The sequence below is a fragment of the Streptomyces sp. NPDC006872 genome (assembly GCF_040635845.1).
GTDB lineage: Bacteria > Actinomycetota > Actinomycetes > Streptomycetales > Streptomycetaceae > Streptomyces.
In genome coordinates this window covers 1-57,671 of the sequence record NZ_JBEYIL010000007.1, presented here as the reverse complement: position 1 = coordinate 57,671, position 57,671 = coordinate 1, and the positions used below count along the sequence as shown (strand labels likewise).

Below are 57,671 nucleotides of genomic sequence, written 5' to 3'. Positions count from 1 at the left end.
GTGCTGGGCGGCCTCCAACTGCTCGGTCGTCCAGCGCCGTGCGGTGAACCAGAACTCGGGGTCCCCCTCGATGCGTAGCCCGCCGAGCTCTGCCCAGCGGACGTCGGCGCGGGCGCCGTTCTCCTGCGGACGGACGTACGGCGTCTGCATACCGTCGACCGTCGACTGCCAGCGGCCGACCGTGGACGATGTCCTGCTGTCCGGATACGCCTCACCGGGGCCCCCGCCGAACCACGCCACCCGGTCGGCCTCGGACAGCCCGAAGCGGACGCCGAGGCGGGGGAGCGGCACCGTCCAGTCGCCCTCGGGGGTCACGGAGACGGTCAGTCGTACACGGTTTCCGTCCGCCGTCCACCGGTATGCCGTCGACAGTCCGATCTCCCAGGCGGCCGGCGCCACCCGGGTCCGTATCGTCAGCGCGTCCTCGTCGGCCTCGACGGCGTCCAGCCGGTGCCGCATCCGGTGCAGGCCCAGCTTGCGCCACAGGACGCCGTGCCGGACGTCCGACTGCCAGGGCGCGCCGTCGTCGTTGTCGGTCGGAGCCCGCCAGACGTCCAGGCGCAGCCCGGTCACCGCCACCGAACCGATGCTCCGCAGCTCGCCCGTGCGGGCGTCGAAGGAGGCCGGGCCCAGAGTGATGAGCCGCTCACCGACGACCGGCCCGACGGTTGCGGTGAACGGCGACAACAACCGGGCGGTGACGGGCACTTGCCCCCACGCCACGACATGTCCCGCGGGAGCCCAGCCGGTGTCCTCGGCCAGCGCGGCCTGGATCGTCCACCCCGTCTCCGCGCCGGCCGGGGTGTCGGTCGGCGGCGCCGGGAGCTTCACATCGGCCGACTCGCCCGCCGCGAGCGCAGGCACCGCGAGGCCGCCCGACTCGACGGTCATGCCGTTCACCTGGAACGCCCAGGTGAAGGCCAGCGCCGACAGGTCGGCGAAGTCCTGCTTGTTGGTGACGCGGACCGTGCCGTCGGCGGAGCCGTCGAGGGCGACCGGCTCGATCACCTTCTTGAACTCGACCAGGCCGGGGGACGGGGTGCGGTCGGGGAAGACCAGGCCGTCGCAGACGAAGTTTCCGTCGTGCAGCTCCTCGCCGAAGTCGCCACCGTAGGCGTAACCCAGCTCCCGGTGCTTGATGCCGTGGTCGATCCACTCCCAGACGAACGCGCCCTGGAGGCGGTCGTGCGCCTCGAAGATCCGCTGGTAGTCGGCCAAGCCGCCGGGTCCGTTGCCCATCGCGTGGGCGTACTCGCAGAGGATGAGAGGCAGTTCGCGTCGCCTGAGCGTGCCGCCGTCCAGCCCCTGGCCGATTCGCTCGACTTCCTCGTGGAACGCGTACATGCGTGAATAGACGTCCGTGTCACGGCAGTTGACGTCACCCTCGTAGTGCACGAGGCGCGAGGCGTCGCGGCCGTGGATCCACTCGGCCATCGCGGTCAGACCACGCCCGGTGCCGGCCTCGTTGCCGAGGGACCAGATGACCACCGACGGGTGGTTCTTGTCCCGTTCGACCATACGGGCGGCGCGGTCGAGGAGCGCGGGGGTCCAGCGGTCGTCGTCGACGGGGTTGTCCCGCCAGTCCTGCTCGACGAATCCGTGGGTCTCCACATCGCACTCGTCGATCACCCACAGCCCGTACTCGTCGCACAGGTCGAGGAAGGCCGGGTGGGGCGGATAGTGCGAGGTGCGGACGGCGTTGACGTTGTGCCGCTTCATCAGCAGCACGTCCTCGCGCATCGTTTCCAGGTCGAGGGCACGGCCCGTCTCCGGGTGCCATTCGTGGCGGTTGACGCCCTTGAAGAGGATCGGCCGTCCGTTGACCTTGATCAGGCCGTCCGCCAGCTCGACGGTACGGAAACCGATGCGCAGGGGCACTCGCTCGCCCTCCGTCACCAGCTCACCGTCGTACAGAGCGGGCGTCTCCGCCGTCCACGGCTGAACCGGTACCGCAACCGTTTCCCCGGTCGCGACATCGATGTCCAGAGCCGGCACGGTCACCCGGCCGTCGACGTCGGAGTCGACGCGCAGGGTGCCCTCCCCCGTGACATGGTCGTAGGAGGCGTGCACGAAGAAGTCGCGGACGCTGCCCGCCGGGCGGTGCAGCAGCGTGACGTCACGGAAGATGCCCGGCAGCCACCACTGGTCCTGGTCCTCCAGATACGAGCCCGCCGACCACTGGTGGACACGGACTGCCAGAACGTTTCCGCTCGGCTTGAGGAGATGTCCGACCGCGAACTCGTGCTGCAGCCGGGACCCCTTGAACTCGCCGAGGTCCGTGCCGTTCAGCCAGACCCGCGCGCAGGACTCGACACCGTCGAAACGGAGAACGAAACCGCCTTCGGAAACGCCCTCAGCACTGCCTACAGAGCCGTCTTCGGAAACGCCTTTGGAAACGCCTTCGGAAACGTCGGGCCATCCCGCGGGGAGGTCGAAGACCCTCAGATGGTCGCCGGTCGGGTTCTCGGTCGGGACCCGAGGCGGGTCGACCGGGAAGGGGTAGAGGTGGTTGGTGTAGATGGGCGAGCCGAAGGCGCTGTCGCCCTGCAGGACCCAGTGACCCGGGACCGTCACCTCCGCCCAGGCACCGGCGTCGTACCCCTCCTCCGCGAACGAGTCGTCCTCGGCGTCGGCCGTCGCCGACACCCGCAGTCGCCAACGTCCGTTGAGAGACAGGGACTTGGTGTCCGACGAGGCGTACCAGGCGCGGGGCGGAAGGGCCCCGCTGCCCGGTGAGACATCCGTTACGTAACCGATGGATCCAGGTTCCCCCGCCCGAGGGGATCCAAGAGCGGGGGAGGTGGTGCGGAAAGACATCTGTCTCCTAGTTCAGCCCTTGATGCCGGTCTGTGCGATCCCCTGCACCAGCCAGCGCTGGAGGAAGAGGAACACGAGCAACAGGGGCAGGATGGATATGGCCGTGGCCATGAAGATCAGGTGGTAGTTGACGGTCTGGTTGGTCATGTACGACGACAGCGCGACCTGCACCGTCCACGCGCTGGGGTCCTGGCCGATGACCAGGGGCCAGAGGAAGGAGTTCCAGCCGTTGATGAACGTGATCGTGGCGATCGCCGCGAAGAAGTTCAGCGAGTTCGGCACGACGACCCGCCAGTAGGCACCCCAGTAACCGAGTCCGTCCACGCGTGCCGCCTCCTCCAGCTCCTTGGGAAACCCCAAGAAGTACTGCCGGAACAGGAAGCAGGTGAAACCACTGAAGAGGCCCGGGATGATCAGACCGCGGTAGGAGTCGATCCAGCCGAGGGACGACACCAGCACGAAGCCGGGCACGAACGTGACCGCCGTCGGGACCATCAGGGTGAACAGGACGGCGTAGAACACCTTGTTGGCGTGCCGGAACGGGATGCGCGCCAGGCCGTAGCCGGCCAGCGAGCACACCAGCAGGACGCCGACGGTGTGCAGGACGCCGACGATCAGCGAGTTCACCATCGACTGGCCGAAGTCGACCGTCGGGTCGTCGAAGGGCTCGGTGATGTTGCCCCACTGGATGTCCGTGGGGAAGAACTTCCACTCCTCTCCGGTGATCTCGGGGTCCGTGGAGAAGGCGTTGCGGATCAGGACGTAGAACGGGACGAGGAAGAGGAGGGCGGCGAGGCCGACCGAGATGTACAGGCCGACGGAGCTCATCACTCCGCCGCGCCGGCTGCTGCGGGCCGTGTGCGACTGCCGTGGTGCGGCGTCCTGCGCCTTGGCGACGGTGGTGGTCACTTGGACTCGTCACCCCTTCCGAATCCCATGATCTTGCCCTGGAACAGGGTGATGACGACGATCAGCAGGGTCAGGATCACCGCGCCCGCACTGCCCGCGCCGTAGTCCTGGTTGTCGCCGAGAGCGGTGTAGTAGAGCTCGACGAGCGGGGGCCGTCCCCAGGTGGTCTTCGACAGCAGGTTGAAGAACTCGTCGAAGGCCTGGTAGGCGGCGATCAGCAGCAGCAGGATGACGGCCGTCGAGGTCGCCCGCAGTTGCGGGAGCGTGATGTACCAGAACGTCTGCCAGCCGGGCTTGGCGCCGTCGATCGAGGCCGCCTCGTACAGCTCGTCCGGGATGTTCTGCAGTGCGGCCAGGAAGAGAATCATGTAGAAACCGGACTGCAGCCACAGCCTCGCGCTGACGATGACCAGCCAGTACCACGGCGGGTCGGGGTTGGCGAGCCAGGCGATGTTGTCGACGCCGAACCAACCGATCACGGTGTTCGCCAGACCGAAGCGGACGCCGTTGAAGATCGACATCTTCCAGACGAGGGAAGCGGCTACGTAACTGCACGCCGTCGGGAGGAAGAAGACCGATCGGAAGAACGCCCGCATGAACCGCAGCCGGTTCACCATCAGCGCCAGTCCCAGCGAGAGCGCCCAGGTGGTGGGCACGATGATCGCGGCGAAGACGGTGAACGTGACCAGAGCGCCGGTGAAGTTGTCGTTCTCCAGCATGAACCGGTAGTTGTCGAACCCGACGAACGTGCTGGGCGTGACGGTGAAGCGGGCCTCGAAGAAGCTGAGCCACAGGCTCCAGCCGATCGGGACGTAGACGAAGATCAGCAGGCCGATGAGGAACGGCCCGGTGAAGAGCCAGAAGTTGAACGTGGGGCTGCCCCGCAGCCCCCGCCTCGGCCTGGCCTTGGAGGCCTTGACCGGGGCGGGGTGCTCGAGGTCGAGCTTGGTGGTCGTCGACATGTCGAGGTCCGTCCGCCGGCCTATCCGAACAGCTTCTTGAGCTCGGCGTCGACCGTCTTGTCGCACTTGTCGAGTGCGGCCTCGGGGTCACCGTCCTTGCGGACGGTGTCGGCGAAGACGTCCTCCGTGGCCTTGATCATGGCCTGGGTCCAGCCGATCTTGTCGAAGTGCCCGTAGTCGGTGAAGAGCTTGACGCCCTCGGCCGGCAGGCCGGACTTGAGCTTCTCGGCGGACGCGGCGATCGAGGTGCGCGGCGGGACGTGGAAACCGTAGGAGAGGGCCCAGTCCTCCTGGTACTCCTTCTGGTCGATCCACAGCCACTTCACGTACGCCTTGGCCTCGTCGACCTTGTCGCTCTTGGCGTTGACGAACATCGACCAACCGCCGTTGTAGACCGAGGGCTTGCCCGCGTCGCCGACCTTCGGGAAGGCGAAGATGCCGAGGTCGTCGCCGAGTGCCTTCTGCATGGCGGGCATCGCCCACATGCCGCAGAACTGGATGGCGGTGAGGCCCTGGACGAGGGCGGACGGGTCCCAGTAGTCGGCCGGGGCGTCGAGGAGCAGGTCGCCGCTGGTGAACAGCTTGCGCATCTGCTTGAGGCCGCCGACGACGCCGTCCGTGTGGTAGGCGGGCTTGTTGTTGTCGTCGAGGGTGTCGGCGCCGGCCGCCCAGATCATCGGGCGGATGACCGCTTGCAGCGTGTTTCCGAGGTAGACGCCCTTGACCTTGTCCGTGGTGAGCTTCGCGGCGGCCTCGATCAGCTCGTCGAGGGTCTGCGGCGGCTCGACGCCCGCCTTCTCCAGCAACGACTTGCGGTAGAAGAAGAACTGAGGGTCGTCGATCATCCGGATGCCGTAGATCTTGCCGTCCACCGTGTGCGACTGGATGTCGGCCTGGTTGAAGTCGTCCTTGACCGGCTCGATGATGTCCGTCAGGTCCGCCACCTGGCCGCTCTTGACGAGCTGGATCTGCGGGTGGAACTCGAACAGGTCGGGCGCGTTGTCGGTGAGCAGTGACGCGAACAGCTTGCTCTCGAAGTTCGAGCCGGTGATCCACTGCGTGGTGACGCTCGCGTCCTTGTAGGCCTTCGCGTACCGCTTGATGGCCTGCTCGGTGCCCGCCTCGCCGTAGGCGTGGAAGTACTGGACGAGGTTGCTGCCCGAACCGCCGCTGCTTCTCCCGTTGTTGCCGCCGCATGCGGCGAGGGTGCCGGCCGCGGCCATGCCCGCGGCGGCGCGGAAGAGGGATCGGCGGGACCAGTTGTTGTTGCTCAGTGCCGACATGGTGACGTCCTTGTCTCGAGTACGGCTGCGGCTCAAGCACTTCAGCGCCCGGTGGCTCAAATGGCGCTGCGGAGCGGGACGTTAACCTTCGGCTAAGGCTTCGGCAAGGGGTTGGACGAAGCCTGTTCGAAGCGTTGTGATCGGTTCGGAATGACGAACGGACCGGGTGGCGGCGTGGGCGCAGAGCGGTCATGGAGGGGGCGACGCTGCTGCGTCGAAGGGGGGTTGAGGGCCGCCGGTGTCAGGGGCCGGCGGCCCTCGGTCCAAGGGGTGAACCCTGGACGGCTATTGCCTGGCCCGGGCCGTTTCGGCCTCGGCGGCGCAGTTGTGGGGGATCGCTTTCGAGCCGTGGACGGTGGCGCCCGGCGCGGCGTCGGAGGACGCGTGGCCGGCGGCGTCGGGGCGCATGCCCAGCACGGCGCCGACGATCCGGCCGTCGACGCTCAGCGGTCGGCGCTGAGCGGATTCACCGGTGGCGTCACCGGCGGTGTCACCGGTGGATCCGGGCGCCGTGGAGCGACGCGAACTCCCGGCTGTGAAACATCCGTTGCCGACGATCGCGTAAGCGGTTACGACGGCCACCGGGGTTAAGCCGGCCACGTCGGCTTCGGTGCCTGCGGTGCCCGCGCGGACGGATGTGTCGTGCCTGTCGGTGCGCGTCAAAACTGCCTCCTTTCCGGATGTCGTGAGGGCGGTGCGGCTCGCCGGGTCATGAGGGCGGTGCGGTACGGCTCCTCACACGCGCGGGGACGCTGCGTTTCGCGTTCCGCTGCCCGACGGACTGCAGCGCCCCTTCGAGCGCGAACGTCGCCGCACCCAGACAGGCCGGGTCGGTGGGGATCGTGGAGAGAACGATCCGGTTGGCGGCCAGCGGCCGTTTCAACGCGTGCCGGGCGACAGCCTCGCGCACCTCCTCGAGGAGGGGTTCGCCGAGCCGGGCCGCGACCCAGCTGCTCAGTACGACCACCTCGGGGTTGAGCACGTTGACCAGGTTGGCGATGCCGGCGCCGAGGTAACGGGCCGTGTCCCGTACCACCTTGACGGCCACCGGTTCGTCGGCGGCGACCCCGGCGGCCAGGGCGTCGATCGTGGCCGTCTGGTCATCGGGGTGCAACAGCGGGCTCTGCGGGCTGAGTTCACGCAGGTTCTGCATGATGCCGGGTGCCCCGACGTACGTCTCCACGCAGCCGTGGTTGCCGCAGCGGCACAGTCGGCCGTCGAGCACGAGCGTGGTGTGTCCCCACTCGCCGGCGCTGTTGCTGACTCCCCGGTGCAGTCCGCCGCCCAGCACCAGCCCGGCGCCGACGCCGGTCCCGAGGTTGACCACCACGGCGTCCCCGTGCCCGCGCGCCGCCCCGAACCACAGCTCGGCGACCGCGCCGGCGCGCAGCGGGTTGTCCAAGTACAGCGGATACGCGATGTGTTCGGAGAGCAGGTCGAGCAACGGCACGTCGTGCCAGTCCCAGTTGGGCGCGTACTCGGAGATGCCCGTGGCGCGGTCCACCTGTCCCGGCACGCTCACCCCGACGCCCAGTACCCGGGCGGCCTCGACCCCGGCCTGCGCGACCACCGAACCGGCGGCCGCGGCGACATGGGCGACCACCTGCTCCGGACGGCTCTCACCGGGCCGCATGTTCTCCTCGGCGCGCGCCAGCACGTTCAGCGCCAGATCGAACAGCTCGACATGGACGTATGTTTCCGCGATGTCCACGCCGATCAACGCGCCCCCCGACGCGTTGACGGCCACGAGGCCCCGGGGGCGGCCACCCGCCGAGTCCTCGAACCCGACCTCGGTGATCATGCGGAGGTCGAGCAGCTCACCGACGAGGGTGGCGACGGTGGCGAGCGAGAGACCGGTTGCCGCCGCCAGCTCCTGCCGGGAGGTGGGCGAGGCGGCGATGATCTGACGCAGCACCTCGTAGCGGTTCGCGGTGCGGATGTCGCGTGATGTGCCGCGTTTCATGGAGCGTGCCCCCTCATCCCTTCCGTCGCTTCCGTGCCGGGCGGGCCCGCTCTGCGACGGCACCGGCGCCGCGTCAGGTTATGGCGTGCCACACGGTTCGACAAGGGGTTAGGAAAGGGGCTTTATAAAGTCGGGCGAAAGTCGAGCCGAAGTGGAGGGAAATCGGTCCGAAGTCAGCTCTCCAGGACATCCTGCACGAAGGCGTTGGTGAACTTCCCGGCGGGATCCAGCACCCGCGCCAGGGCCGTGAAATCGTCGATCCGGGGGTATCGCGTGCGCACCACGCCGGCCGGCATCTCGAAGACCTTGCCCCAGTGCGGCCTCGGCTCGAACGGCTCCAGCGCAGCTTCCACCGCCCGTACGGTCGGCAGCACGGCGGTCGTGTCCTCGACCCAGGTGAAGTGGAACGCCACGGTGTCCCGCCCGTAGGAGGGGCTCAGCCACTGCTCGTCTGCGGCCACGGTCCGCACTTCGCAGATCTGCAGTACGCGGGCGACTGTCTGCCGGATACCGTCGATTGCATACAGCGCCTCGGTGGCGTGCCGACGCGGCAGCAGGTACTCGCTCTGCAGTTCGTTCCCGCTGCTCGGGGTGAACTCGGCCCGGAAGTGCGGCAGTCGCTCGTGCCATGGTCCCGGCACCCCGAACTGCGCGGTGCAGTTGACCGCAGGCATCCCCGGCACCGGATGCTGGGCCTCCACGGCGGGTGTGGCCCACGGGAAGTCGACGAGGGGCTCGTCCGTGCGCCGCTTCAGCCACACCTGCCGGAAGCCGGGCGCACCCCAGTCGGTGAACAGGCTGACGCTGTACGCAGCCGCGGCCACGGTCTCGAAGTCCAGCCCGTCCAGCGGCAGTTCGGTGAACACATGCTGCTCGACCTCGTAGCCGGGCTCCAGGTCGAGGACGAGTGCGGTGACGACGCCGAGGGCGCCCAGCGAGGTGACGGCCCCGCCGAACCGCCGGTCGCCGCGCCCGATGACGACGGTGGAGCCGTCGGCGGTGACGATCTCCACCTCCCGTACGGCGGAGGCGAGCGAGCCGTTCCCGACTCCCGAGCCGTGTGTGCCGGTCGCCACCGACCCGGCGACCGAGATGTGCGGCAGGGAGGCCATGTTCGGCAGCGCCAGCCCGTGCTCGTGCACCCGGCGCGCCAGCTCCGCATACCGGATCCCGCCGCCGACCCGCACGGTCCGGGCCGCGGTGTCGACCTCGACGCCGACGTCACCGCTCAGGGCGTCGAGCGACACCAGTACCCCGTCGGCGCCGGGCTCGGCGATCTCGTTGAACGAGTGCCCACTGCCCAGCACCCGCACCCGCCCGCTTGCCGCCACCAGCGAGCGGAGCGCGTCGAGGGAGCGGGGGCGGTGCAGCTCCTTGGCGGCGAAGATGATGTTGCCGGCCCAGTTGGAAACGGTTTCGGTCATAGCGCCGATCTTTCCCGAGGAATCGGAAACGGGGAAGCTGCCGCTGGAATCCGTGAACTCGCGCGAAGCCGATGCGCGCTGCTGTCGGGCGTCGTCCTTCGGCGGCGGGTCGGGGCGGGGCGGGCGGGGCGGAGTGCGGCGACGCGGCCTTCCGTGATCCACCAGGTCAAGTTTTTCGCAGGCCGGCAGGGTGTCCGGTTGGTCCGGCCCGGCCTCGTAACCGTTCGTCGCCAGGATCCAGTCGATGTCGGCGACCGCCACGGGCGACCGCCACGTGCGGCTGCCCTGTCCGCCGCCCGCAGCACGCGTTCACGCACCTGCCCGTCCCGCGGGCTGCCCGCCGCCTTCGGATCGCTCCGGCCCAGATAGCGCCCCGCCTGCGGCAACTGCCGGAGAAGGGACCCGACGCCTGCCCACTGCGCGCCTGCCGTAGCCCCCGGTATCTGCAGGAGCGTGGTCAGCACACCGGTGAGCACGCGCAGCGGCTGGCCGAACCCCTGCGCCTGTGCCTGCGCCTCGGACGGTCCGGGCAACTGCTGCCGGGCGTCCTCGATCACCCACAGTGCCCCCGGACGTCGCCCTGCTCCTGGGCCTGTCTGTCGAGTGCCTCCACAAGCTCGGGAGCACCGAAAAGCCCTCCCGCCCCGTCGCCACGCGGACCGGGCCCCGGTACGACGGCCGTGCCGCCGGGGGCATACCGTGAGGAGTCGTATGCCTGAGCCGGGAGGCCAGAGCCGGGAGGAGAGACGGATGGGCAGCCGCACCGCGCTGGTCGAGGATCTGATGGAGCGGTTTCCGCATGTTCCGCGGGAAGCAGTCTTCAAGGAGGACCTGCTGCGTGGAGGTGTGGCCTTCGACCCCTCCGCCCTCAGCGACAACGAGTCGGGCGAGGTGAAACCGAAGTCGTACTTCATCTTCTCCTTCGACCACGGCACCCTGCCCGAACTCGGCGAGGCCGCGTTGCGTCGCCCGCCGGAGGAGATCATCCTCACGGGCGGCCCGTACGACCTGCGGCGCACGGTCGTCTCGGTCCGGGTGAACCCGTCGTCGCCGTATCGGGTCGCGGCGGACGGCGACGGCCTGCTCGGGCTCTATCTCGACGGAAAGCGCATCGCCGACGTCGGCGTGCCGCCGATGCCGGAGTACTACCGGCACAAGCTTTCCAACGGGAAGTCCGTCATGGAGGTCGCCCCCACCATCCAGTGGGGCTATCTCATCTATCTGACCGTTTTCCGGGTGTGTCAGTACTTCGGTGCCAAGGAGGAGTGCCAGTACTGCGACATCAACCACAACTGGCGCCAGCACAAGGCGGCAGGCCGTCCGTACACGGGAGTGAAGGACGTCGAAGAGGTCCTCGAAGCGCTGGAGATCATCGACCGGTACGACACCCAGCGGGCGTCCACCGCCTACACCCTCACCGGCGGCGCGATCACCAAGACCGTCGCCGGACGCGACGAGGCCGACTTCTACGGCCACTACGCCAAGGCCATCGAGGAGCGCTTCCCGGGCCGCTGGATCGGCAAGGTCGTCGCCCAGGCGCTGCCCCGTGACGACGTGCAGCGGTTCAAGGACTACGGGGTGCAGATCTACCACCCCAACTACGAGGTGTGGGACCGCCGGCTGTTCGAGCTGTACTGCCCGGGCAAGGAGCGCTACGTCGGCCGCGACGAGTGGCACAAGCGGATCCTCGACTCGGCGGAGATCTTCGGCGCGCGCAATGTCATCCCCAACTTCGTCGCGGGGGTGGAGATGGCCGAGCCGTTCGGCTTCACGACCGTCGACGAGGCCATCGCCTCCACCACGGAGGGCCTGCGTTTCTTCATGTCGCAGGGCATCACGCCCCGTTTCACCACCTGGTGCCCGGAGCCCACGACCCCGCTCGGCAAGGCCAACCCGCAGGGCGCGCCGCTGGAGTACCACATCCGGCTGCTGGAGGCCTACCGCGCCACGATGGACGAGTTCGGGCTCGCCTCGCCGCCCGGCTACGGCCCGCCCGGACCCGGCCGCGCGGTGTTCTCCGTGAGCTCCTTCATGGACAGCCTTCCGGCACAGGACGCGGCGACCGTGTAGTCGCGGAGGAGGCGGCGACCGGTGTGGTCCAGGAAGCGGCGGCGACCGTGTGGTCCCGGAGTTCCTCGATCCCCTCGAGTTTCCGAAAGCGGTGTCGGACGTTGCATCCGAAACGGTGAGGAAACGGGTGTCGAAACCGTTCCTGAAACCGGTGTCGAAACGAGTGTCGGAAGCCGCCTCCGCGAACGTTCCCGAAACCGGTGTCGAAACACGGTGCCGACGTTGAGCGCAGGGCGGTCCGCGTCCGTACAGGAGGCCGGAGTACTGGGCGCGGCCGCCCCTTCGTTCTGTTCTGCTGTCCTGTCCTGCCGTCTTGACATGACATCTGAACAGGGCGCTTGTCAGTTGTGTTGGAAACGTGAAAAGCTCTGCCCCTGCCGCGAGGTTCCCCCCAACTCCATTGCCGTCATGGTGAGTTGACCTCGCTTGTGGATGCAGGAGACCCATGCCCGACCTGCCGACCCCGAAGGACGCCGCCGAGGCCGCGCTGTTCTCCGAGTGCTGGGACGCCGTCCTGTCGTACGCCGACCTGTGCACGTCCGGCTCGACCGCGGCGAACCAACTGGCTCGTGAGGCATTCGCGTTCGGCATACGCGAGGCCCGCGCCGCCGAGGACAATACCGCGCGCGACGCCGGCCGTCGCTCGTCCCGGCTGCCCCGGATCCCCCTACTGCTGACCGCCGTACGCAGCACGGCGGCCGCCTGGGAGGCCCAGGGACATGGCCATCGACTCGACCCCGATCTGCGCCTGTGGCTCAACTCCGGCAAGGCCGCACGGTACGTCGGACCGCCGCTGAGCCGTCCCATCGCCCTGCGCGGCCTGCGCGACATGCAGGAACCGGACGCCGCCCTGCTGTGGCTGGCGGAGGTGGAGGCGTTGCCGCTGCACGCCGTCGTCCGCCGACAGGGCCTGGACCCGACCGCCGCGGTGGAGGAGCTGAACCAGGTCCGCGGCCTGTTCCGGGACCGCTGCCACCGTAACCATCTCGACACGCCGATGGACGCGGAGTGCCGCAGCTACGTCCGACTCCTGGACGCCGTCACCCGCTCGCCCGCCGCCGACACGCCCGCCGACCTCTCCCGGCATCTCGCCACCTGCGTGGAGTGCGCGGAGGCGGCCGCCTGTCTGCGGCTGCACGGGGGCGGGCTGCCCGCAGCGCTCGCCCAGGGCGTGATCGGCTGGGGCGGCCTCGCCTACCTCGAACGCCGTCGCCGGGCCGCCGAGGTGCGCCTCGGCGCCGGACGCCCCGACGCGCCGGACCCCGAGGGTGCGGCCGCGCATGCCGCCGCCGGCCGGGCACGGGCGCTGCGCAACGGACTTCTCGTCGCTGCCGTCCTCGTCTCCGGGCTGGCGCTCGCCGTCTCGATGATGCCCGGTGGCAGCAGCGGCGACATCGTGGCCCAGAGCGGTCCCACGGACAGCAGCCCGGTGGCCGGCCCCGGCGTCTCCCTGCCGACCGCCGCTCCCTCCGCCTCCGTCTCGGCCACGCCGTCCTCGTCCGAGCCGCGGCCCTCCGCCAGCGGCACACCGTCGTCGACCGGCAACGCCGACTCCGGCAAGCCCGATCCCGAGCCCCAGGGCACCTCCTCCGCCACCGCCGGCACCGGCGCCGGAACCGGTGGCAGCAGCGGGGACGGGGCGGCCTGCGAGGTCCAGTACGACCTCGTCAACCAGTGGCCGGACGGCTTCCAGGCGACCGTCACCGTCACCACCGTGGAGGCCCTCGACGTCTGGCGCGTGGCCTGGTCCTTCCACGACGGTCAGCGGGTCGACCAGATGTGGGACGCGAGCCTTGCCCAGAACGGCTCCCGTGTCACCGCGACCTCCGCCGACTACAACAGGTCCGTCGCGGCCAACGGCACCCTTTCCTTCGGCTTCCTCGCCTCCTGGCAGACCAAGAACTCCGAACCGGACGGGTTCACCCTCAACGGTCAGCCGTGCACGGCCTCTTGAGCAACGGAAGCTGAAACCGGACGCGGACGGAAGAAGCCGCGGAGGCGCGGGAGGCAGGGTCGACCGGTGTCGGCCCGATGTCTTCCGCTGCTCCGTTGTTTCTACCGCTCCGCTCTTCCGTCTCCCCGTCGCCTTCGCGTTCGCCTGTGCCCTCGCCTGCGCCTCCTGGGCGCGCATCTAGTCCTTCCAAGAGCCGGAATTGGGTGGCATCCGGCTTCGGGCGTCCGTACTCTGAGTGAGTCTTGAGCGGGGCCGACGGCCGCCGCTGTCAGTCGTATGAGGAACGGGAGGTGTGACCGATGACTGTCGCCATGAGGGGCGCTGTGCGCAGCGACCAGACGTTCGTTCACTCCATTTCCGCGGTCTCCGGCTGACCACTTCTTCCGCTGCGCGTACGCAAACGCTTTCGGGCATCTTGCACATGCGCGTGTTTTGACTACGTGAGCAATGGCCGGGCTGCCCCCTGTGAAGGGTTTTCCTTGTCTTTCTCGTCCTCTTCCTCGTCTTTCTCCTCCTCTTCGGTTTCGTCGCACCCTCTCGCCGCCTATGGCTGGGACGAGGGTTGGGAAACCGATTTCGCTCCCTTTGCCGAGCGGGGTCTCCTGCCCGGTCGTGTCATCCGCGTCGACCGCGGCCTGTGTGACGTCGTCACGGAGGCCGGCATCGTGCGGGCCGACACCGAGTTCGTCGTGCCCCGTGACCCGATGAAGGTCGTGTGCACGGGGGACTGGGTCGCCGTCGACCCCGAGAGCGCCGACCCGCGATACGTGCGGAGTCTTCTGCCGCGCCGTACCGCGTTCGTCCGCTCCACCTCCTCCAAGCGGTCCGAGGGACAGATCCTCGCCGCCAACGTCGATCACGCCGTGGTCGCGATGTCCCTGGCCGTCGAACTCGACCTCGGCCGTGTCGAACGCTTTCTCGCCCTGGCCTGGGAGTCCGGGGCCCAGCCCGTCGTCGTGCTCACCAAGGCCGACCTGGTGCCCGACCCGGTCGCGCTGTCCTACCTCGTCGAGGACGTCGCGACCAGCGCACCCGGCGTGCCCGTGCTCACCGTGTGCGCTCGAGAGGGCGAACGCGATGGGGTCGAGGAACTCGCCGCGCTCCTCGGGCGCGGTACCTCCGTGCTCCTCGGCGCGTCCGGCGCGGGCAAGTCGACGCTCGCGAACGCGCTCGTCGGCGAGGACGTGATGGGCGTGCAGGCCACCCGTGACATGGACGGCAAGGGGCGGCACACCACCACGACCCGCAACCTGCTGACCCTGCCCGGCGGAGGCGTTCTCATCGACACGCCCGGGCTGCGCGGCGTCGGCCTCTGGGACGCCGGCGGCGGGGTCGGACAGGTCTTCTCGGAGATCGAGGAGTTCGCCCGGGACTGCCGGTTCCACGACTGTGCGCACGAGTCCGAGCCGGGGTGCGCGGTGCTGGCGGCCGTCGAGGACGGGGAACTGCCCCTGCGACGACTGGAGAGCTACCGCAAGCTCGTCCGGGAGAAGCAGTGGATCGTCGCCAAGTCCGACGCCCGCATGCGCGCCGACGTCCGTCAGGACTGGAAGCGCAAGCAGGCGGAGGGCCGGGCGGCGGGCGAGGCGAAACGGGGACGGGGGCCCTGGCGACCGGCACCGCCCCGGCAACCCGGCGGCGGCGGGATTTCCTGGTAGGGGATTCGCCGGGTAGTTCGGTAACCGGTTTCCATGAGGGAGGCGGCAACCGGGTAACCGGTTTGCGGCGGTAACGGGGTAACCGGTTACTTCGTTACCGTCGGCCTCGCCTTCGCCCCCCCCGCCTCGGCCCCCGTGCCCCCGCTCTCGCGCCAGCGTCAGCTTCAGCTTCAGCTTCAGCTTCAGCTTCAGCTTCACGTCCGATTTCCGCTAGCACGGTTTCTTCGGCGGGCGAAGACTGGGGCCCATGAAGGGACTGATGACGGGATCGATGCCGGGACTGATGCCGGGACTCATGGCGGACCAGGACACCCGTTACGAGGCGGTCCGCAGCCGGGACGCCCGGTTCGACGGCGAGTTCTTCTTCGCCGTCGAGACGACCGGCATCTACTGCCGGCCCAGCTGTCCCGCCGTGACGCCGAAACGCCACAACGTGCGTTTCTTCGCGACGGCCGCCGCCGCGCAGGGCTCCGGTTTCCGGGCCTGTCGGCGGTGCCGTCCGGACGCCGTGCCGGGCTCGGCGGAGTGGAACGTACGCGCCGACGTCGTGGGCCGGGCCATGCGGTTGATCGGCGACGGAGTCGTCGACCGGGAGGGCGTGGCCGGGCTCGCCGTACGGCTCGGCTACAGCGCCCGCCAGGTGCAGCGACAGCTCACCGCCGAGCTCGGCGCGGGACCGGTCGCGCTCGCTCGCGCCCAGCGCGCGCACACCGCGCGGGTCCTGCTGCAGACGACCGCCCTGCCGGTCACCGAGATCGCCTTCGCGTCCGGGTTCGCCAGTGTGCGCCAGTTCAACGACACCGTCCGGGCCGTGTACGCCTCGACCCCCACCGAACTGCGGGCCGCCGTGCGCGCCGCCCGCCGCGGCGCCACCCCGTCCGCCGGGATCCCGCTGCGGCTCGCCCACCGGGGCCCCTACCACGCGGGCACCGTGTTCGATCTGCTGCAACGGCAGGCCGTGGCCGGGGTGGAGGAGGTGAGCGGGCCGGACGGCCGGCGCACCTACCGCCGTACGCTGCGCCTGCCGTACGGCACGGGCATCGTCGCCGTCGACGAGCGGGCGGGCGACACCGGCCGGGGGGCCTCGGCCGTCCATCCCGGCGGCTGGCTCGACGCCCGGCTGCACCTCACCGACCCCCGCGACCTCACCACCGCCGTCCAGCGGCTGCGACGGCTGTTCGACCTCGACGCCGACCCGTACGCCGTCGACGAGCGGCTCGGCGCCGATCCGCGGCTCGCCCCGCTGGTCGCCGTCCGGCCCGGGCTGCGTGCGCCGGGGGCCGCCGACCCGGAGGAACAGGCGGTGCGGGCGCTCGTGGGGCGGGCGGAGGCGGAACGGCTGGTCCGCGCCTACGGCAAGGCCCTCGACGCGCCCTGCGGCACCCTCACCCACCTCTTCCCCGAGCCGGCCGTCCTGGCGGATTCCGAGCCCACCGGGCCCTTGGGCGCGCTCGCCTGCGCCCTCGCCGACGGCACCGTCCGGCTGGACCCGGGCATCGACCGGGACGACGCCCAGGAAGCGCTGCTCGCGCTGCCCGGGCTGGACGCGCGTACCGTTGCGGCGATCCGCGCCCGCGCCCTCGGCGACCCCGATGTCGCGCCGCCCGGCGCTGACGTCCCCGACACCTGGCGCCCCTGGCGCACCTATGCCCTGCACCACCTGCGCGCCGCGGAGGAACGATGACCGACGACCTGACCGGCAACCTCACGGATGCCCTGACCGATGCAACGACCGGCAACCCCACGGATGCACTGGCCGACGCAACGACCGGCAGCCCCACGGATGCACTGACCGACGGTCTGACGTACTGGACCAGCGTGGCGAGCCCGCTCGGTCCCCTGCTGCTCACCGCCGACCCGGACGGAGCGCTGACCTCCCTCTCCGTGCCTGGTCAGAAGGGCGGACGGACCGTCCAGGACGGCTGGCTGCGCGACCCCGGTCCCTTCCGCTCCGCCGAGGAACAACTCGACGCCTACTTCGCCGCCGACCTGAAGGAGTTCCGGCTCCCGCTGCGCAGCGAGGGCACCGCCTTCCGCGAGCGGGTGTGGGCGGCCCTCGACTCAGTCCCCTACGGGGCGACCACGACGTACGGTGAGGTCGCGGCGCGCATCGGCGCCTCGCGGATGGCCGTACGGGCTGTCGGTGGGGCGATCGGCGCGAACCCGCTGCTGATCGTGCGCCCCTGCCACCGAGTGATCGGCGCGGACGGCTCCCTGACGGGCTACGCGGGCGGCCTGGACCGCAAGGTGAGGCTGTTGACGCTGGAGAGTGCGCTGGGCGTGCTCCCGGGGGATTCTTCGAGCTGACGCTTGTCGAAAACGGTTTCTGTCGACAGTCTGCCGCCGCGCCAGAGTGAGTGGGCACCTGTCCCGGTCGAGCGGCTCGGTCGAGCGGCCCGGCCGAGTGTCCCGGCCGAGCGGCCCGGTCGGATGTCCCGGCCGGACGCGCCGACCGTACGTCAGCCCCACACCGCCGCCCCCAGCCACGCCCCCGCGATCAGCAGGCAGGTGAACAGTTCCGCGAGGACGCTCCAGCCGCCCGAGCGCATCGCCGTGCGCAGGGCCGCCCGGGCCTCGCCCGGGCGGCCCAGGCGCAGGCGTTCGGAGAGGTAGATGCCACCCATGAAGCCGGGGATCGCGCCGACCACGGGGAGCACGACGAAGCCGAGGAGCGCGCCGAGCCCTGCGTACGCCCCCATCCGAGGGGTCGCGCCGCTCGTGCGCAGTCGGCGGGGCGGCAGGGCCCAGCGCACCACCTGGGACAGGAACAGGGCCACCGTGGCGCCGACCAGCACGGCCCAGGCGACCGGCCGCGGATCCTCCAGCGCCCACCACAGGACCGCGGCCCACACCAGCCACGATCCCGGCACACCGGGCACCAGCACTCCGCACAGGCCGAGCAGAATGACCAGTCCGACCAGCAGGAGTTCCCACACTCCCATCTGCCCAGGGTGCCCGAGCCGGAGAGAACACGCAGGTCAAGACGTGCGGCCGGGCGGGTCCCGCCGGTGCCGTCAGCGCTCCCGGGTCACCCATCCGCGCTCGTACGCGTGCCAGCCCAGTTGCAGTCGGGTCGTGACTCCCGTCAGCTCCATCAGCCGCTTCACCCGGCGCTGTACGGTCCGTAGCCCCAGGTCGAGTTGCTTGGCGACGCTCGCGTCGGTCATCCCGGCCAGCAGCAGGGACAGGATCTCCAGGTCGGCGGCTTCGGGGCCGTCCGGGTCCTGCTCGGCGACGCCGGCCGCGCCGAGGCGCAGCGGCAGCGCCTCCCGCCACACCGACTCGAACAGGCCCGACAGCAACTCCAGCAGCCCGCTGGCGTGCACCACCAGCGCGGCGGGCTCCGCGGAGCGGCCGGTCAGCGGCACCAGGGCGAGCGAGCGGTCGGCGACCACCAGCTTGGTCGGCACCTCGTCCACCACCCGGACCTGCTCGTCCCGGCCCAGCGCGGCGGTCAGCTCCGTCATGCCGCCGGGCTGGTCGAGCACCGCCCGTTCCAGTACGACGCGGTAGCGCACCCCACGGTCCGCCGCCCGTTCCTCCGCGTCGTTCTCGCTCCCGGTCACGGCCACCGGCGTGCCGGTGACCAGCGCACACACCTCCTCGCTCGCCCCGAGCTGGATCTGCAGAAAGCGCTGGGCGACGGCGGCGGCACCCGTCACCACTTCGACCAGGTCGTGCACCGCGGGTTCGGCCGCGGCCGCCCGGTACTCCTCGGCGAGCAGGGCCGCCGCCAGTTCCGCCTTCTCCAACTCGTGACGCTGCTGGGTGAGCAGTGCGCCCAGAGCGACGCCCGGAGGCGCGGCGACCCAGCGTCCGGGGCGGCCCGAGGACTGGGCGGCGAGTCCGTGCCGTTCCAGCCGACGCAGCGCGCGCTCCGTGTCGTGCTCACCGAGCGTCAGCCGGCGTGCGAGATCGGGCACGTCGGCGGCGCCCACGGACACCAGTGCCCGGTACGCCGACTCATGCGTCTCGTCGAGCCCTATCGCTCCCAGCATTGGGTGCCGTCCCTCCTTCAACAAGATCCGTACGTCATCTGCGCGACGTCCGTCCTGACGTCCGTCCTGACGTCCGTCCTGACGTCCGTCCTGACGTCCGTCCTGACGTCCGTCCTGACGTCCGTCCTGACGTCCGTCCGATATCCGTTTCCCACATCCGTGAGTGGCGGGAAACAGCCACGGCGTAAACCCGCCGCCGCACATCATCGCCGTACCGGCGGTCACTCTGCCAAGGTGTGGCCACGGCGGGAACATGTGATCATCCACTGATCATCCACAGCGGATCTCCAGGAACGCCGGGGACACTCGGGCCGACCGACCACGACGTCGAGGTGCCGAGGTCTTTCGAGAACGTGATCCGGGCTCATGACGCGCAGGGGCGCAGGGGATCTGAGCCGGGGTCACCCGTGTCGCCGGACGGTTCTCCCGTGGGGGGTGGAACCGTCCGGCGACCCCTGTCGCACCTCGCGTCGCACTGCTGTTCCGGGCGTCGCTCGACATGCTGTGCGATACCCGTGTCGTGACGCATTTTCCTGATGCCCCGTTTTCATATGGCCCGTGCGGTGGACAATTAGGGGCATGAGCCAGCAGGGGGGAAGGGCCACCGGTCACGAGGACGACTGGTGGGGGCAGTTGTACGACGACTCCACCGAGGACACGGGGCCCGCGCCCGCCACCGACTCCCTGGACGACCGCTTCGCCTCGGCCGCCGGAGCGGTGCGCTCCGCGGGCGTCGACGTCGGCTCGGGCGCGGAGGACGGCGTCGGAGCGGGGGCCCCTGAAGGGGGCGGTGCGAGAGACCCGGCGGGCCGGCGGGACACGGCGGCCGTCAGAAGGGCCCCGGCAGGCGACCCGGCCGACGAGGAAGCCTCCGGCGCCGCCCGCAGGGTGCCGCCGCCGCGCGCGGCAGGGCCCGGTCCCGGCGCGCGGACCGATTGGTGGACCTCCCCGCAGGACGAGCTGCCGGGGGCGGCGCAACAGTCGTCGGACGGCTCCGTTCCGCACCCTCGGGGCCGATTCGCTGCCGGGTTCGACGCCAAGGACGCCAAGTCCGACGCCAAGTCCGATGTCGGGTCCGACGCGGGGCGCGACATCCCAGGACAGTCCGCCGATGGGCCCGACGTCGATCAGGGCGCCGCCGCTGACCCCGAAGACATTGTCTGGCGTGACGTCAGGGGGGATCTCGGGTGGGGCGCAGGGCCGGAAACCGTTTCCGACACCGAACGCCATGCGGGCTCCGGCCCGGGGCGTGACGTCGGCCGGGGGGCCGAGTCCGACGACGCCGGGCGGTCCGACGGCGTCGGCATCGCCTCGGGTGCTGCCCACGCTCCGGCCCCTGCCCGTGCCGCAGCCCCTGCCCACGCTCCGACCCCTGCCGCTGCCCCTGCTGCTGCCGCTGACGCCGCCCCGGGCGCCCGTCTGCCGCAGCGGCACCGCGCTCCCTGGGAGCCGCCGTCGGACACGTCGTCAGAGCCCACGAACTTTCCGTCCGGCCCGCTGCCGCCGGGGTTCGCCGAACGCGCGCCCCACGGACCGGTCCCCTCCACGACCGGCGACGGCATGCCCGCCGGGACGCCGCAGGCGATCTCCGAGCCCCCTGCGGCGCCCTCCACGTCCGGGCCACCGGCCGCACCCGCGGCGTCCGCGCCGCCCGCGGTCTCGGCGACCACACCCCCCAGGCCCTCCACCGCACCCCTCGTGCCGCCGCCCGCGCCCGCGGCGCCGCCTGCTCCGGCCCATGCGCCGCCGCCCCCGACCGCCCCCACGGCCTCCGCTCACGGCGACGCGGCCCCCTTCACCCCGCCCGCCCCCGAACGCGCTCCCGCCTCCGAGCGTGCGTTCGACTCCGAGTACGGCCATCCCCCCACCGCCCTGGCCCTTCCCGCTCTCTCCTCCGCCCCCTCCGCCCCCTCCACCTCCTCCGTCCCCGCCCTGCCGGCGCACCCGCCCCTCTCGAACCTGAAGGACTACGTCGGTTCCGGGCCGCCCACCTACGACGCCGAGCCCACCGCCCTTCCGCCCGCCGATCCGGACGAGTTGGACGATCTGGTCGCCGACACCGTTCTGGACGGCGCCCGGTACGGGGCCCTCGCGCTGCGGGCCGTGTCCGTGCGGGGGGACTCCGCGCGCTACCGCGGGGAGCCGCGCCGCGACTCGCTCCTCACCGCCCGCTTCGGCTCGGGCGAACACGCGCTGATCCTGGTCGCCATGGCCACCGGCGCCAGGGCGACCCCGGGAGCCCATCGGGCGGCCGCCGAGGTGTGCCGGTGGATCGGGCGGGCGGTGGGCCGCAGCCATGTCCGGCTCGCCGAGGACATAAGGGCTGCCCGGCGCGGCGACCTGAAGTCCGGCCTGCACCGTCTCACCGACCGCAGCCTCGGACGGCTCCGCGCCAGCGCCGCCGAACAGGGCCTGGAACCGGACGAGTACGCGGCCACTCTGCGCTGCCTGCTCCTGCCCGCCGACCCCGACTGCCGTACGCGCGTCTTCTTCGGCGTCGGCGCCGGCGGACTGTTCCGGCTGCGCAGCGGAGTGTGGCGGGACATCGAGCCCCGGGTGGGCGAGGTCGCCGGCGAGCCGGTCGTCGGGTTCGGCTCGCTCCCGGCCGAGACGCCCGAGGGCGACCGGCTGACGATGGACTTTGGCATCCCCACACCCCCGAACCCCTACGACCCCGATCCCGAACCGCCCCGGGAGCCCTTCCGCTTCCGCGCCTCCGTAGCCCGACCGGGTGACACGCTCCTGATGTGCACCGGCGGTCTCGCCGAACCTCTGCGCGGCGAGCCCGACCTGTCCGCGCACCTGACGGAACGCTGGTCGGGGCCCACTCCGCCCGGTCTCGCGGCCTTCCTCGCCGACACCCAGGTGAGAGTGAAGGGCTACGCCGACGACCGGACGGCGGCGGCCGTCTGGGAGGCGTGAGCGCGCCGTCGCGGCCACTGTGGAGGGATGGACCCGAGGAGACCGAAGGGGTGCGTCGATCCATGGCCAGGCAGAACGTAGCCGAACAGTTCGTGGACATCCTCGCCCGGGCGGGGGTGAGGCGCCTCTACGGTGTGGTGGGGGACAGTCTCAACCCCGTCGTGGACGCGGTGCGGCGCAACTCGGCCATCGACTGGATCCACGTCCGCCACGAGGAGACGGCTGCCTTCGCGGCCGGTGCGGAGGCCCAGATCACCGGGAAGCTCGCCGCCTGCGCGGGCTCCTGTGGACCAGGCAACCTCCACCTGATCAACGGCCTCTACGACGCCCACCGCTCCATGGCGCCCGTGCTCGCCCTCGCCTCGCACATCCCGTCCGGCGAGATCGGGTTGGGCTACTTCCAGGAGACCCACCCCGACCAGCTGTTCCGCGAGTGCAGCCACTACAGCGAGCTCATCTCCAACCCGAATCAGATGCCACGGTTGCTGCACACCGCCATCCAGAACGCGGTCGGGCGTGGTGGCGTCAGCGTGGTGTCCCTTCCCGGCGACATCGCCGACCGGCCCGCCCCCGAGAAAGCCGTCGAAACCGCTCTCGTCACCGCCCGGCCCACCGTCCGCCCCGGCGACGCCGAGATCGAGGCACTCGTCGAGATGATCGACGCGGCCGACAAGGTCACTCTTTTCTGCGGCAGCGGCACGGCAGGCGCGCATGCCGAGGTCATGGAGTTCGCCGGGAGGATCAAGTCCCCGGTCGGGCATGCGCTGCGCGGGAAGGAACACATCCAGTACGACAACCCGTACGACGTGGGTATGAGCGGGCTCCTCGGCTACGGCGCCGCCTACGAGGCCACCCACGAGTGCGACCTGCTGATCCTGCTCGGAACCGATTTCCCGTACAACGCCTTCCTCCCCCACGACGTGAAGATCGCCCAGATCGACGTGCGGCCCGAACACCTCGGTCGCCGCTCGAAACTGGACCTCGCCGTGTGGGGCGACGTACGCGAGACCCTGCGCTGTCTCATCCCTCGGGTGCGGGTCAAGGAGAACCGGCGTTTCCTCGACCGGATGCTGAAGAAACATGCCGACGCGTTGGAGGGGGTGGTGAGGGCGTACACCCGGAAAGTCGAGAAACACGTTCCCATCCACCCGGAGTACGTCGCGTCCGTCCTCGACGAACTCGCGGACGACGACGCCGTGTTCACCGTGGACACCGGGATGTGCAATGTCTGGGCCGCGCGTTACCTCACGCCCAACGGCCGACGTCGCGTCATCGGTTCCTTCTCCCACGGCTCGATGGCGAACGCGCTGCCCATGGCGATCGGGGCCCAGTTCACCGACCGTCGCCGTCAGGTCGTCTCGATGTCCGGCGACGGCGGTTTCACCATGCTGATGGGCGACTTCCTGACACTCGTCCAGCACGACCTGCCGGTGAAGGTCATCCTCTTCAACAACTCCTCGCTGGGCATGGTGGAGTTGGAGATGCTGGTCGCCGGTCTGCCCTCGTACGGCACTACCAACAAGAATCCCGACTTCGCCGCCGTCGCCCGGGCCTGCGGCGCCCACGGCGTACGCGTCGAGAAGCCCAAACTACTGGTCGGCGCGCTGAAGGATGCTCTTCGGCACAAGGGTCCGGCCCTCGTCGACGTCGTCACCGACCCCAACGCCCTCTCCATCCCGCCGAAGATCAGCGCCGAGATGGTCAGCGGTTTCGCGCTGTCCGCCTCGAAGATCGTCCTCGACGGCGGAGTAGGACGCATGCTGCAGATGGCCCGCTCCAACCTGCGCCACGTGCCACGGCCGTAGGGCGGGGCGTCGATTGGGCGGGAGGAGGAGAGGAGAGGAGAGGAGAGGTCTGGGGGTGGGTGAGCCGGTGGTGGCGGGCGTGGCGGGCATAGTCGGTGGGGGTCGTACGGGGTCAGCCCGTGGCCGGGACCCACTTGCGTTCCCCGTTGTCCGTGCCGTACCAGTAGCGGGGCAGGCCCTTGATGCTGCTCGTGCGGAACGGATGGCCGTGGTCGTCGATGCGGACCGTGCCGGCGCGGCCCTGGGAGGACCAGTCGAGTTCGAGGTACCAGTTGCAGTCGCACGACTCGGTCCGCGCCGTGACCAGGAGCACCTCCGGGTCCTCGCTGGACACGCGGTAGGGCAGACTCACCGCCGGGATCGGAGTGCCCGAATCGTTTCCGGCGACCGAGTGCGCGACAGGGCGGTCCTTGTCCAGGTCGACCGCGAAGTAACGCTTGCTCAGCGAGCCGCCGCAGCCCTGGTCCATGGCGTACGCCGTGCCCGACGCCGGTGCGGCACGGCCGACGACCCGCACGCGCAGTGCCGTCAGGACGACGGCCGTGGAGCTACGGCCCTGCACCGAGATCTCCACGTTGGTCTCCCGCCCGTGCACCGCACCTTGGGCCGATGCCCAGAGCCCGGCGTCCTGCTCCGCCGGGGGAGGCGGAACCTGCGCCGGCGGCTTGCCGATGACGTAGTCGTGACCGCAGCCGAGCGCCCAGACCTGCGAGTCGGCGGTCCAGGCGAGCGGTACGCCCGTGGCGGGGGCCGACGCCTTGCCGCCGCCCGGCGCGGCGTTCGCGGAGGGGGAGGTTCTGCCGGGAGCGGAGCCCGGGCCGGAACCGGGTGAGGTCGAGGCGGCGCCGGGGGTGCGGGAGGCGGCGGTGCTCGCGGTGGGCGTGGGGGAGGGGAGTGGGGCCGTCGTGCCGGACGGGCCGCCGGAGGACCCTGCGGACCGGGCCGCGTCGTCGGAGACCGTCGGGTGACCGCCGCCCGGCAGCGCGGACAGCGTGCCCAGGGTGGCGAGGAGCGCGCAGGCGACACCGACGAGGACCGTGGTGCGCCGCTGCCGGGGCCAACGGCGATGCGGTAACTGTTTCTTATCCAGTTCCGGAGTTTCCGGAGTTTCCGGAGTTTCCGACGACGTCTCCGAAGTTTCCGGGTTTTCCGTAGCAGCCGTACCCGTACCCGTACCCGTACCCGCGCCCCGAGGCCGCTGTCGTGCCGCTACCGCTCGCAGCCACCGCCGGTGCAGTTCGAGGCGCTCCTCCGGCGTCGCCCCGCAGAACTCGGCGAGCCGTTCCACGGGCGCGAAATCCTGCGGAACCGCTTCCCCGGCGCAGTACCGATGCAACGTCGAGGTGTTCATGCCCAACCGACGCGCGAGGGAGCCATAGCTGCGTTCCGTGCGCCCCTTCAGCTCCGTCAGCAGCGCCGCGAACTCCGTCACATCGCCCACACCGTCGTCGCTCGACACCGTTCCCCCGTGCTCGTCCGGCCCGGGCGGTCATCCCAGGCACCCATATACCTGCACGTCAGATGGGCTGGGATGGTTCCACCGCAGCCGATCGGGCGAAGACCGTTGCAGCGGGCAGTGCAGACGGCCGATGCTCTTGGTGTCGCACCGACCGGGCCGGACGGACCGACCACCCGGCCGCCCCTACCGCGACGATCCACAGCTGCACCCACACCGATACTCATGCACTCACTCACGGGGGACACCCATGTCCAAGCGCACCCGAGCCGTCATGCTCACCGGGCTCACCGCACTCACGGCCGCGGGCCTCGCCCTCGGCACCGTGCTCGCCGCACCGGCCGGTGCCACCGTCCCGAAACCGCCCGGCTTCCTCTCGGCCACCGACCTGCCGCCGCACGCCGGCTCGTCCTGGACGGCCGGCGCGATCACCGCCGGCGTGTCGCCCGAAGTGGAGGCGGACCGCTGCCTCGGCATGGCGCTGGGCGACGGCTGGGACTCCTGGTACCGGGACTTCCGGACCGATCTCGACACGAGTGCCCGTCAGGTCAGCGTCGAGTTGTCGAGCGTCAGCGCGGCGAAGGGCCGGTACTCACGGATCAACCAGGACATCAAGTCCTGCGCCGGATGGATCGAGGAGGCGGACCCGGAGGTCGAGGCCACGCTGAGGGACTACGGGAAGCTGAACGTCGAAGAGGGCGCCCACGTCTACGGCCTGCACACCGAGACGTCCTGGGGTGCGACCGACATCCGCCTCCTCTCCGTCGGCCGGGACGGCACGACGGTGACCGTCGTGGACTGGGGCCAGCTGGGCGACTTCGGGGACGCCCCGGTGAAGGCCTTCAAGAAGACGACCGTCACAGCCGTCAACAAGCTCCACTGACCACTGAGAAAAGCCGGGGCCGCCGCCCTCCCGCCACGGGGGTCGGGAGGGCGGCGGCCCCGCACGACCACTCAGCCACCAGACAGTCGTCCGAGACACACGGGGAACACGCACATGACCAGCAAGACCAGCGGGATGGGAAAGATCAGCAAGACCAGCGGGACCGGCAAGCGCACGACCCGCCTTCGCACCACCCGTCTTCGCACCACCCGTCGGCGCAGCGCCCTGGCCGTCGGCCTCGCCCTGGCGCTCGGCCTCGGGGTGACGGCCCAGGCGTCCGCGGGCAGCCCGCGCAGCGTCAGCGGCAAGCCGTCCGACAACGTCACCCGCATCGCGGACTTCTACGGCGCCTACATCGACGCGATGACCGACGAGGGCGGCGGCCGGCTCGCGGACGAACTCCGCAAGCACTACCTCACCCCCGCCTTCCAGAAGGAACTGGCGGCCTGGGAGGACGAGAACCACGCCGACGGCGTCCTGCAGGCCCAGAACGTCCCGCTTGCGTGGAAGGTCACGGACAACGGCACGGCGAACTACACGGAGGCCGTCGTCACCCTCACCTGGGGCGGCAACCAGACCACCGAGCTCATCGTCGACATGACCCGCGGCCACAAGATCTTCCACATCGGCACGACGGGGGCCGAGGGCAGCTAGCCAGTCCCGGGTGAGGACCGTCGGATTCCGGCCAACCTCGCGGCCAGAGGCGACGTGCGGCGCGGCGGAAGGTCTCCGGCAGCGGAATCTCCTCCGCCCCGACGGTCGACGCCCCGTCGGCCGACGCCTCGACGGTTGACGCCTCGCCGTCTCGACGAAAGAGCCTTTGTTGTAAGAGAGTTGGCGGTCCATGGACGTGTCGGCTCCCCTTGGGCTCACCGTCGGACGTGTCGGCGTCTCGATCACCCGACACCCGCCCCCGGCGTTGCCACACCCCGGCCCCTCCCGGTGCCGTGCACCAACTGCCCCTCCCCTTCCCCGAATACGGCCGGATCGGCAGAGGCGAATCGTCCAACGGGGCGATGCCCGGCGGTCGGTGCGTGACCCAGGTGTGTAGGTTCGAAGGTGTGCGGGACGGCCAGGTCGGGGGCCGCCTCGAAGAGCGGATGCGCCGGCTCACCTCCGCTCGCGGGGGAAGCACCCGCCAGGTGCCGGTTGCGCGGGTGCGCGCCCCGCACGGGTACGCCCGCGCCGTCGTACGGCATCCCCACCGCCCGGAAACCGGGTCGCTCACCGTGGCGGCCGGAGTCGATCGCCGCTTCTCCCCGTCGGCCCGTTCGCTCCCCGGGCATCCGCCCCGCCGATCGTCGACCAGCCTGTCCACCTGGGGCGTTCTCCACCTGACGTCGGTCGCGGACGGCTGATGCGCGATCGCCAAGGCCGGATCGACAGACGCCGGCTCGGCCGGCCCGTGCCGAGCGGACACGGCCACCGGCACACCCGTCGCACACCGCACACGACGCACGAACCGACGCGTCGCCCGCTCCGGACCCGCCTGTACCAGGGCCCGGTCGTCGTGGACGGCGCCCTCCACGGCGGCTCGGACGGCGCGCTCGGCCCGACGGTCGCCCCGACGTCCCACCCCGTGAGTGCCCGGGAGGACCGGCCGAACATGGCCGAACACCCGGTCGTCGATGATTCGACATGACTGGCCCGCTGTCGACCGGGCAAGGATCCCCGTGAACGTGTTCGAGCAGGAGGGGAACCGACATCGACACGCGGGCGGGGGTCATGGAGAGGCAGGCACGAGGAAGCGGTCCGACGACGATCGCGGGCGCCTCGGCGACGAGACAGACGGGGGCAGCGGGGGCAGCAGGGGCAGCGCGGGAAACAGGCGAGGGCGCGACCGAAGGCGCCGCCGAGTACGCGGCCGACTGCGCGGTGGAGCAGGACCGGGCGTCGCAGCTCAGCCGCAGACTCGGGCGGGCGGACCTGCGGGCGGTGCCCGAGGCGCGCCGGGCGCTGCGGGAACTGCTGCGGGACTGGGGGAAGCCCGGCCGGTCGGAGACGGCGGAACTGCTCACCAGCGAACTCGTCACCAACGCGCTCGTGCACACCGACGACGACGCGGTCCTGACGGCCACCGTCTCACCGTCCGGCCTGCGGGTGGAGGTGCGGGACTCAGCGGCCCGCCGCCCTCGGCCGAGCGCACAGAGCGCCGACGAGGGCACGCACGGCCGGGGCCTGGTCCTGGTGGAGTCCCTCGCGGACACCTGGGGCGTACGGGCGCACGGTGCCGGGAAGGTCGTCTGGTTCGAGCTGGACGCCGGGGCCGCGTGAGCGTGGCAGGTCGCATCGACACCCGACGGGAAGGGGGCGCGACCGTGGTGGTCGCGCCCCCTTCCCGTCAGGTCTGACTGTCCGTCAGCCGAACTGCTGCTCCAGGTCCTTGAGCTTGCGCTCCAGGGAGTCGAGGCGCGGCAGGGCCATCGTGTCGTCCTCCGCGGTGAGATCAACGGTGAACGAGTCGGAAGAAGCGGAACTGTGGCGAGCGGGCTGCAGGGAGGGCCGCGAGCGCACGGGCAGCTGCTCCGCGGAGTTCGCTATGGCAGGCTCCGCGGAAACCCGCTCGGCCGTGGCGCGCTCCAGAGCGGCCTGGGCCTCCACCTGACGGCTCCCGCCGCCGCCACCGCCGCGGCCGGGGAAACGTCCGTTGCCTCGGCTGATCGCCTTCAGATGCGCCCGCTCGACCCGCTGCTGATCGCGACGGCGCAGCTTGGTCTCCTCCTTGCGGGCCTTGTCGTCGCGGACCTCCTCGACGGCCTCGTCCAGGCTGCGCACGTTCTCCAGCAGCATCAGCGACCATGCCTTGTACGTCTCACGGGGGGCACGCACCCAGCGCACCACGCGGATCTGCGGCAGCGGACGGGGCACGAGACCCTGCTCGCGCAGCGCGGCGCGGCGGGTCTGCTTCAGGGCCCGGTCGAAGAGCACGGCGGCCGAGAGCGACATGCCGGCGAAGAAGTGCGGGGCGCCCGCGTGGTCCAGGCCCCTGGGCGCGTGCACCCAGTTGAACCAGGCCGCGGCGCCCGCGAAAGTCCATACGAGTATCCGGGAGCCGAGAGCCGCGTCACCGTGGCTGGCCTCGCGCACCGCGAGCACGGAGCAGAACATCGCCGCGCCGTCCAGGCCGAACGGCACCAGGTATTCCCAGCCGCCGGTCAGGCCGAGGTTCTGCTCGCCGAACCCGACCAGGCCGTGGAAGGAGAGGGCGGCCGCGACGGCCGCACAGCAGAACAGAAGGACGTAGGAGGCTGTGCCGTATATGGCCTCCTTGCGCCTGCGGCGCTCCTCGCTGCGCTCCCACGAGTCTTCGCCGCTCGTGTCCTTCCCCGAGGGGCGCTTGCCGCGCGCCAGCACCGCAACCGCCGCCAGCATGCCCAGGAGGAGTACGGCGCCCGGAAGCAACCAGTTCAGCGATATGTCGGTAAGTCTCATCTGGGGTCCCTTGCATTGGGATAGGGCGTAACGCCCGCCATAGTGGCCCAATCCCGCCGTCCCTCAGGGGGTTTCGGGGCAAGAGGCCGCCAAGGAGGTGCAAGGGGATGCCCAAGGCGACGTTCTGCTCGAACTGCCGCTTGAGGGGCGGGAGTTGAGTTCGAATAAGACTACCCATACGAGTGGTTCCACGGAAAGTTCCCGTGGCAAGTGAGGAATTTGTGAATCGCTTGTAACCGTTGGGGAGCCTCGTCCGGGTGATCCTACGGGACTCTCCGCGGCCCTCTGCCCACGAGGGGTGACTCGAGGGGAAGCGGTATCTGAGCGTTACTCAACTGCTTGCGGACGCCGCCGCGGTGAGCCTGGTGACGCGGTCCGCGTCGCAGGTGCGCGGGCAGGTGACGCAGGTGTCCTCGGGGCGCACCGTGTAGAACATGCAGCAGCTCGCGCGGTCCCGGGTGGGCAGGGCCTCGCCGTCCGGGCCCGCCAACTCGCGGAAGGCCGCGGAACCGACGTAGGGCTGCGTGGCGCCCGGCAGCAGCAGCTCCAGCTCCCGTCGCGCCCGCTCCGGCTCGTCCCCGCCGAGCAGGTCGGCGATGTACCAGAGCCCCTCGACGATCTCGTCGGTCACCATGCCCCACAGGGCCCGACCGCGCCGCCGGGCCCGCGGCCCGAAGCCGGCGAGCAGTGGCTCGTGGTGCTCGGCCACCGCCGCCCGCACCTCCGCCCGCAGCGCCTCCTCGTCCGGGACCACCCGGGCGCCGGGCAGCAGCGCTGCCGGGTCCCCCGGCAGACAGGCGAAGGAGGACGGCGGGCGGACGGCCATCCGCATGCCGCTGCCGGTGCGGTCGTACGAGACGTGCGTCACGGGGAAACGGGGCACCCGGCGGTGCAGGAACCACGGGACGGTGATCAGCAGGCAGGCGGGCCAGGCGTACCGGTGCAGTCCGAAGCTCGCGACCACGTCGGGACGTGCCGGTCGGCCGTAGTCGCGCACGACCTGTGCGTCGTCCCATGCGAGGAAGGCCTCCAGGGCGGCTCCGCCCTCCGCGAGCTCGGCCGCGGCGACCCAGCCCCCGCCCCGGGGAAACGGTTCCACAAGTCCCAGCTCCGTGACGGTCAGGCCCGGGTAGACCTCCGTGAGGCGGGCGTAGGCCTCTGCCGTGGCCGACGGGGCTGTGGGCATGGCGGGACCGCCGTTTCGGGTGCGATTAAAGGTAAGCCTAACCTTATCCAGTGCCGTTGGGATTTGAACTGGCGGCCACTACGCCTAAGGTGCTTGACGGACGAGTAACAACCCGTCGTAATGACCCCAAGTACCGACAAGGCCGTAAGGAGGCCCCGTGGAGCAGAGAGCGCACGGCTCCACCGGTACGGGGAAACCGGTTCCGCAACAGGTCGACGGCCGTGCCCGGGTGCCGGCGCAGTCGCGCACCGGGTCGGTTGGATCACCGGGGTCCGGGCCCGCCGGGCCGGTGGGGTCTGCCGGGAACGCCGGGTCCGTCGAGTACGGCGACGGTGCGGACCGCGAGCCGTGCGGCCCGACGGGTGCCGCGCGCGGTGAGCACACGCACAGCGAGATCCCGATTCCGCGTCCCCGGCCGGTCGTCCAGCGCGCCTCCGTGCGCGGCCAGATCCTCGACGCCCTGCGCACCGCGCTCGTCGGCGGGGAGCTGCAGCCGGGCGAGGTGTACTCCGCGCCGGTGCTCGGCGAACGCTTCGGGGTCTCCGCGACGCCGGTCCGGGAGGCCATGCAGCAGCTCGCGCTGGAGGGCGCCGTCGAGGTCGTCCCCAACCGCGGGTTCCGGGTGATCGTACGAGGCACGCGGGAACTGGCCGAGCTGGCCGAGGTGCGGGCGCTGATCGAGGTCCCCGTGATGCTGCGGCTCGCCCGTACGGTGCCCGCGGAGCGGTGGGCGGAGCTGCGGCCCCTCGCCGAGGCGAGCGTGCGCGCGGCGGCCTCCGGCTGCCGGGCCACGTACGCGGAGGCCGACCGTGTCTTCCACCGGGCACTGCTCGCCCTCTCCGGCAACGAGCAGCTGGTCGGGATCGCCGAGGATCTGCACCGGCGTTCGCAGTGGCCGCTGGTCGGCGCTCCGGTGCGACGGGGGCGGGCGGATCTCGTCGCCGACGCGGCCGAGCACATGGCGCTGCTGGAGGCGTTGACGGCGGGAGAGCTGGACGCCGTGCAGGCGCTGATGCGCGAGCACTTCGCGGGCACGGGCGGCTGAGGAGACCGGCGCCGGGGCCATTGTCCCGAGGCGCCTCGCTCCGGCCGCGATACGGCGTCACCCGTTGCGCCGCACCCTGCCCGCCATGTTTTCCGCCCTGTCTCCCGCCCAGCTTTTCGTGCTGTGGCCGGCCAAATGATCCGCCCTCGTCCGCTGCGGCCCGTTCTCCGCCCGTGCCCGTGCCCGTGCCCGTGCCTGTGCGTGCGTGTGCCGTGGCTCCGGCCTCTGTGACCCGGTCGTCTGCGCCCTGCCGTGGCCTCGCCCTCCGCGCCGCCCTCCGCGTGACCTGCCCGCGTGCGCAGCCGCAGCGCCCGCTCCTCACACTCCGGACGGGCTCGGGGCCGTCGGGGGCGCCAACTGCCTTGCCAGCCAGGTCGGTACGCCTCCCAGCAGTCGGAACAGTCGACGTGCCTCCTCCCGCAACCGCGAGGCCTCCGGCTCGACTTCCGCGTCCGCCAGTGAGGCGAGCGCGGGAGCGGTGCCCACCAGGTAGCCCAACTCCTCCCGGATGCGCAGGGATTCGGCAAATCCGTGCCGGGCCTCCGCCAACTCGCCGTCACGCAGGGCGAGTCCGGCGAGGTGGCGCCAGGTGAAGGAGAGCAGCAGCGAGTCCGAGTGCGCCGCGGCCGCCGTGTGGGCGCGCCGGTAGGCGGCCCTCGCGGCCTGCGGGGAACGCGAGATGTTCTCGGCGAGCAGACCTCTGCGGAAGTCCAGCAGCGCCCGGCCCGCCGCGTCCGGCGGGATCAGCGCCGCGGCCCGGCCGAGCGCGGCCCGTGCCTCGTCCACCCGGTCGCGCACGCCGTGCAGCGTTGCCGCATAGGCGAGTTGCCCTCGCTCGCACGCGGCCGCGCCCCGCTCCTCGTCGTCGTGGGCCAGCGCCTCCGCGGTGCGCAGCGCGTCCTCGGCGTCCTGCCAGCCCTGCTCGGTGTACAGGCACCGCTCCACGAGCAGTGCGGCCCGCTGGATCGAGCCTGTCGCGGTGTCGGGCGGGATCAGCGCCGCCGCGTCGGCCCAGCAGGCACGCGAACGCAACCGCCATACCGCGGTCTGGAGGGGATCGTCACCTGAGGTCGTTCCGGTACCGGACATGGCGCTGTACGCCACGTTGCCCTCCCCAAGTCCTGTCCTGCGGATCAGCTCGTGGGCGCTACGCAAGGCACCGTGCCCCCGACTCCGACCTGATCCGAAGGACAGGCCCAGCGCGCCATCGAGCTATGAGTGGTGCGCGCATCTCAGCACGAATGGCGGCACCGGGCCAAGGGGGCGGGTGAAGGATTTCACAAAGTCGTGGGATCTCCGTCCTCACAGGTTTCAACGGCTGGTGACCAAGGGGTAGTAACCGGTGTCGGCCAGCTGTCGGTCCGCTGTCAGCTCATGCGCAGCGCCAGGAAGAAGTCCAGCTTGTCCTCCAGCCGCGAAAGGTCACGGCTCGTCAACTGCTCGATCCGCCCGACCCGGTAGCGCAGGGTGTTGACGTGCAGATGCAGGCGGGAGGCGCATCGGGTCCACGAGCCGTCGCAGTCGAGGAACGCTTCCAGCGTCGGGATCAGCTCGGCGCGGTGGCGTCGGTCGTAGTCGCGCAGGGGGTCCAGGAGACGTGCAGTAAACGCTCTGCGCACATCGTCAGGGACGAACGGCAGCAGCAGGACGTGCGAGGCCAGCTCCTGATGGCCCGCGGCGCAGACCCGGCCGGGGCGGGCCGCGGCCACCCGTCGAGCGTGCCGTGCCTCCTCCAGAGCCCCGCGCAGCCCTTCCGCCGAGTGCACGGCGGCGCTGACGCCCACCGTGAGCCGTCCGTCACCGTCGAGTCCGGACGAAAGCGGTTCCCGCACGGCCGCCAGGAGGGCGTCGGCGAGGACGCCCGTCTCGGAGCCGTCGTGCGCGTTCGACACCGCGGGCAGCGGGACCAGCGCGATGGCCTCCTCGCCCGTGTGCGCCACGGCGATGCGGTCGGAGGGCTCGGGGCCGGTGGCGAGCGGGTCGACCAGGATCTCCTCCAGGAGCGACTGGGCGACCGGGCCCGGCTCCAGATCGCCGTCGTCCCACTCGACTCGGGCCACGACCACCTGCCAGTGCGGGGCGGCCCCCAGGCCCGGCAGCAGCACCGGCGCGGCCACCCGCAGGCGGGCCGCGATCTCCGCCGGGGCCGCGCCTGTCTGGACCAGCTCCAGCACCTCCTGCGCCAGGCGCCGGCGCACCGTGCGCGCCGCGTCCCGGCGGTCCCGCTCGACCGCGATGAGCTGGGTGACGCCCTGGAGCAGGTCGAGCCGCTCGTCCGCCCACTCACCGGCGTCCGCCTCGACGGCCAGCAGCCAGTCCGACAGAACGCTCTCGCGCACGTCCCGCGAGACCGGTGAGACACCTGAGGCCCCCGATGCTCCTGAGGTCGACGGGACCGGCGAGGTGTGCGACGTCGGGGACTTCTGCGCGGTCTGGGCAGGACGGCCGCCGTTGCTGCGGATGGGGAACAGCGAGTACGTCGCCTGGCCCACCCTCACCCGGTGCGGTCCGCGCCGACCCGTGCGGACGGCCGCGAGGTGCTCCGCCGCGAGCTTCGCGCACACGTCGGGCGGCAGGGCCGGCCCGGCCGGCTTCGACCCCGCCGGCTTCGCGCTCGTCGACTTCGGGCCCGCGATGAGCCGGCCGGTGGGGGACAGGACCCACGCGCGCAGGTCCAGGTCGGAGCCGAGCAGGTCCAGGACCACGTCCGGGCCACCGCCCGCCGGGCCCGAGATCATCATCCGTCGGTGCCGGTCGACCACGGCCGCGAGGTCCCCGGCGCGCTCGCCGGAGACCTGCCGCACGACGTGCTCGGTGATCGTCGCGAAGGCCACCGACTCGTGCACCGCGAACAGGGGGAGACGCTGCCGGGCGCAGGCCGCGACCAGGTCCTCCGGGACGTTGCCCAGCTCCGCCTCACCGGCCGCGAGCGCGGTCACCCCGGCCTGCACCAGGATGCGCACGAACGGGTCGGAGTCCGCCGCGTCCCGGCGCCAGGCCAGGCCCGTCAGCACCAGCTCGCCCCCGGAGAGGTAGCGGCTGGGGTCCCGCAGGTCGGTGGTCATGACACCCCGCACCGTGCGGTCCAGTTCGTCCTCGCCGCCGAGGAGCCTGAGGCCCAGCGCATCGGTGTCCAGCAGTGCGCGCAGCCGCATCTCGTCGCCGCCGTTCTCTGTCTCGAAATCTACGATGAATCTTGAAGGATGTGGTGGAGAGGACCCGCCGCCGGTCCTGCCGTCGGCCCCGCCCCGGGGCCCGGGGCGCTGCGGCGGCCGGTCAGTAACCGCTTTGGAACCGCATTCTTTGATTGCCAGGCTGTTTCCTACGTTTCCACAGGAAAACGAGGAGGTTACTGATGGCCTCCGTTCATACGAATCTACAAGATGGCCGTGCCGACCAGCCAACTCCTTCATGGTTTCCGTGACTGACCCGGTTGGAGCAAGGCGCTGTGTACTGGCCTCACTGCGCGTGAACAGGACATGAACGAGCCGGGCCCGCCGCACCCGATTCTGGCTCGAACCGAACGACTCATGAGACGAAGAAGAGAGCCGGTCATGGACTTCCTTCGCCCCGCCAGCTGGGAGGAGGCGCTCGCCGCCAAGGCCGAGCACCCCTCCGCTGTGCCGATCGCGGGTGGCACCGATGTGATGGTCGAGATCAACTTCGACCACCGGAGGCCCGAATACCTGCTCGACCTCAACCGCGTCGGTGACCTCTACGAGTGGGAGGTCGGCGAGGAGAGCGTGCGGCTCGGCGCCTCCGTCCCGTACAGCGCCATCATGGAGAATCTGCGCGCCGAGCTGCCGGGCCTCGCCCTCGCCTCGCACACGGTGGCCTCCCCGCAGATCCGCAACCGCGGCGGAGTCGGCGGCAACCTCGGCACCGCTTCCCCGGCCGGCGACGCCCACCCCGCCCTCCTGGCGGCCGGCGCCGAGGTCGAGGCCGAGTCGGTGCGCGGTTCGCGCCGGATCCCGATCGACGCGTTCTACACCGGCGTGAAGCGCAACGCGCTCGCGCCCGACGAGCTGATCCGCGCCGTCCACATCAAGAAGGCAGACGGCCCGCAGCAGTACTCCAAGGTGGGCACCCGCAACGCCATGGTCATCGCCGTCTGCGCCTTCGGCCTTGCGCTGCATCCCGAGACCCGGACGGTCCGCACCGGCATCGGCTCGGCCGCGCCCACCCCCGTCCGGGCGAAGACCGCCGAGGACTTCCTCAACGCGGCGCTCGAAGAAGACGGTTTCTGGGACAACGGGAAAATCATCACCCCGTCGGTGGCCAAGCAGTTCGCGGACCTGTGCGCCGCCGCCTGCAACCCCATCGACGACGTCCGGGGCACCGCGAGCTACCGCCGCCACGCGGTCGGCGTCATGGCCCGCCGGACGCTCACCTGGACCTGGGAGTCCTACCGCGGCGCCCGCCGCACCTCGGAGGGAGCTGCGTAATGCGCGTCAACTTCACTGTCAACGGACGTCCGCAGGAAGCCGACGACGTGTGGGAGGGCGAGAGCCTGCTGTACGTGCTGCGCGAGCGGCTCGGTCTGCCGGGTTCCAAGAACGCCTGCGAGCAGGGCGAGTGCGGCTCGTGCACCGTCCGGCTGGACGGCGTCCCGGTGTGTTCGTGTCTGGTCGCCGCCGGCCAGGTCGAGGGCCGTGAGGTCGTCACCGTCGAGGGGCTCGCGGACTACGCCAGACAGCGCGCCGCACACGGCGGTTGTGCGAGCGGCGCCTGTGGCACGTCGCTGCAGGACGCGCAGCACTGGGCGGCCAAGGGACAGGACTCCCGCACCGGCGAGGGCACCGAACTCTCCCCGGTCCAGCAGGCGTTCATCGACGCCGGCGCCGTCCAGTGCGGCTTCTGCACGCCGGGGCTGCTGGTCGCCGCCGACGAGATGCTCGAGCGCAACCCGAACCCGACCGACGCGGACATCCGCGAGGCCCTGTCGGGCAACCTGTGCCGCTGCACCGGCTACGAGAAGATCATGGACGCGGTCCGTCTGGCGGCCGCCCGGCAGGAAGAGGCGGTCTGACGATGCCTGCCAACGGCGCCCCCATCGGCACCCCCACCAAGATCACCCAGGGTTCCCGGACCAAGGGCGGGATCGGCGAGTCCACACTCCGCCCGGACGGCACCCTCAAGGTCACCGGCGAGTTCGCGTACTCGTCCGACATGTGGCACGAGGACATGCTCTGGGGCCAGATCCTGCGCTCCACGGTCGCCCATGCCGAAATCGTTTCCATCGACACGTCCGAGGCCCTCGCCACACCCGGCGTCCACGCCGTGATGACGTACGACGATCTGCCGACCGATGTGAAGAACTACGGCCTGGAGATCCAGGACACCCCGGTCCTCGCCCACGGCAAGGTACGCCACCACGGCGAGCCGGTCGCGATCGTCGCGGCCGACCACCCGGAGACGGCCCGCCGCGCCGCAGCCAAGATCAAGGTGGAGTACCGGGAACTGCCGGTCATCACGGACGAGGCCTCTGCGACCGCCCCGGACGCCGTCCTGATCCACGAGGGCCGCGACGACCACCACATCGGTCACGTCGCGCACCCGAACATCCTCCACCGTCAGCCGATCGTCCGGGGCGACGCGACCGCGGCCGCCGAGCGCGCCGATGTGATCGTCAAGGGCGAGTACACGTTCGGCATGCAGGACCAGGCCTTCCTCGGGCCCGAGTCCGGCCTCGCCGTGCCCGACGACGACGGTGGCGTCCACCTCTACATCGCCACCCAGTGGCTCCACTCCGACCTGCGCCAGATCGCACCCGTTCTCGGCCTCCCCGAGAGCAAGGTGCGGATGACGCTGGCCGGCGTCGGCGGCGCGTTCGGCGGCCGCGAGGACCTGTCGATGCAGATCCACGCCTGTCTGCTGGCCCTGCGCACCGGAAAACCCGTCAAAATCGTTTACAACCGTTTCGAGTCCTTCTTCGGTCATGTCCACCGCCACCCCGCGAAGCTCTTCTACGAGCACGGCGCCACCCGCGACGGAAAACTGACTCACGTCAAGTGCCGCATCGTGCTCGACGGCGGCGCGTACGCCTCCGCGTCCCCCGCGGTCGTCGGCAACGCCTCCTCGCTGGGCATCGGCCCGTACGTCGTCGACGACGTCGAGGTCGAGGCCATCGCCCTCTACACCAACAACCCGCCCTGCGGCGCGATGCGCGGCTTCGGCGCGGTCCAGGCGTGCTTCGCCTACGAGGCGCAGATGGACAAGGTGGCAGAGCGACTCGGCATGGACCCGGTGGAGTTCCGGCAGCTCAACGCGATGGAACAGGGGTCCCTCCTGCCGACTGGGCAGACGGTCGACTCCCCGGCGCCGGTCGCCGAACTCCTGCGCCGCGTCAAGGCGATGCCGCTGCCGCCGGAGCGCCAGTGGGAGAGCAGCGAGGGCGCGGACGTCCGGCAGCTGCCCGGCGGTCTGTCCAACACCACGCACGGCGAGGGCGTCGTCCGAGGAATCGGTTACGCGGTCGGCATCAAGAACGTCGGCTTCTCCGAGGGCTTCGACGACTACTCGACCGCCAAGGTCCGGGTGGAGGTCATCGCGGGCGAGCCCGTCGCCACCGTGCACACCGCCATGGCGGAGGTCGGCCAGGGCGGTGTCACCGTCCACGCGCAGATCGCCCGCACCGAGCTGGGCGTCGCGCAGGTGACCATCCACCCGGCCGACACGCAGGTGGGCAGCGCCGGCTCCACATCGGCCTCGCGGCAGACGTACGTCACCGGCGGCGCCGTCAAGAACTCCTGCGAGCTCGTACGGGAGAAGGTCCTGGAGATGGGGCGCCGCGCATTCGGCTCCTACCACCCCGCCTGGGCCACCGCCGAACTGCTCCTGGAGGGCGGCAAGGTCGTCACCGACGGCGGTGAGGTCCTCGCCGACCTGGTCGACGTGCTCGGCGACGAGGCCGTCGAGGTCGAGGCCGAGTGGCGGCACCGGCCGACCGAACCCTTCGACCTGCGCACCGGACAGGGCTTCGGACACGTCCAGTACAGCTTCGCGGCGCACCGCGCCGTGGTCGAGGTCGACACCGAGCTCGGTCTGGTGAAGGTCATCGAACTGGCCTGCGCGCAGGACGTCGGAAAAGCGCTGAATCCGCTTTCCGTGATCGGTCAGATCCAGGGCGGCACGACCCAGGGCCTGGGCGTGGCGGTCATGGAGGAGATCATCGTCGATCCGAAGACGGCGAAGGTCCGCAACCCGTCCTTCACCGACTATCTGATCCCCACGATTCTCGACACGCCGACCATCCCCGTCGACGTGCTCGAACTCGCCGACGACCACGCCCCCTACGGGCTCCGTGGCGTCGGCGAGGCCCCCACCCTGTCGTCGACCCCGGCCGTCCTCGCGGCGATCCGGAACGCGACCGGGCTGGAGCTCAACCGCACACCGGTGCGTCCGGAGCATCTGACGGGCACCGCGTAGTCACCGACGTTCGTCTCGGGCCGTCCCCCGGGTCGTCCATTCCCAAATCCCGCGCTCCTTTCCGAAGGCGTCGCGCGGGTGCACCTATAAACCTTGGGAGATGGCCCCATGACCCAGCAGTCACTGGAGTCGAGGACCACGGCCGAAGACGCGGGTGAAGGCACCCGCGTCCCGGCCGGCAGGTCCTGGCTCGACCGGTACTTCCACATATCCAAGCGGGGATCCACGGTCGCGCGCGAAGTGCGCGGCGGCGTCACCACCTTCATGGCGATGGCGTACATCCTTCTGCTCAACCCCCTGATCCTGTCCGGCAAGGACGCGGCCGGGGACACCCTCGGCCAGAAAGCCCTCATCACCGCAACCGCTTTCGCCGCCGCTCTCACCACGCTGCTGATGGGCTTCCTCGGCAAGGTGCCCCTCGCGCTCGCCGCCGGCCTGTCCGTCTCCGGCGTGCTGTCCTCCCAGGTCGCCCCGCAGATGACCTGGCCGCAGGCGATGGGCATGTGCGTGATGTACGGCGTGGTCATCATGCTGCTGGTCGTCACCGGCCTACGCGAGATGATCATGAATGCGATCCCGCTCGCGCTCAAGCACGGCATCACCATGGGCATCGGTCTGTTCATCGCGCTCATCGGTTTCTACAAGTCGGGCTTCGTGCACCAGGGCAAGGCAACCCCGGTCAGCCTCGGTCCGACGGGCGAACTCGCGGGCTGGCCCGTCCTGTTGTTCGCCGGCACACTCCTGCTGATCTTCATGCTCCAGGCCCGGAACATCCCCGGCGCCATCCTCATCGGCATCGCCGGCGGCACGGTCGTCGCGGCGATCCTCAACGCCGCCGGGGTCGTCGACCCGAAGCAGTGGGCGGCGGGCGCCCCCGAACTGCACGGCAGCGCCGTCTCGATGCCCGACTTCTCGCTCTTCGGGGACGTGGAGTTCGGCGGCTGGGGCGAGGTCGGCGCGATGACCGTCTCAATGATCGTCTTCACGCTCGTCCTCGCCGGGTTCTTCGACGCCATGGCCACCATCATCGGGGTCGGCACCGAAGCCGAACTCGCCGACGACAAGGGCCGGATGCCGGGCCTGTCCAAGGCGCTGTTCATCGACGGAGCGGGCGGCGCGATCGGCGGAGTGGCGGGCGGCTCCGGCCAGACCGTGTTCATCGAGTCGGCGACGGGGGTGGGCGAGGGAGCGCGCACCGGCCTCGCCTCGGTCGTCACCTGAGCCTCCTTCGCGGCCTGTCTGTTCTTCACCCCGCTCACCGCGATCGTCCCGCAGGAGGTCGCCTCCGCCGCCCTGGTCGTCATCGGCGCGATGATGCTGATGAACGCCCGCCATGTCGACTGGGCCGACCGGGCAACCGCCGTCCCGGTGTTTCTGACCGTCGTCCTGATGCCCTTCACGTACACCATCACCACCGGTGTCGCCGCGGGCGTCATCTCCTACGTCGCCATCAAGGCCGCGCAGGGCAGGGCGCGGGAGATCGGCGCGTTCATGTGGGGCCTGACGGTGATCTTCCTCGTCTACTTCGCGCTCCACCCGATCGAGAGCTGGCTGGGCGTGCACTAGCCGTTCCCGCACCAGCCGTCCACAACTGCCCAGCCCACAACCGCCCACCCCGCAACCGCAGTCAAGGAGACCGAGACATGCTGGACATCGCCGAGGAATTGAACCGGTGGGTCGAGCAGGGCCGAGACTTCGCCGTCGCCACCGTGGTGGCCGTCGGCGGCAGCGCGCCCCGCCGGCCGGGCGCCGCCCTCGCGGTGGACGCCGACGGCACGGCGATCGGCTCGGTCTCCGGCGGCTGCGTGGAGGGCGCGGTGTACGAGCTGTGCCGACAGGCGCTCGAGGACGGGGAGGCGGTCCTGGAGCGCTTCGGCTACAGCGACGACGACGCCTTCGCCGTCGGGCTCACCTGCGGCGGGATCATCGACATCCTCGTCACCCCGGTGCGGGTCGGCGACCCGGTCCGCCCGGTGATCGCGGCCGGTCTCAAGGCCGCCGCCGCCGGCGAGGCCGCCGCGCTGGCACGGATCGTGAGCGGCCCGACGCACCTCGTCGGCCGCGCGCTGCTCGTCCGCGCCGATGGCAGTTACGACAACGGTTCCCACGATGGCGGCTGTCACGGAAGCGGTTCCCGCGGCGGCGGCAGTTACGACAGCGGTTCCTACCGCGGTGGCTTCGGCGCGCACCCCGAACTGGACCGCACCGTCGCAGCCGAGGCCGGCGCGTTCCTCGACGCCGGTCGCACCGGCACCCTGGAGATAGGTGAGCAGGGCTCCCGCTGCGGGGCCCCGCTCACCGTGCTCGTCGAGTCGTCCGTCCCCGCGCCCCGGATGATCGTGTTCGGCGCGATCGACTTCGCGTCGGCGCTGGTGCGCGTCGGCAAGTTCCTGGACTACCACGTGACGGTGTGCGACGCGCGGCCCGTCTTCGCGACCCGGGCCCGCTTCCCCGAGGCCGACGAGATCGCCGTCGAGTGGCCGCACAGATACCTGGAGCGCACGGAGGTGGACGCACGGACCGTCCTGTGCGTCCTCACCCACGACGCCAAGTTCGACGTCCCCCTGCTGCAGCTGGCGTTGCGCCTCCCGGTCGCCTACGTCGGCGCCATGGGATCCCGCCGCACCCACCTCGACCGCAACGACCGGCTGCGCGAAGTGGGCGTCACCGAACTGGAGTTGGCACGGCTGCGCTCACCCATCGGCCTCGACCTGGGCGCCCGCACCCCCGAGGAGACGGCGCTGTCGATCGCCGCGGAGATCGTCGCCGCCCGGCGTGGCGGCAGCGGGGTCCCTCTCACCGGCGCTCACACGCCGATCCATCACGACGTGACCTCGGCGCCGGCGGGCCGGATCGGCTCGGTGGCCTGAGCGGCCGCCACGCGCACGACCGGCTGGTCCGGCCAGGCGAAGGCGTAACGAGGGTCGCCGCCCCTGCTCAGCCGCACATGACGCAGCAGTTCGCGCACGATGCCCGCGTTGCCCATCGCCCACCCGGTCTGCGGTTCGAGGTCGCTGGGCGTGGCCCGGTGCTCGACGTTGGACCAGCGTGCGCCGTCGGCGTCCCGGATCGCGTGCGCGACGAGGTCCGCCACGAGGGTCCGGGCGAAGTCGGGGGAGTCGCCCTGCTCGGCGATCCGGTCGCAGGCCAGCGCCAGTACGCCCGCCGTGCCGCAGCAGCGGCCGTTGTTGTCCCAGAAACCGGGCCGCAGCCGGTTCGGCAGCCCGGAGTGGGTCACGGTGTGCCAGCAGCGGTCGGCGAGGTCGGACCAGGCGGGCTCGCCGAGGACGTCCCTCAGCAGCCGGAACACCTGGGCGTCGCCGGCCGGCCCGTGACACCAGCCGTAGCTGTGCCGCTCGATCAGCTCGGGGGCGCGCTGCGGGTCGGAGTGCGGCACCAGGAAACCGTCCGGTCCGCCCTCGTCACGGGCCACGACGTCCGCGACCGCGGCCCGCGCGATGTCGACCAGATCCGCCCGGCCGACGGCCGCCCCGACGGAGGCCAACGCGTAGGCGATCCCGAGGGCGCCGTGCGAGAGATGGTGCAGCCTGGACTCCACGCCCCGGCGGAACTCCCAGGTGACACCGCCCTTTTCGGTCGCCTCGGCGGTTCTCAGGTACGGCTCCAACGCACGTACGGCCAGGTCGGCGTCCCCCGCCGCCCAGGCCCCGAGCCCGATGCCCGCGTTGCCGCCCATCAGCTCGAACAGATCGCCCCAGCGCGTCCCGTCGAAGCGCGACCGCACCCGCTCCAGGGCCCGATCCGCGGCCGCGCCGGCCTCGTCGGCGCCGAGTTCGCGGTGGACGGTCCGCAGCACGAGGGCGATCCCGGTGAGGCCGAAGTACAGCGAGTCGTCGGGGTGTTCGTCGACGGCGTCCGCGAGACCGCGGGCGGCGCGCAGGGCGGTGTCGGCGTAGGCGTCGTCGCCGAAGTGCCGCCAGGCCTCCAGGAGCACGGGGACGACTGAGGCCGTCCCGTTGTAGAGCATCGGGTCGACGTCGTCGTCCGAGGGTCTGACGGGCCAGCCGAGCCCACCGCCCCCGGTGTCCCGTGCGACCCCGACCAGCCACCGCAGCCCGTCCACGGCCAGCGCCTCGACCTCTCCCGTTCCTGTCATGGGCCCACCCTGACACGCGCGCACGGTGGCCGCACAGAGCGTCCTCGGGCATGAACTCCGGCCGGGGGCAGGGGAGATGGGGGTGGGCCGCGCAAGTCGGGGTGGGAGGCCGCCCAGGGGTCCCCGCGGCCCCTGCCGGCGCTGCCGTCCGGCTCGGTCGGCGTCCGTCAGGGGCGGCGCAGCAGCCGGTTGACGGCGCGGCCGAACACGCGGCGCGAGGCCGTGCGCAGGAGCGGGTCGCACAGTGCGGGGAGCAGGCGCACACGCAGTTCCTCGCGCCAGATCACCCGGGTCCGGCCGCCGGGGCCCGGGCGGACCTCGATCTCGGCCCAGCCCAGCACGACCCGGCCGCGTTTCTCCAGTCGGCACAGACCGGGTTCGTCCTCGGTCGGCGGGCACCAGGAGGTGACCTCCATCCGGTCGTCGAAGGCGAACGGGCCGAAGCCCGAGCGCGCCACGAACACCGTGCCCGCGCGGGTCGGCGGGGGAGTGAGCACGGTGACACGCGTCAACGGGACCACGTCGCCGTGCCGGTGCCACTCGGTGAGCCGGCGCCACGCCTCGTCCAGGGAGAGGGGGGCCGTGCGTTCGAGTTGGAAGGTGACCACACTGTGATCGTAAGGAGTCAGGGCCGCCCGGCGGCGCGTTCTGCGACGGCTCACACACTTGGCGCATCCCGTATGTCCCCTACCCACCCGTACGCCCGTACGGGAACATGAGCGCGACCCCGCACCACCATCGGCCGGGAGGACTCGTGGACGGCTCAGGGCTCGGCAGACTCGACGAGGTGCAGCGCGACCCGTATCCGCTCTACGCACAGGCCCACAGCGCCCAAGGCCTGCTCCACGTACCGGAGTTGGACGCCTGGCTGGTCGCCCGGGACGCCGATGTACGGGAAGTGCTGCGACGGGCGGAGGACTTCTCGTCCGCGGGGTCGTTACGGCCGGACGTGCTGCCCTCGCCCGCCGCGCTCGCGGTGCTCGGCGGCGGGTTCGGCGGGCGGCCGGTGGTCGTCGGCTCCGACGGGGAGGCGCACCAGCGGCTGCGCCTGCCGATCGTGCGCGGTCTGTCGCCGGCCCGCGTCGCCGCCGTCCTGCCGTATGCCGCCGAGCGCGCCGCCGCCCTCGTCGGCGGGTTCGCCGGGGACGGGCGGGTGGAGCTGATGGCGGCGTACGCGCGGCGGCTGCCCGGGGAGGTCGTCGGGCGGATCGTCGGGCTCGACCCCGCCGATGTGCCCGTCGTCGTGCACGGCGGACATCGTGCCGAGGAACTGCTGTTCCGGCCGCTGGCGGAGGACGAGCAGATCGCCGCCGCCGAGGACGTCGTCGCCCTCCAGCACCTCCTCGACCGGTACGCCCGGGAACGGGCCGCCGACCCGCGCGAGGACCTCTGCTCGGAGATCGTCGCCTCGGTGGCACCGGTCCCCGGCGAACTCACCCTGGAGCAGCGGCACGAGGCCGTCTCCCACCTCCAGAACCTGCTGATCGCCGGGCACCTGACCACCACCGCCCTGATCGGCACCACCGTGCTGCATCTGCTGCGCCATCCGCGTCAGTGGGAGTTGCTGTGCGCGGAGCCGGAGCGGATCCCGGCGGCGGTGGAGGAGGCCGCCCGCTACGACGGCGCCCTGCAGGGCTTCCGCCGGGTCACCACCCGGCCCGTCACCCTCGCCGGCACCGAACTCCCCACCGGTGCCTCCCTGTTCGTCGCCTTCGGCGGAGCCAACCGGGACGCACTGAGGCATCCGCGACCGGACATCTTCGACATCACCCGTCGGCCCGGCCGCCATCTGGCCTTCGGGCACGGCCCGCACGCCTGCCCGGGCGCTCAACTGGCCCGCGAGCAACTGCGGTTGACTCTCGGCGAGTTGACGCGTCGACTGCCGGGTCTACGGCTGGCGGACACGGACCGGCCCGTCGCGATGCGGCCCACGATGATCCACCGTTCCCCGCACCGCCTGGACCTGGCCTGGTGAGTCAGCGGTAGACCTCGCCCGGCTCCGCCTTGCCCGGCGCGAGCAACTGAGGCACCGTCACGAAAACGTATCCACGCTCTTTCAGCGCGTCGATGATCCCGGGCACGGCCGGCACGGTTCCGTCGTAGATGTCGTGCAGCAGGATGATGCCGTCCCGGTCGGCCTGATCGAGGACCCGGCGCTGGATCAGCGCGGAGTCGGTGGTCGTGTAGTCCTTGGCGGTCACTGTCCACAGCACCTCGGAGAGGCCCAGCTCGCGGCAGATCTCGTGCACGGTCTCGTCGGTACGGCCCTGCGGCGGCCGCATCAGGGTGGGGCGCCGGCCGGTGAGGCGCTCTATCTCGTCGTTGGGGCGCTGGAGTTCCTCGCGTATCTCCTTCGGCGTGATCTGCGTGAGGATCTTGTGGTCCCAGGTGTGGCTGGCCACCTCGTGTCCCTCGGCGGCCATGCGTCTGACGAGCTCCGGGTACTTCTCGATGTGCCGTTGGCCCAACAGGAAGAAGGTCGCCGGGACCTGTTTCTCCTTGAGGATGTCCAGCAGCCGGGCGGAGTTCTCGCTCGGGCCGGCGTCGAAGGTGAGGGCGATGCACTTCGCCTCCCGGCAGTCGACGGAGCCGAAGCGGGCGGCCTGCGCGGTGGCCGCGGGCCGGTCGCGGGCGGCGCTCGGGTGTGTGGTGTCGGCGCCCCCGCAGCCGGTCAGGGCGAGGGCCAGACAGGCGGCCGCCGCAGAGACGGCGGCGCCACGCAACCCGGCCCCGGTGTTCTTCATCTTCCTGGTCAGAGAAAACATGCCGAGACTATACATAGAGCGTATACACTCCATGTATAGTCTCGGTGTCGTGCCCTTCAGGCCCTCACTGGGCGTAGAAGGTGGCGTCCCCCTTGTCCGTCGCCGTGCTCGGGGTCTGCACGTTCAGCAGGTAGTTGTAGTGCCGGATGTAACGGCCGGCGTAGTTGTACGACTCGTAGGAGATCCCGGCCGAGTCGGCGAGCCCGGCGCGTCGGTAGAAACTCGCGTCGGACGCGAACGTCGACGTGCCGTCGTTCTTCTCCAGCCACACCTCGAAGTTCTTGTGCCGCAGGTAGTAGCCGGGGAAGTTGGCCGACTCCAGGGAGACCGTGTCGGTTCCCGCGAGACCGGTTACTACCCGGAACTGCGAGTCGGCGAGCGGGCTGACGTTCGCCTCGATGCGGGCGCGGTACTCCCAGTGGCGGATGAACCGGTCCGCGTAGTTGTAGGAGGAGAAGCGCTGCGGGGTGACTCCGTCGGCCACCGGGATGCCGAAGTCGGGCGAGCCGTCGGCCTTCCAGTACACCTTCTGCACCCGCGTGCGGCGGTTGGGGTCGTTCAGCGGGTCGCCGGTGATGTCCTTGTAGCTGCGGTCGTGGTACACGAGGATGTCGGACTTGCCGTCCTCGGACACCGTGAACGAGTTGTGGCCCGGCCCGTACTGCGAGGTCGAGGCGTTCGAGGTGAAGACGGGCTGGGTCCCCTTGGTCCAGGACGCCGGGTCGGTCAGGTCGGCCGTCGCGGAGGCGGTCAGCATGCCGAGGCAGTAGTTGGCGTCCGTCGCGCTCGCCGAGTAGGTCATGAAGACCTTCCCGCCGTGCTGGATCAGCGCGGGCCCCTCGTTGACCTTGTAGCCGACGGTCTCCCAGGACAGCGTCGGCTGCGAGATCTCCGCCGGGGTGCCTTGGATCGTCCAGGGATTCGCCATCTTGGCGATGAACAGGCTGGTGTTGTTGTCCTCGGACGGGTTGCGCTGCGCCCAGGCGAGATAGCGGACACCGCCCACGACGAAGGTCGTGGAGTCGAGCGAGAAACTCTCCCACGTGGTCTTGATCTGGCCCTTCTCGGTCCAGGTCGCGGTGAGCGGGTTGGCGCCCGCCCCCTCCAGGACGTACATCCGGATCGCCCACACGTCACTCGTGGACCCGGCGGCGAAGTACACGTACCACTTGCCGTCGATGAAGTGGATCTCCGGCGCCCAGATGTGGGCGCCCATGACCCCGCTGCTGTGCTTGGTCCAGATGGTGACCTCCTGGGCCGTCGACAGGCCCTGGATGGTCGTCGCCCGGCGCAGCACGATGCGGTCGTACTCGGGGACCGTGGCGGTGAAGTAGTAGTAACCGTCTGTGTGCTTGTAGATGTGCGGGTCGGCGCGCTTCTCGGCGATCGGGTTGGTGTACGTCACCGCGGGGGAGTCGGGCACAGCGGCCTGGGCGGGGGCGCCCACGCCGGTGAGGACGGCCGCGAGGGCGACGAGGCCGGCCAGGAGCAGCCGAACGGCGTTGCGTCTCAAGGGAGTTCTCCAGATGGGGGGAAGAGTGCTGCGGGGGTCGGGCTCAGGTGGTGGGCACGAGGCGCCACTGCTGGCAGGTGTTGTTCAGCCAGGTCCACTGCCGTACGTCGGCGCCGTTGGCGGTTGCGCAGTCCGCGACGTCGGCGACCTTGCCGCTGTTCTCGTTCACGAGCCGGACGTAGTCCCCGGTCGCCGTGAAGACGGGACGGAAACGCTGGCACTTGTTGTTCAGCCACGACCACTGGCGCAGATCGGCGCCGTCGGCGGTGGAGCAGTCGGCGGTGTCCATCACCCCGCCGGTGGCCACGTTCACCAGTCGGCTGGTGTCGTCGCCCTGGTCCTCGATCCGCCACTTCTGGTTGGCCCCGCCGTTGCAGGTCCACTGGAGGATGTTCGTGCCGTTGGCGGTGGAACCGCCTTCGACGTCGAGGCACTTGCCGCTGTTGCGGTTGACGAGGGTGTACGCCGTCGGGGTCGCCGCCGTCTCGCCGGACGGGCCGGGGAGCGTCGTGCCGAGGGCGACGGGCGTGCCGAAGTTCGGGGTGCCGTCGGCGTTCCAGGTGAACTTCTGGGCACGGGTCGTGCGGCCGTTGCCGCAGCCGCCGCTCGCGGAGGAGTTGGCGTGGTAGACGATCCAGTTCTCGGTGCCGTCGGGTGAGCTGAAGAAACCGTTGTGGCCCGGGCCGTAGACGCCGTTCGTGTCACTGCGCTGGAAGACCGGGGTCTGTTTCTTCGTCCAGGACGCCGGGCTGAGCGGATCGGTGCCGGTCAGTTCCAGCAGGCCGAGCTTGTAGTCCGCCGTCTGGCAGTAACTCGCGGAGAACGAAAGGAAAGTGCGTCCGTCGTGGTAGAGCGGCTCGGGTCCCTCGTTGACGGGCGCGCCCGAGGTCTCCCAGCTCAGCGTGGGGCTGGAGATGATCGTGAACGTGTTGCTGGACAGCGTGTACGGGTTGCTCATCGGTGCGATGACCAGGCTCTGCGTGCTGCCGTTCACGAAACCGCTTCCGACGAGATACAGGTTTCCGTTCGCCTGCAGCACGCTCGCGTCGATCAGCCAGCCGCCCGGCGTGAGATTGGAACCGGTGAGGGAGCCCTTGTAGGTGTACGGGCCCAGCGGGTCGGTGCCGGCGCTCTCCAGGACATGGGTGCGCTGGGAGTCGCAGCACGCGGTGCCGCCCTGGCCGGCCGAGTAGTACAGGTACCAGTGGCCGTTGAACCGGTGGATCTCCGGTGCCCAGATGTTGGTGTTGCGGGTGGAGGTGGTGTCCGACCACACCTGCACGGTGGGCGCGGTGGCGAGCCCCGCCAGGGTCGGCGCCTTCCGCATGCCGAGGACGCCCGTGAACGTCGTCGTGATCAGGTAGTAGTTGCCGTCGTAGTACTCCAGCCAGGGGTCGGCGCCCTTGGCCGACTTCACCGGGTTGGTGTACGGGCGGCCGTCGGCCGCGGACACCGGCTGGGTCGCCGCCACCAGAGCCACGAGGAGCGCCAGCACGCAGACGAGCAGGGGTCTGCGGCGATATTTCCGAGGCATACAGGACCGTCCCTTGTCCATGAAGCCGCATGTTCGGGATTTCGAACATGGTTCGTAACTTCGGCCAGAAGATAGGGGGCGTACATGTCCTCGTCAATGGTTTCAGCAGCACCACCGGTATCGGAAAGCAGTCGAAAATCAGCTGTCGCTTCGGTGACCGCATCGCCGTTCAGGGCGGGTCCGCCCGCCGGGCCGCGTTCCGCCCGGTTCCCGCCCGGTTCCCGGACGGCGGTGCTGCTCGACGACGGTTTCCGCCCGCGCTCGACGGTGGAACCGTTTTCGATCCGTACTGCATTTACTGGCCACCTTTCTTCCGCACGCTCCGTGAAATTGCTGGGGAAAGGTTGTCCGCTCGCCGCCTGATTCCGCCGTCTCCGCCGGGTCCGTTCACGCTCCTACCTGCTGGATCCTGTCGGTGCGCTGGCCTGAATCCGTCGTTGTCGTCGGTCCGCATTACTCTTCCGAGTGACGGGGTGGGTCTCGGCTTGGTTTCTGCCCCAGCGGCTCCGATAGGCTGATGCAGGTTCGCAAATGCCGGGGACTAATGCGTTTCGGTCCTTGAAAAGAAGGGGTACGAATCATGCCGCCTGTACTTCCCCCGTTTCTGATCGGTCTCATCGCCGCACCCCTGGCCAGGAGGGTCGTCAAACCGTTGATGCGAGGGCTGGTGAAAACCTCGGTGGGGTTGGTGCTGGAAGTGAAACGCGCCGCGCACGAGGCCAGCGAAGGTCTGCAGGATCTCGCCGCCGAGGTCACGGCCGAAGTCGTCGCCGCGCAGATGACGGGCGGGGGCGAGCCGGAATCGCCTGCGCAGCCTCAGACCGCGGCGCAGGCTCAGGGACAGGCTCCGCAGGTGACCCAGGAGCGGCCCGTCACCGACGCCCAGCACAAGGGGCCCGGCAAGGGGCGCACGCCCGCCGTGGCCACCGGCAAGGCGCACTGAAAGCCCACGCCGTACAGAGGAAACAGCTCGGGGATCTGCTGAACATGACATTGCTGGTGGCGGCTGAGGCCGCACATGGGCCTGCCCGGGAGAACGCGGAAACCTACTCACTGAGAATGCACTCGGCGATTCCAGGCAGGCAACGCTGGAAGATTTCTGGACTGGTCGGCAGGAAGCGTTTCGCAGGAGTTCTAGAAAGCGTTCTCGGAAAATATCCCGGCGTCAGATCGGCGAGGGTCAGCGAGGTCACGGGAAGCGTTCTCGTCCTCCACGATCCGGGCCTCGGGGCCGCCGAGGTCGGAAACATCATCCGAAATTCTCTGTCAGCTGTTTCCCAGGCCGGGCAACAGAGGCCCGGCCCGGATCAGAGCGGACGCGTCCCGGTCACCGGCTCAGCACCCGCTTCCACCTCCGAGCCTGCCGCTGCGCATGCCCCTGCCGCTGCCCCCGCCCTCGTGCTCGCAGGCGGTGCGACAGCGCTCGCGCTCGCCCTCGGCCCCGGAAAGCTCCTGCGCAAGCCGCTCGCGGTCCTCGGCGCCGTCGTCACCGCCACAGTCGTCGTCGTACGCCGTGCCGTGCGTGCGGCAGCACCCGCCGGGCACACTGCCACGCAGTACGCCGACTCCGCCGCAGACGGGGCGCCGCCAGGTAGGCCGCCGTCCTCCCTACGCTCCCTGCTCGACATCGTCGGCCCGCACAGAACCCGGCTCTGCCTCGCCTCCGCGCTCTCCGCCGCGTGCCAGCTGACCGAGGTGGCACTGGGCCTCTTCCTCGGCTGGATCGCGCTCGTCCTCATCAAGGGAGAGGCCGCCCCCCTCGTCGCCCTCGGACTGACCGGCGCCTCCGCCCAGTTGTGGTTCCTCGCAGGCGCCGCCGCCGTGGCATGCGCGGCCGTCGCCGGCCTCTCCTACGCGGCGAGCGTGGAGTGGCGCAAGCTCGGCCAGGCCGTCCAGCACGACTGGCGCAACGACACCTACACACAGGTGCAGAAGCTCGAACTGAGCCACCTCGAGGGCGAGCGCACCACCCGTATCGCCGGAGTCCTCACCGACGAGGTCGCCCAACTCGGCGCCTTCTTCACGACGGCGGCCGGCGACGTCGTCCAACTCGTCACCAGTTTCCTGGTGTTGGTGCCCGCCTTCCTCCTGCTCGCCCCCGAGATCGCATGGATCGCGTTTCTGCCGATGCCGATCGTGGCCTGGCTGTCCTTCCACTACCACGACCGGGTCGCCGCCGACTACGCCGTCTCCAGTGAGCACAAGGCCCAACTGCACAGCCAGTTGGTCAACAGCCTCGAGGCCGGCGCCACCGTCAAGAGCTTCTGCACCGAGGAGTACGAGGCCGCGCGCATCGAGGACCTCAGCGAGGTGTGCCGCGAGAGCACCCATCGCACGGACCGCTCCACCGTCCGCCACGCGGAGACGGTCCGCGCCGTCACCACCGCCTCCATGACGGGCACCCTGCTCCTCGGCGGCCGCTCCGTCCTGAGCGGCGCCCTGCCCTTCGAGGTGTTCAGCCCGCTCATCGGCCTGCCCCAGCAGGTCCTGCTGCGGCTCACCCGGCTCGGCAACATCGTCGACCAGTACCAGCGCACCCTCACCGCCCATGACCGCATCCAGCACCTGCACGCCCTGCCCACCGAACCCGTCGGCCCCGAACACCCCGTGGACGCCGACGGCGTCAAGGGCGCGGTCACCCTGGACCGGGTCACCTTCGCCTACCCCGGCCGGCCACCGGTACTGAGGGACCTCTCCCTGCGCATCGCGCCGGGCCGTGTCACCGGCATCGTCGGCCCCACCGGCTCCGGAAAGACCACGATCGCCAAGTTGCTCATGCGTTTCCAGGACACCGACTCCGGCCAGGTCCTGCTCGACGGCCGGGACGTGCGCGAACTGTCCCGGCAGGGGCTGCGGGGGGCTGTCGGATTCGTCGCCCAGGACCCCTTCCTCTTCGACGGCACCATCGCCGACAACATCCGCTACGGCAGCTTCGACGCCACCGACGAACACCTGGTCGGCGCGGCCCGCATGGCCGAGGCCCACCCGTTCATCGAGGCGCTGCCCAACGGTTACGAAACGATGATCGGAGAACGCGGCGCGGCTCTGTCCGGCGGACAGAGACAGCGTCTCGCCCTCGCCCGGGCCATCCTCAAGGATCCGCCCGTCGTCGTCCTCGACGAGGCCACCTCCGCCGTCGACAACGAGACCGAGGCCGCCATCCAGCGCACGCTGCGCACCTTCGCCGAGAACCGCACCCTGATCATCATCGCCCACCGTCTCTCGACGATCCGCAACGCCGACTGGATCCACGTCCTCGACAAGGGCGGACTCGTCGCCGAACAGGGCACCCACACCGAACTCCTCGCCCGCGACGGCCTCTACGCCTCGCTGTGGCACCTGCAGGCGGGTGAGGCGGCGGCGTGACCCGCCCGGCCCCGGGCGCAGCCCGATCCGGGTAACCGCTTCCGACCGACCGATCATTCACCCGCCGCACGCAGTCCGCGGGCTCCCGCCCGCGCCTTCGTCCGCGCGCCTGCGCCCGTGTCCCCGGGCGGCAGGCCCCGCCTTTCCGTCGCAGTCGCACTGTCCTCATCCGAGCGAGGCGGACGCCACCCTCTGCCTGTCCTCCGCCTCGCTCCCGGCGACCCCAGCTCCCCACAGCACCCCTGGAGGTACTCCCATGTCTGCTCGCGATGACGTCGCCCTGCCCCTGACGGCGGCTCAGCGCGAACTCTGGCTCGCCGAACAGCGGACGGACGGGGTGATCCCCACCTACCGCGTCGGCGAGTACGTGGACCTCCCCGGCCCCGTCGACACCGACCTGTTCACCACCGCACTGCGCCAGGTCGTCGCCGAGAACGAGGCCCTGCACGTCGGGTTCACCGACGGCGCGAACAGTGCGGACAGGGTGGACAGTGCGGACAGTGCGGACGGGGCGGACCACGTCGATGGCCTGGACGGCGCGGACGACGTGGATGGCGCGGGCCGCACCGACGGCTCCGGCGGTTCCGACGGACCGTGGCAGATCATGCGGGAGCACGGGGAGTGGAGCCCCCACTACCTCGACCTGAGCATGCGGGACGATCCTCGCGCCGCCGCCCTGGAGTGGATGACCGCCGACCGCCTCCGGCCGCTCGACCTCACCCACGACCGACTCTTCAGTCATGCCCTGATCAAGCTGGCGGACGACCACCACCTCTGGTACCACACCTACCATCACCTCCTTGCCGACGGACTCGGATACGCCCTGATCGCACGCCGGGTCGCGGCCGTCCACACCGCGCTCGCCGAGGGCCGCACGCCGGAGCCCACGCCGTTCCCGCCGGTGCGCGCCGTACTGGACAGCGACGCCGCCTACCGCGCCTCCGACCGCTTCACCGCCGACCGCGCGCACTGGACCGCCCGCCTCGCCGACCTCCCCGAACCCGCCCGCATCAGCCGCGCCACGGGCCACCGGACCGGCGATGCGCAACACACCCCGCTCCCCGCCGAACCCGTACGGCACGCCCTGCGCACACTGGCCGAGCGCGCCGGAGTGCGCTGGTCACGCGTCCTCATCGCGGCCACGGCGCTGTACGTGCACCGCCGCACCGGCGCGCACGACATCCTTCTCGGCCTCCCCGTCACCGGCCGTGACCACGGTGACCCCGTCCTCACCGCGACGCCGGGCGTGGTCTCCAACATGGTGCCGCTGCGGCTGACCGTACGGCCCGACACGCCCTGGTCCGCACTCCTCGGCCAGGTCGAGGCCGAGGTCCGGGCCGCACTGCGGCACCAGCGTTACCGGGGCGAGGACCTGCACCGTGACCTGGGCCTGCCCGGCGCGCCCGGCTCGGCCTGCTCCGCGGTCGTCAACATCATGTCCTTCGACAGCGACCTCCGCTTCGCCGGCCTGAAGGCCACGGCGCACAGTCTCGCCGAAGGCCCCGCCACCGAACTCGGCGTCTGGGCGCTGGACCGCCGCGACGGCACCGGCCCGCACGTCGAGCTGCAGGCCGCGGCCGACGCCTGGGACGACGACGAGCGCCAGGCCCACCGGCACGGCCTGACGAGCCTCCTGGAGAGCCTGGCCGACACGGACGAGGACGACGACCGTCCCGTCGGCCGCGTTTCGTTGCCGATGCCAGTGCCGGTGCCAGTGCCGATGCCAGTGCCGGCAACTGCGCTCGTTTCATCGGGCTCATCCACCTCATCCACCTCATCCACCTCCTCGGCCTCGCCCTCCGCCCCCTCCACCCACCTCGCCGACCTCTTCGAACAACAGGTCCGCCGAACCCCGGACACCGTCGCCGTCGTCGCCCCCGACGCCACCCTCACCTATGCCGGACTCGACGCCCGTGCGAACCGTCTCGCCCACCTCTTCGCCGCGCACGGCGCAGCCCCGGAGCGACTGGTCGCGCTTGCGCTGCCGCGTTCCGCCGAGCTGGTCGCGGCCGTCCTCGCGGTCCTGAAGACCGGCGCGGCCTACGTCCCCCTCGATCCGGACCACCCCTCCGCGCGCCTCGCCGACCTCCTCGACGACACCCGCCCGACCGTCCTCGTGACCGACGGAGCCACCCGGCCCCGGCTGCCGCGGAACACGACCGCGGACGTCATCGTCCTGGATGCCCCCGACACGGCCGCGCGACTTACCGCGTCTGCGCAGATCGCCCCGAGCACGACGCGCGACGCCCGCCACCCGGCGTACGTCATTCACACCTCGGGCTCCACCGGCCGTCCGAAGGGAGTGGTGGCCACCCATGCGGCGGTGACCAATCTGATGCTTCATCAAGCCAGTGCCCTTTACCCGCCCTCGGACGACCGGATGCGGGTGGCGCTGACCACCTCTCTCTCCTTCGACGCCTCCTGGGACCAGCTCGGCTGTCTGTTCACCGGACATGAACTGCACGTCCTCGACCGGGAGACGTGGGCCGACCCGAAGGCATTCCTCGCCCATCTCGCCCGCCACCGCCTTGACTTCGTCAACGCCACTCCCTCGTACCTGCGGGTCCTTCTCGACCACGGCCTGCTCAGCGGCGAGCAGCAGCAGTGGCGTCCGTCGGTCATCGTCGTCGGCGGTGAGGCGGTGCCGGAGAGCCTCTGGCAAGAGCTGCGGGCCGCCGACGGCGTAAGCGTTCACAACTTCTACGGCCCCACCGAGTGCACCGTCGACGCGGTAACCGCTTCCCTCGACGCAAGCCCCAGTCCCGCGATCGGAAACCCGGTAACCGGTTCCCGCGCTCATGTCCTCGACAGTGCCCTGCAACCGGTTCCCGACGGAGCGCCCGGCGAGCTGTACATCGCAGGCGCCGGCGTTGCCCGCGGCTACCTGAACAGGCCGGCACTCACCGCCGAGCGCTTCGTCGCCGACCCCTACGGCCCGCCCGGCACCCGCATGTACCGCACCGGCGACCTCGTCCGGCGTACCTCGCAGGGCGTTCTCGAATACCTCGGCCGCGCCGACGACCAAGTCAAGATCCGCGGATTCCGCGTCGAACCGGCCGAGATCGAGACGCAGTTGAGCGCGCACCCTGCCGTGGCCCGCGTCGCGGTCGTCTCCCGCCCGGACGACAGCGACACAGACAGCCACGCAGCCGGCGACGCAGGCGGCCTCCGGCTGGTCGCCTATGTCGTCGCCGAGCTCGACAGCGTTCCACCGCGGTCGGACGAACTCCGGGCCCACCTGCTTGAACGTCTTCCCGATCACATGGTCCCGGCCGCCTTCGTCGCGCTCGACGCGCTGCCGCTGACCCCCGCCGGAAAACTGGACCGGCAGGCACTCCCCGCCCCTGCCCCCACCGCGGGCATCCGGGAGAGCCGTGCACCGCGCACCGCCCGCGAGGAAGTGCTGTGCGGACTGTTCGCCGACGTCCTCGGCGTACCGCAGTCGGGCGTCGACGACGACTTCTTCGCCCTCGGCGGTCACTCGCTGCTGGCGATGCGCCTCCTGTCCCGCATCCGAGCGGCCCTCGACACCGAACTGGGGCTCGGCGACTTCTTCGACGCGCCGACCCCTGCGGGCGTCGCCAGGACTTTGGGCGCGAGGTCGGACACGGCCTTCGACACGGCGTTCGACACGCCCTCCGGTACGGCCTTGGACACAACAGCCGCCACCGGTACCGCCCACGCCGCCCACCTCGCCCACCCCGTCCGTCCAACCCATCCCGGACATCCCGCCCCTCCCGCCCGTCCCGGTCATCCCGCCCGCCCCGCGCTGCGGCCGTACGAGCGGCCGGAGGCCGTGCCGCTGTCGTCCGCGCAGCGCCGCCTGTGGTTCCTGCAGCGCATCGAGGGCACCGGCGCCACCTACCACATCCCCCTCGCCCTGCGGTTGTCCGGCACCCTCGAACAGAACGCTCTGCGAGCGGCCCTGCGGGACGTCGTCGCCCGGCACGAGAGCCTGCGCACGGTCTTCCCGGACGAGCGCGGGGTGCCCTTCCAGCGCATCCTGGACCCCGACCGGGCCGCGCCCCGCCCGACCGTCACCGTGAGCACCGAGGCCGAACTCCCCGACCTGCTCACCGCCGCCGCGCGCCGCCCCTTCGACCTGGCCGCCGAACTGCCCGTCCACACCGCGCTGTTCAAGCTGGCCCCTGACGAGCACGTGCTGCTTCTGGTCGTCCACCACATCGTGGGCGACGGCTGGTCGCTGGGCACCCTCGCAGACGACGTCACCCGTGCCTACGCAGCCCGCTGCCGGGGCGAGGAGCCGGACTGGTCGCCGCTGCCGGTGCAGTACGCCGACTACACCCTCTGGCAGCGGGACCTGCTCGGCGACACCGCCGACCCCGACAGCCTGTCTGCCCGCCAACTAGCCTTCTGGGCAGAGCAGTTGGCAGGACTCCCCGAGCGGCTCGACCTCCCCTTCGACCGGCCCCGCCCCGCCGCGACGACCTACCGCGGCGAGCAGCTGGAACTGAGCCTGGACGCCGACCTCCACCGCCGGCTCCGTCGGCTCGCCGGCGCTCGCGGGGCAACCCTGTTCATGGTGCTCCAGGCCGGCCTGGCCGCCCTGCTCGGCAAACTCGGAGCCGGCGCCGACATCCCCCTCGGCGCGCCCGTAGCCGGCCGTACCGACGAGGCCGCCGACGACCTGGTGGGCTTCTTCGTCAACACGCTGGTCCTGCGCACGGACCTGTCCGGCGACCCGACCTTCGCCGAACTCCTCGACCGGGTCCGCCGAGGCGCTCTGGCCGCCTACGCCCACCAGGATCTGCCCTTCGAGCATCTGGTGGAGGAGCTCAACCCGACCCGTTCCCTCGCCCACCACCCGCTCTTCCAGACGATGCTCGCCCTGCAGAACGCCCCTCTCGGCGAGTTCGACCTGCCCGGCCTGCATGTCACGACGAGCCTCGTCCCCACCGGCACCGCGAAGTGCGACCTCACCTTCAACCTGGCCGAGCGCACCCACCCCGACGGAACACCGGCCGGTCTCGTCGGGGTCGTGGAGTACAGCACCGACCTGTTCGACCCGGAGACGGTCGAGACGATCGTCGGACGCTGGGTGCGTCTGCTGGGTGCGGCCGTCGCTGAACCGGCGTTGCGGCTCAGTCGGTTCGATGTTCTGACGGACGTCGAGCGCAGTTTGCTGCTGCCTGCCTCGACGGTCGAAGTGCCCGTGGTGGA

General features: G+C 70.9%; 40 protein-coding genes and 1 pseudogene (1 of these 41 running past the window's edge). 22 read left to right on the top strand and 19 right to left on the bottom strand.

What is annotated here, in order from left to right:
* The 7 genes from ABZ725_RS21495 to ABZ725_RS21465 form a co-directional block, all read right to left on the bottom strand.
* A protein-coding gene (locus tag ABZ725_RS21495; protein WP_358804197.1) for a glycoside hydrolase family 2 TIM barrel-domain containing protein crosses the window boundary here: on the bottom strand, positions 1-2,817 show its 5' portion. 156 nt of this gene lie to the left of the window's left edge; the window shows 2,817 of its 2,973 coding nt (coding positions 1-2,817); its start codon is at positions 2,815-2,817; its stop codon lies off the left edge, out of view.
* 12 nt (positions 2,818-2,829) lie between these two features.
* Positions 2,830-3,645 carry a carbohydrate ABC transporter permease gene (locus tag ABZ725_RS21490; RefSeq protein WP_358804525.1) on the bottom strand — a complete coding sequence of 272 codons (816 nt, stop codon included), beginning with the start codon at positions 3,643-3,645 and terminating at the stop codon, positions 2,830-2,832.
* A gap of 77 nt (positions 3,646-3,722) precedes the next feature.
* Positions 3,723-4,688: a sugar ABC transporter permease gene (locus ABZ725_RS21485; RefSeq protein ID WP_358804196.1), complete on the bottom strand. Its 966-nt coding sequence runs from the start codon at positions 4,686-4,688 to the stop codon at positions 3,723-3,725.
* 20 nt (positions 4,689-4,708) lie between these two features.
* Positions 4,709-5,971 carry a sugar ABC transporter substrate-binding protein gene (locus tag ABZ725_RS21480; protein ID WP_358804195.1) on the bottom strand — a complete coding sequence of 421 codons (1,263 nt, stop codon included), beginning with the start codon at positions 5,969-5,971 and terminating at the stop codon, positions 4,709-4,711.
* A gap of 285 nt (positions 5,972-6,256) precedes the next feature.
* Positions 6,257-6,634: a hypothetical protein gene (locus ABZ725_RS21475; protein WP_358804194.1), complete on the bottom strand. Its 378-nt coding sequence runs from the start codon at positions 6,632-6,634 to the stop codon at positions 6,257-6,259.
* A gap of 46 nt (positions 6,635-6,680) precedes the next feature.
* Positions 6,681-7,934, bottom strand: coding sequence for an ROK family protein (locus tag ABZ725_RS21470; RefSeq protein WP_351909178.1), 1,254 nt, complete (start codon positions 7,932-7,934; stop codon positions 6,681-6,683).
* 173 nt (positions 7,935-8,107) lie between these two features.
* Complete coding sequence (locus ABZ725_RS21465; protein ID WP_358804193.1) at positions 8,108-9,358, bottom strand: FAD-binding protein; 1,251 nt, start codon at positions 9,356-9,358, stop codon at positions 8,108-8,110.
* Positions 9,359-10,108: 750 nt separating this feature from the next.
* Between ABZ725_RS21465 and ABZ725_RS21460 the strand changes: the two genes are divergently transcribed.
* From ABZ725_RS21460 to ABZ725_RS21440, 5 genes are all read left to right on the top strand, one after another.
* Entirely contained in the window at positions 10,109-11,428 is a 1,320-nt protein-coding gene (locus ABZ725_RS21460; protein ID WP_358804192.1) for a radical SAM protein, read from the top strand.
* A gap of 445 nt (positions 11,429-11,873) precedes the next feature.
* Positions 11,874-13,382, top strand: coding sequence for a cellulose-binding domain-containing protein (locus ABZ725_RS21455; RefSeq protein WP_358804191.1), 1,509 nt, complete (start codon positions 11,874-11,876; stop codon positions 13,380-13,382).
* Positions 13,383-13,861: 479 nt separating this feature from the next.
* A complete protein-coding gene (gene rsgA, locus ABZ725_RS21450; protein WP_358804190.1) occupies positions 13,862-15,040 on the top strand; it encodes a ribosome small subunit-dependent GTPase A in 1,179 nt (392 codons plus the stop codon).
* A gap of 295 nt (positions 15,041-15,335) precedes the next feature.
* Positions 15,336-16,724 carry an AlkA N-terminal domain-containing protein gene (locus ABZ725_RS21445; protein WP_358804524.1) on the top strand — a complete coding sequence of 463 codons (1,389 nt, stop codon included), beginning with the start codon at positions 15,336-15,338 and terminating at the stop codon, positions 16,722-16,724.
* Positions 16,725-16,828: 104 nt separating this feature from the next.
* Positions 16,829-17,347: a methylated-DNA--[protein]-cysteine S-methyltransferase gene (locus ABZ725_RS21440; RefSeq protein ID WP_358804523.1), complete on the top strand. Its 519-nt coding sequence runs from the start codon at positions 16,829-16,831 to the stop codon at positions 17,345-17,347.
* Positions 17,348-17,499: 152 nt separating this feature from the next.
* Here the strand turns inward: ABZ725_RS21440 and ABZ725_RS21435 are convergent, their stop codons facing one another.
* Together ABZ725_RS21435 and ABZ725_RS21430 are read right to left on the bottom strand one after the other, a co-directional pair.
* Positions 17,500-17,982, bottom strand: a complete 483-nt coding sequence (locus ABZ725_RS21435) for a DUF456 domain-containing protein (RefSeq protein ID WP_351909168.1) — start codon at positions 17,980-17,982, stop codon at positions 17,500-17,502.
* A 72-nt stretch (positions 17,983-18,054) separates the two neighbouring features.
* Positions 18,055-19,038: a helix-turn-helix domain-containing protein gene (locus tag ABZ725_RS21430; RefSeq protein ID WP_358804189.1), complete on the bottom strand. Its 984-nt coding sequence runs from the start codon at positions 19,036-19,038 to the stop codon at positions 18,055-18,057.
* A 579-nt stretch (positions 19,039-19,617) separates the two neighbouring features.
* On the opposite strand from ABZ725_RS21430, the gene ABZ725_RS21425 reads away from it, so the two are divergent.
* Positions 19,618-21,960 carry a protein phosphatase 2C domain-containing protein gene (locus tag ABZ725_RS21425; protein WP_358804188.1) on the top strand — a complete coding sequence of 781 codons (2,343 nt, stop codon included), beginning with the start codon at positions 19,618-19,620 and terminating at the stop codon, positions 21,958-21,960.
* 62 nt (positions 21,961-22,022) lie between these two features.
* Complete coding sequence (locus ABZ725_RS21420) at positions 22,023-23,765, top strand: pyruvate dehydrogenase (RefSeq protein WP_358804187.1); 1,743 nt, start codon at positions 22,023-22,025, stop codon at positions 23,763-23,765.
* 112 nt (positions 23,766-23,877) lie between these two features.
* On the opposite strand, the gene ABZ725_RS21415 is transcribed toward ABZ725_RS21420, so the two are convergent.
* Positions 23,878-25,224, bottom strand: a complete 1,347-nt coding sequence (locus ABZ725_RS21415; protein WP_358804186.1) for a helix-turn-helix domain-containing protein — start codon at positions 25,222-25,224, stop codon at positions 23,878-23,880.
* A gap of 247 nt (positions 25,225-25,471) precedes the next feature.
* On the opposite strand from ABZ725_RS21415, the gene ABZ725_RS21410 reads away from it, so the two are divergent.
* From ABZ725_RS21410 to ABZ725_RS21390, 5 genes are all read left to right on the top strand, one after another.
* Positions 25,472-26,104 (top strand): hypothetical protein, encoded by a 633-nt coding sequence (locus tag ABZ725_RS21410; RefSeq protein ID WP_358804185.1) that lies wholly within the window; start codon positions 25,472-25,474, stop codon positions 26,102-26,104.
* Positions 26,105-26,218: 114 nt separating this feature from the next.
* On the top strand, positions 26,219-26,758 hold the full coding sequence (locus tag ABZ725_RS21405; RefSeq protein WP_358804184.1) for a hypothetical protein: 540 nt from the start codon (positions 26,219-26,221) through the stop codon (positions 26,756-26,758).
* Positions 26,759-27,165: 407 nt separating this feature from the next.
* Positions 27,166-27,462 (top strand): hypothetical protein, encoded by a 297-nt coding sequence (locus tag ABZ725_RS21400; protein ID WP_358804183.1) that lies wholly within the window; start codon positions 27,166-27,168, stop codon positions 27,460-27,462.
* On the top strand, positions 27,462-27,746 hold the full coding sequence (locus tag ABZ725_RS21395) for a hypothetical protein (RefSeq protein ID WP_358804182.1): 285 nt from the start codon (positions 27,462-27,464) through the stop codon (positions 27,744-27,746). The genes ABZ725_RS21400 and ABZ725_RS21395 overlap by 1 nt, the downstream gene beginning before the upstream one ends.
* Positions 27,747-27,979: 233 nt before the next feature.
* Positions 27,980-28,378, top strand: a complete 399-nt coding sequence (locus ABZ725_RS21390) for an ATP-binding protein (RefSeq protein WP_358804522.1) — start codon at positions 27,980-27,982, stop codon at positions 28,376-28,378.
* An 84-nt stretch (positions 28,379-28,462) separates the two neighbouring features.
* Here the strand turns inward: ABZ725_RS21390 and ABZ725_RS21385 are convergent, their stop codons facing one another.
* Both ABZ725_RS21385 and ABZ725_RS21380 read right to left on the bottom strand, forming a co-directional pair.
* Complete coding sequence (locus tag ABZ725_RS21385) at positions 28,463-29,536, bottom strand: DUF2637 domain-containing protein (RefSeq protein WP_351918250.1); 1,074 nt, start codon at positions 29,534-29,536, stop codon at positions 28,463-28,465.
* A 331-nt stretch (positions 29,537-29,867) separates the two neighbouring features.
* The gene (locus ABZ725_RS21380; RefSeq protein WP_358804181.1) at positions 29,868-30,722 is read right to left on the bottom strand and encodes a (2Fe-2S)-binding protein; all 855 of its coding nucleotides are present in this window, start codon (positions 30,720-30,722) and stop codon (positions 29,868-29,870) included.
* 157 nt (positions 30,723-30,879) lie between these two features.
* On the opposite strand from ABZ725_RS21380, the gene ABZ725_RS21375 reads away from it, so the two are divergent.
* Positions 30,880-31,767, top strand: coding sequence for a GntR family transcriptional regulator (locus tag ABZ725_RS21375; RefSeq protein ID WP_358804180.1), 888 nt, complete (start codon positions 30,880-30,882; stop codon positions 31,765-31,767).
* 318 nt (positions 31,768-32,085) lie between these two features.
* On the opposite strand, the gene ABZ725_RS21370 is transcribed toward ABZ725_RS21375, so the two are convergent.
* Positions 32,086-32,871: a hypothetical protein gene (locus tag ABZ725_RS21370; protein ID WP_358804179.1), complete on the bottom strand. Its 786-nt coding sequence runs from the start codon at positions 32,869-32,871 to the stop codon at positions 32,086-32,088.
* A 263-nt stretch (positions 32,872-33,134) separates the two neighbouring features.
* Positions 33,135-34,922, bottom strand: coding sequence for a PucR family transcriptional regulator ligand-binding domain-containing protein (locus ABZ725_RS21365; protein WP_358804178.1), 1,788 nt, complete (start codon positions 34,920-34,922; stop codon positions 33,135-33,137).
* Between the two features lie 399 nt (positions 34,923-35,321).
* Between ABZ725_RS21365 and ABZ725_RS21360 the strand changes: the two genes are divergently transcribed.
* From ABZ725_RS21360 to ABZ725_RS21340, 5 genes and pseudogenes are all read left to right on the top strand, one after another.
* Positions 35,322-36,212 (top strand): xanthine dehydrogenase family protein subunit M, encoded by an 891-nt coding sequence (locus ABZ725_RS21360; RefSeq protein WP_351918260.1) that lies wholly within the window; start codon positions 35,322-35,324, stop codon positions 36,210-36,212.
* Positions 36,212-36,796 (top strand): (2Fe-2S)-binding protein, encoded by a 585-nt coding sequence (locus ABZ725_RS21355; RefSeq protein ID WP_358804177.1) that lies wholly within the window; start codon positions 36,212-36,214, stop codon positions 36,794-36,796. The genes ABZ725_RS21360 and ABZ725_RS21355 overlap by 1 nt, the downstream gene beginning before the upstream one ends.
* A gap of 2 nt (positions 36,797-36,798) precedes the next feature.
* The gene (locus tag ABZ725_RS21350) at positions 36,799-39,195 is read left to right on the top strand and encodes a molybdopterin cofactor-binding domain-containing protein (RefSeq protein ID WP_358804176.1); all 2,397 of its coding nucleotides are present in this window, start codon (positions 36,799-36,801) and stop codon (positions 39,193-39,195) included.
* A gap of 108 nt (positions 39,196-39,303) precedes the next feature.
* A pseudogene (locus ABZ725_RS21345) lies at positions 39,304-40,761 on the top strand (NCS2 family permease).
* Between the two features lie 77 nt (positions 40,762-40,838).
* On the top strand, positions 40,839-42,065 hold the full coding sequence (locus ABZ725_RS21340; RefSeq protein ID WP_358804175.1) for an XdhC/CoxI family protein: 1,227 nt from the start codon (positions 40,839-40,841) through the stop codon (positions 42,063-42,065).
* On the opposite strand, the gene ABZ725_RS21335 is transcribed toward ABZ725_RS21340, so the two are convergent.
* Positions 42,017-43,312, bottom strand: coding sequence for a lanthionine synthetase LanC family protein (locus ABZ725_RS21335; protein WP_358804174.1), 1,296 nt, complete (start codon positions 43,310-43,312; stop codon positions 42,017-42,019). The two genes, ABZ725_RS21340 and ABZ725_RS21335, sit on opposite strands and share 49 nt — an antisense overlap.
* A gap of 167 nt (positions 43,313-43,479) precedes the next feature.
* Entirely contained in the window at positions 43,480-43,920 is a 441-nt protein-coding gene (locus ABZ725_RS21330) for an SRPBCC family protein (RefSeq protein WP_358804173.1), read from the bottom strand.
* 146 nt (positions 43,921-44,066) lie between these two features.
* Between ABZ725_RS21330 and ABZ725_RS21325 the strand changes: the two genes are divergently transcribed.
* On the top strand, positions 44,067-45,287 hold the full coding sequence (locus tag ABZ725_RS21325) for a cytochrome P450 (RefSeq protein WP_358804172.1): 1,221 nt from the start codon (positions 44,067-44,069) through the stop codon (positions 45,285-45,287).
* A 1-nt stretch (position 45,288) separates the two neighbouring features.
* On the opposite strand, the gene ABZ725_RS21320 is transcribed toward ABZ725_RS21325, so the two are convergent.
* The 3 genes from ABZ725_RS21320 to ABZ725_RS21310 form a co-directional block, all read right to left on the bottom strand.
* Positions 45,289-46,077, bottom strand: a complete 789-nt coding sequence (locus ABZ725_RS21320; RefSeq protein ID WP_358804171.1) for a polysaccharide deacetylase family protein — start codon at positions 46,075-46,077, stop codon at positions 45,289-45,291.
* A 64-nt stretch (positions 46,078-46,141) separates the two neighbouring features.
* Positions 46,142-47,590, bottom strand: a complete 1,449-nt coding sequence (locus ABZ725_RS21315; protein ID WP_358804170.1) for a family 43 glycosylhydrolase — start codon at positions 47,588-47,590, stop codon at positions 46,142-46,144.
* Between the two features lie 43 nt (positions 47,591-47,633).
* Entirely contained in the window at positions 47,634-49,124 is a 1,491-nt protein-coding gene (locus tag ABZ725_RS21310; protein WP_351918278.1) for a family 43 glycosylhydrolase, read from the bottom strand.
* Positions 49,125-49,704: 580 nt separating this feature from the next.
* Between ABZ725_RS21310 and ABZ725_RS21305 the strand changes: the two genes are divergently transcribed.
* The 3 genes from ABZ725_RS21305 to ABZ725_RS21295 all read left to right on the top strand — a co-directional run.
* The gene (locus tag ABZ725_RS21305) at positions 49,705-50,067 is read left to right on the top strand and encodes a DUF5132 domain-containing protein (RefSeq protein WP_358804169.1); all 363 of its coding nucleotides are present in this window, start codon (positions 49,705-49,707) and stop codon (positions 50,065-50,067) included.
* 455 nt (positions 50,068-50,522) lie between these two features.
* Positions 50,523-52,490, top strand: coding sequence for an ABC transporter ATP-binding protein (locus ABZ725_RS21300; RefSeq protein ID WP_358804168.1), 1,968 nt, complete (start codon positions 50,523-50,525; stop codon positions 52,488-52,490).
* A gap of 256 nt (positions 52,491-52,746) precedes the next feature.
* Positions 52,747-57,671, top strand: a 4,925-nt coding sequence (locus tag ABZ725_RS21295) for an amino acid adenylation domain-containing protein (protein WP_358804167.1), incomplete at its 3' end; no start/stop codon positions are given.

What these genes read in the sequence shown, in the direction of transcription:
- ABZ725_RS21460 (WP_358804192.1), top strand. Translation starts at nt 10,109, where the DNA reads ATGGGCAGCCGCACCGCGCTGGTCGAGGATCTGATGGAGCGGTTTCCG.
- ABZ725_RS21335 (WP_358804174.1), bottom strand. Translation starts at nt 43,312, where the DNA reads ATGACAGGAACGGGAGAGGTCGAGGCGCTGGCCGTGGACGGGCTGCGG.
- ABZ725_RS21410 (WP_358804185.1), top strand. Translation starts at nt 25,472, where the DNA reads ATGTCCAAGCGCACCCGAGCCGTCATGCTCACCGGGCTCACCGCACTC.
- ABZ725_RS21445 (WP_358804524.1), top strand. Translation starts at nt 15,336, where the DNA reads ATGGCGGACCAGGACACCCGTTACGAGGCGGTCCGCAGCCGGGACGCC.
- ABZ725_RS21485 (WP_358804196.1), bottom strand. Translation starts at nt 4,688, where the DNA reads ATGTCGACGACCACCAAGCTCGACCTCGAGCACCCCGCCCCGGTCAAG.
- ABZ725_RS21380 (WP_358804181.1), bottom strand. Translation starts at nt 30,722, where the DNA reads ATGCCCACAGCCCCGTCGGCCACGGCAGAGGCCTACGCCCGCCTCACG.
- ABZ725_RS21470 (WP_351909178.1), bottom strand. Translation starts at nt 7,934, where the DNA reads ATGAAACGCGGCACATCACGCGACATCCGCACCGCGAACCGCTACGAG.
- ABZ725_RS21425 (WP_358804188.1), top strand. Translation starts at nt 19,618, where the DNA reads ATGAGCCAGCAGGGGGGAAGGGCCACCGGTCACGAGGACGACTGGTGG.
- ABZ725_RS21395 (WP_358804182.1), top strand. Translation starts at nt 27,462, where the DNA reads ATGCGCGATCGCCAAGGCCGGATCGACAGACGCCGGCTCGGCCGGCCC.
- ABZ725_RS21340 (WP_358804175.1), top strand. Translation starts at nt 40,839, where the DNA reads ATGCTGGACATCGCCGAGGAATTGAACCGGTGGGTCGAGCAGGGCCGA.
- ABZ725_RS21420 (WP_358804187.1), top strand. Translation starts at nt 22,023, where the DNA reads ATGGCCAGGCAGAACGTAGCCGAACAGTTCGTGGACATCCTCGCCCGG.
- ABZ725_RS21355 (WP_358804177.1), top strand. Translation starts at nt 36,212, where the DNA reads ATGCGCGTCAACTTCACTGTCAACGGACGTCCGCAGGAAGCCGACGAC.
- ABZ725_RS21385 (WP_351918250.1), bottom strand. Translation starts at nt 29,536, where the DNA reads ATGAGACTTACCGACATATCGCTGAACTGGTTGCTTCCGGGCGCCGTA.
- ABZ725_RS21405 (WP_358804184.1), top strand. Translation starts at nt 26,219, where the DNA reads ATGACCAGCAAGACCAGCGGGATGGGAAAGATCAGCAAGACCAGCGGG.
- ABZ725_RS21435 (WP_351909168.1), bottom strand. Translation starts at nt 17,982, where the DNA reads ATGGGAGTGTGGGAACTCCTGCTGGTCGGACTGGTCATTCTGCTCGGC.
- ABZ725_RS21320 (WP_358804171.1), bottom strand. Translation starts at nt 46,077, where the DNA reads ATGTTTTCTCTGACCAGGAAGATGAAGAACACCGGGGCCGGGTTGCGT.
- ABZ725_RS21305 (WP_358804169.1), top strand. Translation starts at nt 49,705, where the DNA reads ATGCCGCCTGTACTTCCCCCGTTTCTGATCGGTCTCATCGCCGCACCC.
- ABZ725_RS21310 (WP_351918278.1), bottom strand. Translation starts at nt 49,124, where the DNA reads ATGCCTCGGAAATATCGCCGCAGACCCCTGCTCGTCTGCGTGCTGGCG.
- ABZ725_RS21455 (WP_358804191.1), top strand. Translation starts at nt 11,874, where the DNA reads ATGCCCGACCTGCCGACCCCGAAGGACGCCGCCGAGGCCGCGCTGTTC.
- ABZ725_RS21360 (WP_351918260.1), top strand. Translation starts at nt 35,322, where the DNA reads ATGGACTTCCTTCGCCCCGCCAGCTGGGAGGAGGCGCTCGCCGCCAAG.
- ABZ725_RS21365 (WP_358804178.1), bottom strand. Translation starts at nt 34,922, where the DNA reads ATGCGGCTGCGCGCACTGCTGGACACCGATGCGCTGGGCCTCAGGCTC.
- ABZ725_RS21430 (WP_358804189.1), bottom strand. Translation starts at nt 19,038, where the DNA reads ATGCTGGGAGCGATAGGGCTCGACGAGACGCATGAGTCGGCGTACCGG.
- ABZ725_RS21490 (WP_358804525.1), bottom strand. Translation starts at nt 3,645, where the DNA reads ATGAGCTCCGTCGGCCTGTACATCTCGGTCGGCCTCGCCGCCCTCCTC.
- ABZ725_RS21480 (WP_358804195.1), bottom strand. Translation starts at nt 5,971, where the DNA reads ATGTCGGCACTGAGCAACAACAACTGGTCCCGCCGATCCCTCTTCCGC.
- ABZ725_RS21465 (WP_358804193.1), bottom strand. Translation starts at nt 9,358, where the DNA reads ATGACCGAAACCGTTTCCAACTGGGCCGGCAACATCATCTTCGCCGCC.
- ABZ725_RS21350 (WP_358804176.1), top strand. Translation starts at nt 36,799, where the DNA reads ATGCCTGCCAACGGCGCCCCCATCGGCACCCCCACCAAGATCACCCAG.